Annotated in this window: 53 protein-coding genes (2 of these 53 only partly in view); 28 read left to right on the top strand and 25 right to left on the bottom strand. The window is 68.5% G+C overall.

The window, feature by feature from the left end; genetic code table 11:
- Positions 1-74, top strand: the 3' portion of a protein-coding gene (locus tag BUR94_RS14055; protein ID WP_074256821.1) for a SapC family protein. The gene continues 661 nt to the left of window position 1, outside the view; only the last 74 of its 735 coding nucleotides appear in the window; its start codon lies off the left edge, out of view; its stop codon occupies positions 72-74.
- A gap of 6 nt (positions 75-80) precedes the next feature.
- On the opposite strand, the gene BUR94_RS14060 is transcribed toward BUR94_RS14055, so the two are convergent.
- The 9 genes from BUR94_RS14060 to BUR94_RS14100 all read right to left on the bottom strand — a co-directional run bounded on the left by BUR94_RS14060 (position 81) and on the right by BUR94_RS14100 (position 9395).
- Complete coding sequence (locus tag BUR94_RS14060) at positions 81-563, bottom strand: TolB family protein (RefSeq protein WP_074256822.1); 483 nt, start codon at positions 561-563, stop codon at positions 81-83.
- Positions 564-659: 96 nt separating this feature from the next.
- Positions 660-2246: a glycoside hydrolase family 43 protein gene (locus BUR94_RS14065; RefSeq protein WP_074256823.1), complete on the bottom strand. Its 1587-nt coding sequence runs from the start codon at positions 2244-2246 to the stop codon at positions 660-662.
- A complete protein-coding gene (gene mgrA / locus BUR94_RS14070) occupies positions 2243-3295 on the bottom strand; it encodes an L-glyceraldehyde 3-phosphate reductase (RefSeq protein WP_074256824.1) in 1053 nt (350 codons plus the stop codon). The genes BUR94_RS14065 and mgrA overlap by 4 nt, the downstream gene beginning before the upstream one ends.
- A complete protein-coding gene (locus BUR94_RS14075; RefSeq protein WP_074256825.1) occupies positions 3292-4413 on the bottom strand; it encodes a Gfo/Idh/MocA family protein in 1122 nt (373 codons plus the stop codon). The genes mgrA and BUR94_RS14075 overlap by 4 nt, the downstream gene beginning before the upstream one ends.
- A 3-nt stretch (positions 4414-4416) precedes the next feature.
- Entirely contained in the window at positions 4417-5166 is a 750-nt protein-coding gene (locus BUR94_RS14080) for a sugar phosphate isomerase/epimerase family protein (protein WP_074256826.1), read from the bottom strand.
- Positions 5167-5187: 21 nt separating this feature from the next.
- Positions 5188-6264, bottom strand: coding sequence for an ABC transporter ATP-binding protein (locus tag BUR94_RS14085; RefSeq protein ID WP_074256827.1), 1077 nt, complete (start codon positions 6262-6264; stop codon positions 5188-5190).
- 2 nt (positions 6265-6266) lie between these two features.
- Positions 6267-7178 carry a carbohydrate ABC transporter permease gene (locus BUR94_RS14090; protein ID WP_139301342.1) on the bottom strand — a complete coding sequence of 304 codons (912 nt, stop codon included), beginning with the start codon at positions 7176-7178 and terminating at the stop codon, positions 6267-6269.
- A 22-nt stretch (positions 7179-7200) separates the two neighbouring features.
- Positions 7201-8091, bottom strand: coding sequence for a carbohydrate ABC transporter permease (locus tag BUR94_RS14095; protein WP_074256829.1), 891 nt, complete (start codon positions 8089-8091; stop codon positions 7201-7203).
- A gap of 71 nt (positions 8092-8162) precedes the next feature.
- The gene (locus BUR94_RS14100) at positions 8163-9395 is read right to left on the bottom strand and encodes an ABC transporter substrate-binding protein (protein ID WP_074256830.1); all 1233 of its coding nucleotides are present in this window, start codon (positions 9393-9395) and stop codon (positions 8163-8165) included.
- A 204-nt stretch (positions 9396-9599) separates the two neighbouring features.
- On the opposite strand from BUR94_RS14100, the gene BUR94_RS14105 reads away from it, so the two are divergent.
- A complete protein-coding gene (locus tag BUR94_RS14105) occupies positions 9600-10634 on the top strand; it encodes a LacI family DNA-binding transcriptional regulator (protein ID WP_074256831.1) in 1035 nt (344 codons plus the stop codon).
- Between the two features lie 6 nt (positions 10635-10640).
- Here BUR94_RS14105 and BUR94_RS14110 read toward each other — a convergent pair whose 3' ends face one another.
- A complete protein-coding gene (locus tag BUR94_RS14110) occupies positions 10641-11981 on the bottom strand; it encodes an NAD(P)H-dependent oxidoreductase (protein ID WP_074256832.1) in 1341 nt (446 codons plus the stop codon).
- A 251-nt stretch (positions 11982-12232) separates the two neighbouring features.
- On the opposite strand from BUR94_RS14110, the gene BUR94_RS14115 reads away from it, so the two are divergent.
- From BUR94_RS14115 to BUR94_RS14130, 4 genes are read left to right on the top strand one after another with little or no spacing between them, the layout of a single operon-like run.
- Positions 12233-13009 carry a transketolase gene (locus BUR94_RS14115; protein WP_245794583.1) on the top strand — a complete coding sequence of 259 codons (777 nt, stop codon included), beginning with the start codon at positions 12233-12235 and terminating at the stop codon, positions 13007-13009.
- Positions 13006-14046 carry a transketolase family protein gene (locus BUR94_RS14120; protein WP_084193048.1) on the top strand — a complete coding sequence of 347 codons (1041 nt, stop codon included), beginning with the start codon at positions 13006-13008 and terminating at the stop codon, positions 14044-14046. Before BUR94_RS14115 ends, BUR94_RS14120 begins: the two co-directional genes overlap by 4 nt.
- The gene (locus tag BUR94_RS14125) at positions 14039-14941 is read left to right on the top strand and encodes an NAD(P)-dependent oxidoreductase (protein ID WP_074256834.1); all 903 of its coding nucleotides are present in this window, start codon (positions 14039-14041) and stop codon (positions 14939-14941) included. Before BUR94_RS14120 ends, BUR94_RS14125 begins: the two co-directional genes overlap by 8 nt.
- Before the next feature lie 3 nt (positions 14942-14944).
- Positions 14945-15703: an SDR family NAD(P)-dependent oxidoreductase gene (locus BUR94_RS14130; RefSeq protein WP_074256835.1), complete on the top strand. Its 759-nt coding sequence runs from the start codon at positions 14945-14947 to the stop codon at positions 15701-15703.
- A gap of 84 nt (positions 15704-15787) precedes the next feature.
- Here BUR94_RS14130 and BUR94_RS14135 read toward each other — a convergent pair whose 3' ends face one another.
- The 3 genes from BUR94_RS14135 to BUR94_RS14145 are packed head-to-tail and all read right to left on the bottom strand — an operon-like array spanning position 15788 to position 18355.
- Complete coding sequence (locus BUR94_RS14135) at positions 15788-16744, bottom strand: LysR substrate-binding domain-containing protein (protein WP_074256836.1); 957 nt, start codon at positions 16742-16744, stop codon at positions 15788-15790.
- A gap of 12 nt (positions 16745-16756) precedes the next feature.
- A complete protein-coding gene (locus BUR94_RS14140) occupies positions 16757-17602 on the bottom strand; it encodes a fumarylacetoacetate hydrolase family protein (protein WP_074256837.1) in 846 nt (281 codons plus the stop codon).
- Between the two features lie 42 nt (positions 17603-17644).
- A complete protein-coding gene (locus tag BUR94_RS14145) occupies positions 17645-18355 on the bottom strand; it encodes a GntR family transcriptional regulator (protein ID WP_074256838.1) in 711 nt (236 codons plus the stop codon).
- Between the two features lie 245 nt (positions 18356-18600).
- On the opposite strand from BUR94_RS14145, the gene BUR94_RS14150 reads away from it, so the two are divergent.
- From BUR94_RS14150 to BUR94_RS14205, 12 genes are all read left to right on the top strand, one after another.
- The gene (locus tag BUR94_RS14150) at positions 18601-19617 is read left to right on the top strand and encodes a TRAP transporter substrate-binding protein (protein WP_074256839.1); all 1017 of its coding nucleotides are present in this window, start codon (positions 18601-18603) and stop codon (positions 19615-19617) included.
- A gap of 144 nt (positions 19618-19761) precedes the next feature.
- Positions 19762-20574: a TRAP transporter small permease subunit gene (locus BUR94_RS14155; RefSeq protein ID WP_074256840.1), complete on the top strand. Its 813-nt coding sequence runs from the start codon at positions 19762-19764 to the stop codon at positions 20572-20574.
- Positions 20575-20577: 3 nt separating this feature from the next.
- Positions 20578-22170, top strand: a complete 1593-nt coding sequence (locus BUR94_RS14160) for a TRAP transporter large permease (protein ID WP_074256841.1) — start codon at positions 20578-20580, stop codon at positions 22168-22170.
- 76 nt (positions 22171-22246) lie between these two features.
- Positions 22247-23335, top strand: coding sequence for a mandelate racemase/muconate lactonizing enzyme family protein (locus BUR94_RS14165; protein WP_074256842.1), 1089 nt, complete (start codon positions 22247-22249; stop codon positions 23333-23335).
- 11 nt (positions 23336-23346) lie between these two features.
- Positions 23347-24288, top strand: coding sequence for a phytanoyl-CoA dioxygenase family protein (locus tag BUR94_RS14170; RefSeq protein WP_074256843.1), 942 nt, complete (start codon positions 23347-23349; stop codon positions 24286-24288).
- A gap of 47 nt (positions 24289-24335) precedes the next feature.
- On the top strand, positions 24336-25826 hold the full coding sequence (locus BUR94_RS14175) for a UxaA family hydrolase (RefSeq protein ID WP_074256844.1): 1491 nt from the start codon (positions 24336-24338) through the stop codon (positions 25824-25826).
- Positions 25823-26887: a Gfo/Idh/MocA family protein gene (locus BUR94_RS14180; protein WP_074256845.1), complete on the top strand. Its 1065-nt coding sequence runs from the start codon at positions 25823-25825 to the stop codon at positions 26885-26887. The genes BUR94_RS14175 and BUR94_RS14180 overlap by 4 nt, the downstream gene beginning before the upstream one ends.
- A gap of 1 nt (position 26888) precedes the next feature.
- A complete protein-coding gene (locus BUR94_RS14185) occupies positions 26889-28007 on the top strand; it encodes an NAD(P)/FAD-dependent oxidoreductase (protein WP_074256846.1) in 1119 nt (372 codons plus the stop codon).
- Between the two features lie 25 nt (positions 28008-28032).
- Positions 28033-28926: an NAD(P)-dependent oxidoreductase gene (locus BUR94_RS14190; RefSeq protein ID WP_074256847.1), complete on the top strand. Its 894-nt coding sequence runs from the start codon at positions 28033-28035 to the stop codon at positions 28924-28926.
- On the top strand, positions 28923-29645 hold the full coding sequence (locus BUR94_RS14195) for an SDR family oxidoreductase (protein WP_074256848.1): 723 nt from the start codon (positions 28923-28925) through the stop codon (positions 29643-29645). The genes BUR94_RS14190 and BUR94_RS14195 overlap by 4 nt, the downstream gene beginning before the upstream one ends.
- Entirely contained in the window at positions 29642-30559 is a 918-nt protein-coding gene (locus BUR94_RS14200) for a DMT family transporter (protein WP_084193049.1), read from the top strand. The genes BUR94_RS14195 and BUR94_RS14200 overlap by 4 nt, the downstream gene beginning before the upstream one ends.
- A 211-nt stretch (positions 30560-30770) precedes the next feature.
- Positions 30771-32954, top strand: a complete 2184-nt coding sequence (locus BUR94_RS14205; RefSeq protein ID WP_074256849.1) for a S8 family peptidase — start codon at positions 30771-30773, stop codon at positions 32952-32954.
- Positions 32955-32977: 23 nt separating this feature from the next.
- On the opposite strand, the gene BUR94_RS14210 is transcribed toward BUR94_RS14205, so the two are convergent.
- Positions 32978-33712: an SDR family oxidoreductase gene (locus tag BUR94_RS14210; RefSeq protein WP_074256850.1), complete on the bottom strand. Its 735-nt coding sequence runs from the start codon at positions 33710-33712 to the stop codon at positions 32978-32980.
- A gap of 48 nt (positions 33713-33760) precedes the next feature.
- Positions 33761-35542 (bottom strand): IlvD/Edd family dehydratase, encoded by a 1782-nt coding sequence (locus BUR94_RS14215; RefSeq protein ID WP_074257740.1) that lies wholly within the window; start codon positions 35540-35542, stop codon positions 33761-33763.
- Between the two features lie 109 nt (positions 35543-35651).
- On the opposite strand from BUR94_RS14215, the gene BUR94_RS14220 reads away from it, so the two are divergent.
- Genes BUR94_RS14220 through BUR94_RS14235 form a run of 4 tightly spaced genes read left to right on the top strand, consistent with a single transcriptional unit; the run spans position 35652 to position 37836 of the window.
- Positions 35652-36119: a hypothetical protein gene (locus BUR94_RS14220; RefSeq protein ID WP_074256851.1), complete on the top strand. Its 468-nt coding sequence runs from the start codon at positions 35652-35654 to the stop codon at positions 36117-36119.
- A complete protein-coding gene (locus tag BUR94_RS14225) occupies positions 36116-36820 on the top strand; it encodes an AzlC family ABC transporter permease (protein ID WP_074256852.1) in 705 nt (234 codons plus the stop codon). The genes BUR94_RS14220 and BUR94_RS14225 overlap by 4 nt, the downstream gene beginning before the upstream one ends.
- Positions 36817-37143 (top strand): AzlD domain-containing protein, encoded by a 327-nt coding sequence (locus BUR94_RS14230; RefSeq protein WP_074256853.1) that lies wholly within the window; start codon positions 36817-36819, stop codon positions 37141-37143. Before BUR94_RS14225 ends, BUR94_RS14230 begins: the two co-directional genes overlap by 4 nt.
- A gap of 3 nt (positions 37144-37146) precedes the next feature.
- Positions 37147-37836 carry an RraA family protein gene (locus tag BUR94_RS14235; RefSeq protein WP_074256854.1) on the top strand — a complete coding sequence of 230 codons (690 nt, stop codon included), beginning with the start codon at positions 37147-37149 and terminating at the stop codon, positions 37834-37836.
- Positions 37837-37997: 161 nt separating this feature from the next.
- Here the strand turns inward: BUR94_RS14235 and BUR94_RS14240 are convergent, their stop codons facing one another.
- The 3 genes from BUR94_RS14240 to fghA form a co-directional block, all read right to left on the bottom strand.
- Complete coding sequence (locus tag BUR94_RS14240) at positions 37998-41009, bottom strand: error-prone DNA polymerase (RefSeq protein WP_084193051.1); 3012 nt, start codon at positions 41007-41009, stop codon at positions 37998-38000.
- A gap of 187 nt (positions 41010-41196) precedes the next feature.
- Positions 41197-41643, bottom strand: a complete 447-nt coding sequence (locus BUR94_RS14245) for a YaiI/YqxD family protein (protein WP_074256855.1) — start codon at positions 41641-41643, stop codon at positions 41197-41199.
- Positions 41640-42467 (bottom strand): S-formylglutathione hydrolase, encoded by an 828-nt coding sequence (gene fghA / locus BUR94_RS14250; protein WP_074256856.1) that lies wholly within the window; start codon positions 42465-42467, stop codon positions 41640-41642. The genes BUR94_RS14245 and fghA overlap by 4 nt, the downstream gene beginning before the upstream one ends.
- A gap of 174 nt (positions 42468-42641) precedes the next feature.
- On the opposite strand from fghA, the gene BUR94_RS20760 reads away from it, so the two are divergent.
- Both BUR94_RS20760 and BUR94_RS14255 read left to right on the top strand, forming a co-directional pair.
- Entirely contained in the window at positions 42642-42812 is a 171-nt protein-coding gene (locus BUR94_RS20760; RefSeq protein ID WP_175570479.1) for a hypothetical protein, read from the top strand.
- Positions 42813-42915: 103 nt separating this feature from the next.
- Positions 42916-43542, top strand: coding sequence for a TetR/AcrR family transcriptional regulator (locus BUR94_RS14255; RefSeq protein ID WP_074256857.1), 627 nt, complete (start codon positions 42916-42918; stop codon positions 43540-43542).
- 296 nt (positions 43543-43838) lie between these two features.
- Here the strand turns inward: BUR94_RS14255 and idi are convergent, their stop codons facing one another.
- Entirely contained in the window at positions 43839-44387 is a 549-nt protein-coding gene (gene idi, locus BUR94_RS14260) for an isopentenyl-diphosphate Delta-isomerase (RefSeq protein ID WP_245794472.1), read from the bottom strand.
- Between the two features lie 104 nt (positions 44388-44491).
- On the opposite strand from idi, the gene BUR94_RS14265 reads away from it, so the two are divergent.
- Positions 44492-44971 (top strand): c-type cytochrome, encoded by a 480-nt coding sequence (locus BUR94_RS14265; protein WP_084193052.1) that lies wholly within the window; start codon positions 44492-44494, stop codon positions 44969-44971.
- 133 nt (positions 44972-45104) lie between these two features.
- Positions 45105-46121: a hypothetical protein gene (locus BUR94_RS14270; RefSeq protein ID WP_074256858.1), complete on the top strand. Its 1017-nt coding sequence runs from the start codon at positions 45105-45107 to the stop codon at positions 46119-46121.
- 139 nt (positions 46122-46260) lie between these two features.
- Here BUR94_RS14270 and BUR94_RS14275 read toward each other — a convergent pair whose 3' ends face one another.
- From BUR94_RS14275 to BUR94_RS14300, 6 genes are all read right to left on the bottom strand, one after another.
- A complete protein-coding gene (locus BUR94_RS14275) occupies positions 46261-47367 on the bottom strand; it encodes an SPOR domain-containing protein (protein ID WP_139301288.1) in 1107 nt (368 codons plus the stop codon).
- Between the two features lie 243 nt (positions 47368-47610).
- Complete coding sequence (upp, locus tag BUR94_RS14280; RefSeq protein ID WP_074256860.1) at positions 47611-48243, bottom strand: uracil phosphoribosyltransferase; 633 nt, start codon at positions 48241-48243, stop codon at positions 47611-47613.
- Entirely contained in the window at positions 48240-49226 is a 987-nt protein-coding gene (locus BUR94_RS14285; RefSeq protein ID WP_074256861.1) for an adenosine deaminase, read from the bottom strand. Before BUR94_RS14285 ends, upp begins: the two co-directional genes overlap by 4 nt.
- Complete coding sequence (locus tag BUR94_RS14290) at positions 49223-50419, bottom strand: phosphopentomutase (protein ID WP_074256862.1); 1197 nt, start codon at positions 50417-50419, stop codon at positions 49223-49225. Before BUR94_RS14290 ends, BUR94_RS14285 begins: the two co-directional genes overlap by 4 nt.
- Positions 50420-51727 carry a thymidine phosphorylase gene (locus tag BUR94_RS14295; protein ID WP_074256863.1) on the bottom strand — a complete coding sequence of 436 codons (1308 nt, stop codon included), beginning with the start codon at positions 51725-51727 and terminating at the stop codon, positions 50420-50422.
- Positions 51728-51729: 2 nt separating this feature from the next.
- Entirely contained in the window at positions 51730-52167 is a 438-nt protein-coding gene (locus BUR94_RS14300) for a cytidine deaminase (protein WP_074257743.1), read from the bottom strand.
- Positions 52168-52540: 373 nt separating this feature from the next.
- On the opposite strand from BUR94_RS14300, the gene BUR94_RS14305 reads away from it, so the two are divergent.
- Positions 52541-54820, top strand: coding sequence for an NADP-dependent malic enzyme (locus BUR94_RS14305; protein WP_074256864.1), 2280 nt, complete (start codon positions 52541-52543; stop codon positions 54818-54820).
- Positions 54821-55103: 283 nt separating this feature from the next.
- Positions 55104-56426, top strand: partial view of a propionate-CoA ligase PrpE gene (prpE, locus tag BUR94_RS14310; protein ID WP_074256865.1) — the 5' portion only. 576 nt of this gene lie beyond the right edge of the window; the window shows 1323 of its 1899 coding nt (coding positions 1-1323); the start codon lies at positions 55104-55106; the stop codon falls past the right edge of the window.

Consider the following 56426-nt stretch of genomic DNA (forward strand, 5'->3'; position numbering starts at 1 on the left):
TCCTCCACCTCGCCTCGGCGCGCAACTTCAAGGCGCTGGCCGACCGGGTGAGCGAGGCCGAGAAGGCCGCCTGATGCGCCTCAGGGCCGGGCGTAGCGGACAAAGGCGAAGCGGCGGGCATCGGGCGACCACGACGGCACGTTGATCGTGCCTTGCCCGCCCCAGAAGCTGGCCAGCGTTTCGCCCGCCCCGCCCGCCGCAGGCATCAGCCGCAGCGACACCTCGCGGCCAAACGGGTGGCCCTCGGTGCCCGGCGGATAGGCAAGGTAGAGCACGTGGCGGCCATCGGGCGAGGGATGCGGAAACCAGTCCACGCTCTCGCCGCCGGTCATCTCCTCGGGGTCCTCGCCGCCCGGCCCCATCCGCCAGAGGGTCATCCGCCCGCCCCGGTCGGAGTTGAACCATATGTGCCGGCCATCGGGCGTATAATCCGGCCCGTCGTAATGCCCGCCCCCCGCGATCAGCACCCTCTCCTCGCCGCCCTCCACGGGGATCGTGGCGATGCCGAAGGCGCCGTCGCGCACGCAGGTATAGGCGAGCCGCGCGCCATCGGGCGAGCGCATCTCCGGCCCAGTTCGGCGCCTCGATGTGCCGGTCGGTCTCGAGCAGCGTCTCGACCTTGCCGGTCTCCAGATCGAAGATCTCCAGCGCGGCAAACATCAGGTCGGGTCGTAGCCGAACCGCGTGAAATCGGCAGCCCGCCCCTGCCCGGTGATGTCAAAGCACATCATCCCCACGAAGGCCCCGGTGAAGGAGCCATGCTCGCCCCGCCCGCCCTCGTCGGAGATCACGCTCGCATCCAGCTCCGGCCCGAAGGGCTGCCAGTTGCCGCCGCCCTGCCGGTAGAGAAACTGCTGGCGGGCATGGTCCACCTCCACCGACAGCTCCACCGGCCCCTCGGCCAGCGCCACCGGCGCGGCCGGAAACTGCATGCGCCCGTCCGGCCAGTCGCCGGGGCAGGACATCAGCATCAGGCAGCGGCCCAGCTCCTCGGTCCAGGAGACCGCGGCAAAGTGAAACTTGTACCGGTTGTAATAGGTCGTCAGCCCGGCCGCCTGCTGGTAGGTCGTGGGCTCGAACAGCTCCAGCGTGGTCGCCGCGCGGTACTTCAGGTGCTCCTGCCGCCGCGCCACGAGGCTCTGCTCGAACCAGCTGCCAATGCTCTCCCGCCCGATCAGGCGCAGCGCCTCGCCTGTGAAGGTAAAAATCCGCTCCGGCTCCGGCGTGCGCAGCCATTGAAACTCCGGCGGCAGGCTGTCGGTGAACCTGCGTTCAATCGCCTGCGGCGCGCGCGGCTCCACGTCAAACGGTGCGGGCACCTCCAGATGCGCCAGCGTTCCGCCGCCCTCCACATACAGCCAATCGTCGCGCCACTCGCATTTCTCGATGCCGGTCTCCCGCCCCAGCGGCGAGAACCGCCCCGGCAGCGGCCGCGAGCAGAGAAAGCTGTGATAGGTCTCGCCCTCCGGCGTCTCCACGATCTGCCCGTGCCCGGTGCGTTGCAGCGGCGCGTCGGGGGCATCCTTGGCGGTCAGCAGATGGGTGTCGGGGTGCAGCTCATAGGGGCCGAACACCTCGCGGCTGCGCGCCATCGTCACCGCATGGCTGTAGCCCGTGCCGCCTTCGGCCACCGTGAGGTAATACCAGCCGTTCCGCTTGCTCAGATGCGGCCCCTCGGTCAGCCCCAGCGAGGATCCCCTGGAGATCACCTTCATCTCCCCCTTCAGCCCCTCCTCGGGGTGCCACTCCTGGCAGAGGATGCCATCGAAGGCCGAGGTCTTCGGCTTGCCGCCGATGCTCTCGCTGATGTGGTTCCACTTGAGCACCAGCCAGTATTTGCGCCCGTCGTCGTCATGAAACAGCGAAGGGTCGAACCCGTGACTGCTCACATAGGTCGGCTCGCTCCACGGCCCCTCGATGCTGGGCGCGGTGACGATGTAGTTGTGGGCGTCCTTGAAGTTGCCGTCATAGCGTTTCACATCCGTGTAGACGAGCCAGAACAACCCATCGGCGTAACTCAGGCAGGGCGCCCAGATGCCGCAGCTGTCGGGATCGCCGCGCATATCGAGCTGGCTGGCGCGGCTCAGCGGGCGGCAGGCCAGATCCCAGTTCACCAGGTCGCGCGAGCGGTGGATCTGTACGCCCGGATACCATTCGAAGGTGGAGGTGGCGATGAAGTACTCGTCGCCCGCCCGGCAGATCGAGGGGTCGGGGTTGAAGCCCGGCAGGATCGGATTGCGGATCATCGCTGCGCGGCCCCCCTGGTCTGCTCCGCCGACTGCGCCCAGAGGTTGATCGCCTCCTCGTCGGCGTATTCGTCGATCTCCGCCAGCTCGGCCTCGGTGAACTCCAGGTTCCTGACCGCGCCCGCGCAATCCACCACCTGGCTGGGCTTGCTGGCCCCGATCAGCGCGGTGGTGATCCCGCCGCCGCGCAGCACCCAGGCAATCGCCATCTGCGCCAAGGTCTGCCCGCGCCGCTCGGCAATGGCATTGAGCGCGCGGATGTTCTCGATCGCCCGCTCGCTCAGCATCTCCGATCGCAGGCTCTTGCCCTGCGTCGCCCGGCTGCCCTCTGGCACGCCGTTCAGGTACTTCGCCGTCAGCATCCCCTGCGCCAGCGGGGTGAAGGCGATGGAGCCCACGCCCAGCTCGGCCAGCGTGTCCTTCAGCCCGTCCCGCTCGACCCAGCGGTTGATCATGTTGTAGCTCGGCTGGTGGATCAGGCAGGGGGTGCCGAGGTCGCGCAGGATCGCCACCGCCTCCCGCGTCCGCTCGGAGTTGTACGAAGAGATCCCCGCGTAGAGCGCCCGCCCCGACCGCACGATGAAATCCAGCGCGCCCATGGTCTCCTCCAGCGGCGTGTCCGGGTCGAAGCGGTGGGAGTAGAAGATATCGACGTAATCCAGCCCCAGCCGCTTCAGCGAGGCATCGCAGGAACTCACCAGGTACTTCCGCGAGCCCCATTCGCCATAGGGCCCCTCCCACATCTTGTAGCCCGCCTTCGACGAGATGATGAGCTCGTCGCGGTAGGGCGCAAGATCCGTCCGCAGGATCTCGCCAAACGCCTGCTCCGCCGCACCGGGGCGCGGCCCGTAGTTGTTGGCAAGGTCGAAATGGGTGATCCCGTGGTCAAAGGCCGTCTTGCAGATGTCGCGCTTGGTCTCATGGGCGCTGTCGTCGCCGAAGTTGTGCCACAGCCCCAGCGACACCGCCGGCAGCCGCACCCCCGAGCGCCCGCAGCGGCGATAGACCATCCGCTCGTAACGGTCCTGCGCGGCGGAATAGACACTCATGCCAAGAGCGCCTTCGCCGCATCCGGACCCAGCGCAGCCGGCCGCTCGCAGGTGGTGGAAATCTCCAGCGCCCGGCCCTCCTCGCCCGCCTTCAGGATCGAGGTCATCACATCCACCACATGGGTGGCAAAGGCGTCCGAGCAGCGGTGCGGCCGGCCGTCGAGGATCGCCGCGCCCATGTCGGCCAGACCGGCGGTGCGGTAGTTCGCCCGCACCCCCTCGTTGGACTTGCCGAAGGGGTGCTGCCACTCGCCCGAGAAGTTGGTAAAGGCCCCCTTCTCGGTGATCCGCACCTCGCCGCCGAAGAAATTGGGATCGGGCACATGCAGCGTGCCCTCGGTGCCGTAGAGCTCCATGTTCGAATGTCCGTGCTGCCACACGTCCCAGCTCGCCACGAAGGTCACCTGCGCGCCGCTCTCGAACTGAAGGATCGAGTGGATCGTCGTCGGCGTCTCCACCTTGATCCGCTCTCCGAAGCGCGGCTGCGAGGTGATCGTGCGAAACGCGTTCGCGCTCGAGCTCATCGCCACCACGCGCTTTACCGGCCCGAGCAGCTGCACGAGGTTGCTCACGTAATAGGGCCCGATGTCCAGCACCGGCCCGGCTCCCGGCTGGAAGAAGAAATCGGGGTTCGGGTGCCAGCTTTCCATGCCGGGAGACTGCACGAAGCAGGTGCCCGAGGTGATCCGCCCCACCGCGCCCTCGTCCACCAGGTGCCGCGCCAGCTGATGCGCACCGCCAAGGAAGGTATCGGGCGCCGAGCCCACCCGCAGGCCCTTCTCGCCCGCGATCTTCTTCAGCGCCTCACCCTCTTCCAGCGACAGCACGAAGGGCTTTTCGCTATAAACATGCTTGCCCGCCTCCAGCACGCGCCTGGAGACCTCGAAATGTGCGTTCGGCACGGTGAGGTTCACCACCACGTCCACGTCGGAGGCGCCCAAGAGCCCCTCGACCGTTTCAGCCCGCAGCCCGAACTCCTCCGCCCGCGCCTTGGCCGCGGCCTCCGCCACATCGGCGCAGGCACGCATCTCGATGCCCTTGAAGAGCGGCGCGAGGCGCATGTAGGCGGCCGAGATGTTGCCGCAGCCGATGACGCCGATTCCCAGAGTGTCAGCCATGGCTCAAAACCCCTTCACGGCGGCAATCGACCGCTCGGCAAAGCGCCGCGCGTCATTGGGCTTGTCGTGCTCCATCACGAAAAGATCCACGCCCGCGCCCTTCAGCGCGGCCATCAGCCCCGGCCAGTCGAGCGTGCCATGGCCCACGTCGGCCCAGCCGTCCTCGTCGGCGCACTCGCCCTCGGGGGCGATGTCCTTCACATGGGCGGTGGTGATCCGGTCGGCATGATCGGCGATCCACTTCAGCGGGTCCGCTCCGCCGCGCACCACCCAGGCCACGTCCATCTCCCACTCGATCTCGGGCGCAAGGTCGAGGATCACCTGCATCGGCAGGGTGCCATCCTCCAGCGCCATGAACTCCCAATGGTGGTTGTGCCAGCCAAAGCGCAGCCCCGCCCCCCGCACCCGCTTGCCCGCCTCGGCAATCCGGTTGGCAAGCTGCTTCCAGGCGCCCAGGTCGGCGCCGTTTCGGTATTCATCCGTCGGCGCCGGACAGAACAGCCGCTCCATCCCCAGCACCTTGGCCGCGGCCAGGCTCTTCTCGATCTCCTCCTCGAAGGCGCCGAGCGGAAAGAAATGCCCCGAAGGCATCGCAAGCCCGTTGGCATCGAGCAGCGCCTTGAAGGCATGCGGCTCGGCATAGACCCCGCCAAAGCCCTCCACATTGCGGTAGCCCAGCCCGGCGAGATGGGCGAGCGTGTCTTCCCAGGGCCCCGCGTCGCGGGACGAATAGAGCTGGTAAGAGATATCCATGATCGGTCCTGTCGTATCGGCTCAGAGCCGGGTTTCGTTCGTTTTTTCAAAGAGATGTGCGCGCTCGGCCGCAAAGCCCAGCGGCAGCGGCGCGCCGGGGGCGATCTCGGTCTGCCCGTCGATCCGCACCCATACATGCCGCCCCGCCACATCGCAGCGCAGCAGCGTGTCGGAGCCCAGCGGCTCCACCAGCTCCACCGTCGCCTTCACCTGGAAGGGCTTCTGGGCTGCCGCCTCGCCGCTGGCGATATGCTCGGGCCGGATGCCCAGCCAGGCCGCGCCGTCCCGCGCCTCGCCCTGCCAGTCGTAGCCCTCGAGCGGAATCGCCAGCTCGCCCGCAAGAAAGTTGCCGCCCTGCACCTCCCCCTCGAAGAAGTTCATCGTCGGCGAGCCGATGAACTCGGCCACATACTTGCTGGCCGGTCGGTTGTAGATCTGGTTGGGGCTGTCGAGCTGGAGGATCATCCCCGATTTCATGATCGCGATCCGGTCGGCCAGCGTCATCGCCTCGATCTGGTCGTGGGTCACGTAGATCATCGTGTTGCCGAGCGTCTGGTGCAGCTGCTTGATCTCCACCCGCAGGTCGGCCCGCAGCTTGGCATCGAGGTTCGAGAGCGGCTCGTCGAACAGGAACACGTCCACATCCCGCACCAGCGCCCGGCCGATCGCCACCCGCTGCCGCTGCCCGCCCGAAAGCGCCGAGGGCTTGCGGTCGAGCAGCGCCTCCATCTGGAGCACCTTGGCCGCCCGCGCCACCCGCTCCGCGATCTCCGCCTTGGGGATGCCCGCGTTCTTGAGCCCGAAGGTCAGATTGCCGCGCACCGTCATCTGCGGGTAGAGCGCATAGCTCTGAAACACCATGCCGATGCCGCGCTTGCTGGGCTCCTCCCAGGTCACGTTCTTGCCGCCGATCCAGATCTGCCCGTCGGTCACGTCGAGCAGGCCTGCGATGCAGTTGAGCAGGGTGGACTTGCCGCAGCCCGACGAGCCCAGCAGCACCAGGAACTCGCCGTTGACCACATCGAGGTTCAGGTCGCGCAGCACCTTCACCGCGCCGAAGGAGAGGTCGAGATGCTTGATTTCAATGCTGTGTTCCATGCTCACCCTTTGACCGCGCCCGCCGCGATGCCGCGGACGAAGAGTTTTCCGGAGATGAAGTAGATGACCAGCGGCACCAGCCCGGTGAGGAGCGTTGCCGCCATGTTGACGTTGTATTCCTTCACGCCCTGCACCGAGTTGACGATGTTGTTGAGCTGAACGGTCATCGGGTAGAGGTCGGGCTTGGTGTAGACCACGCCGAAGAGGAAGTCGTTCCAGATGCCCGTCACCTGCAGGATCATGGCCACCACGAAGATCGGCAGGCTCATCGGCAGCATGATCTGGAAGTAGATCTGCCAGAACCCGGCCCCATCCACCCGCGCCGCCTTGAACAGCTCCTCCGGCAGCGAGGTGAAGTAGTTGCGGAAGAGCAGGGTCAGGATCGGCATGCCGAAGACCGAGTGCACCAGCACCAGCCCCGTCAGAGAGCCGTAAAGGCCGATCTCGCGCAGGATGATGACGATCGGGTAGAGCATCACCTGGTAGGGGATGAAGGCCCCGAAGATCAGGATGGTGAAGAACACGTCGGCGCCCTTGAACCGCCAGTTCGCCAGCGCGTAGCCGTTCACCGAGGCGATCAGGATCGACAGGAACACGCTCGGCACGGTGATCCGCACCGAATTCCAGAACCCGCGGCTGAGCCCGTCGCAGTTGAGCCCGGTGCAGGCCTCCGCCCAGGCCTTCACCCAGGGCTGAAAGGTGATCTCCACCGGCGGGGCAAAGATGTTGCCCAGCCGGATCTCGGGCATCCCCTTCAGCGAGGTCACGATCATCACGTAGAGCGGCAGCAGGTAGTAGAGCGCCACCACGATCAGCGTACCGTAGATGAAGATGTTGCGCCGCGAGAACCGGCGGCGCGGCTTGGGGCCCCGCGGGCCGCTGAGCGCGGGCGCCGCGGCATCGGCCCCGGCCACGGTGGCAGAGACGAGACCGGGATCAGACACGCTTCTTCCCTCCGAATTCGAGATAGGCCCAGGGGATGATGACCACGAGCACCGCAAGCAGCATCATCGTCGAGGCGGCAAAGCCCTGGCCGAGGTTCTGGCCCTGGAACATGTAGTCGTAGACGTATTTCGCCGGCACATCCGAGGCGATCCCCGGCCCGCCCCCGGTTTGCGCCACGATCAGGTCGTAGAGCCGCACGATGCCGCTGGCGATGATGACGAGCGTGGTGATGAAGACCGGGCGCATCATCGGGATGACGATGAAGATATAGGTCTTCCACATCGGGATGCCGTCCACCCGCGCGGCCTTCCAGATCTCCTGGTCAATGCCCCGCAGGCCAGCGAGCATCAGGCACATGACGAGTCCGGTGCCCTGCCACAGCCCGGCGATCAGAACGCCGTAGATCACGATGTCGGCGTTGTAGAGCGGGTCGAAATCGAAGCTCTCCCAGCCCATCGCCCGGATCACCGACTGGATGCCGAAATCGGGGTTGAGCAGCCATTGCCAGATCAGCCCGGTCACGATGAAGCTCAGCGCGAAGGGGTAGAGCAGGATGGTGCGGAAGGTGTTTTCAAACCGGATCTTCTGGTCGAGCAGCGCCGCCAGCACGAAGCCCACGACCAGCGACAGCACCACCATGCAGGCGCCGTAGATCAGCAGATTCTCGATCGCCACGTTCCAGCGCTCGGTGCCCCAGAGCCGTTCGTATTGCGCCAGCCCCACCCATTGCTCGCGGGGCAGCAGCTTGGAGTTGGTGAAGGAATACACCACCGTCCAGATCGTGCCGCCGGTAAAGACGACGAGCGCCGTCAGCACCATCGGGATGGCGGCGATCTTGGCGTTGATGTTCCGGAAAAGCCCAAACGGGCGGGCCGCGGCCATGGCGCTCCCCTCTCGCGCTGGTCGGGTGACAGGGGCGGCCCGTGCGCGGCCCGCCCCCGGTGAACGGCGGATCAGTCCTTGCTTGCCACGATATCGACAAAGCGCGCCTGGGCATCCTCGGCGCTGATCGACGTATCCTGGAAGAACTGCACGAAGAGGTCGTTCAGCTGGTTGTTGGTGTCCTCGGTGTTCAGCATGTTCACGTCGGGCATGGTCTTGCCGTCGGCGAGCAGCTGGAGGCCCTTCTTCATGCAGTCGTTGGCGCTGGCGAGGTCCACGTCACCCCGGATCGGCAGCGAGCCCTTCTTGAGGTTGAAGGCCACCTGCGTCTGCGGCTTCAGCAGGGTCGCGGCCAGCGCATCCTGTGCCGCCTCGATCTCGGCATCGCCGGTCTCGGGAAAGTAGAAGGCGTCGCCCCCGGTCGAGAGCACCTCGATCACGCCGAGGCCCGGCAGGCAGGTGTAGTCCTCGCCCGCGGTCTGGCCCGCCACGGCGAACTCGCCCTGCGCCCAGTCCCCCATGATCTGCCCGCCGGCCTGGCCGGTGATCACCAGGTTGGTGGCCTGGTTCCAGTCCTGCACGTTGGAGCCCTGCACCATGTCGCGCATGTCCGCTGCCGCCTTGAACACGCGGGCCATCTCCTCGCCCGCCGCCAGCTCGGCATCGCCGTCGCCATAGACCTTTTGCAGCACATCCGGCCCCGCCAGCGTGGCCATCAGCACGTTGAACGCGCCCGAGCTCTGCCAGCTCTGCCCGCCCAGCGCCATCGGCTGAATACCGGCCTCGCGCAGCTTGGGCGCGGCGGCCACGAACTCGTCCCAGTTGGTCGGCACGGCCACACCGGCCTTTTCGAAGGCCCCGTTGGACAGCCACAGCCACTGCCAGGAGTGGATGTTCACCGGCGCGCAGTAGATCTTGCCATCGACCGTGCAGGCATCGAGCAGCGAGGGCGGGTTGACGATGTCTTTCCAGCCCTCGGCCTCGGCCACATGGGTCATGTCGCGCAGCAGACCGGCCTCGATCAGCTCCTCGGCCTGGCGCCCGTGGTTGAACTGGAACGCCCCCATCGGGTCGCCGCCGATGATCCGGCTCACCATCACCGGGCGCGCGGTGCCACCGCCGCCGGCAATCGCGCCGTCGACCCATTTGTGCTCGGTCTGGCTCTCGAATTCCGTGGCGAATTGCTGCACCGCGGCCGCCTCGCCGCCGGAGGTCCACCAATGGGTCACCTCGAGATCGGCGGCCGAAAGGGCGGTGCCTGCGCAGAGCGCCGTGCCCGCCATCAGAATGGTCCGAAACGTCATTTCTATTCCTCCCTGCGGGCTCTGCGCGTCGCACGCCCTGTCGTTGTCTGCGCCATCCGTTCCGGCGCCTGCAATCGTTTACATTCTCAGGGCCTCCCCGCCCCGCTCTTGCATGTAAACGATTACATGGATATTTTCCGGCAGTGCCGCCCTTGTCAAGCGCCGGGTTACCGCTCACGGGCCGCTTTCGAGGGATTTATTTCGATGGCTCAAAAAACTGTCAGAATCCGGGATGTTGCGCGCGCGGCCGGGGTTTCCACGGCCACCGTCAGCCGGGCGCTCTCCAACCCCGACCTGCTCACCGAGAGCACACGCAAGGCGGTGGAAGACGCGGTTCGAATCACCGGCTACAGGGTCAACCACGCGGCCCGGAACCTGCGGATGCAGCGCGCCGGCGCCGTGCTGGTGCTGGTGCCCAACCTCGGCAACCCGTTCTTTTCCGCCATCCTCGCCGCGATCTCCGAAAGCTTCGCGGGAACCGATACCTCCGTGCTGATCGCCGACACCGCCAGCGGCGAGTCGGGCGGGCGCGAGCTGGCCGGCTACTTTCTCGATGGCCGGATCGACGGGATGATCTCGCTCGACGGCAACCTGACCCGCAGCGATCTCGACGTGTTCGAGAGTTCCGGCCTTTCCGACCGCGTGGTCTTTGCCTGCGAATGGGTCGAGGGCGCGGGGCTGCCCTCGGTGCGCTCCGACAACGTCCAGGGCGCGCGCCTCGCGGTGCAGCACCTTCACGGGTTGGGCCACCGCGACATCGCCCATGTCACCGGCCCGGCCGGCAACGTGCTCACCAAGGCCCGGCGCGAGGGCATGCTGGCCGAGCGCGCCCGCCTCGGCCTGCCCAGCCGCGACGACTGGATCATCCGGGGCGACTTCTCGCTCGCCTCCGGCCGCGACGCCGCCGAGCGGATCATCGCCATGAAGGAGCGGCCCACGGCGGTGTTCTGCGCCTCCGACCAGGTGGCCTTCGCGCTGATGTCCACCCTCACCGCGGCGGGCGTGCGGGTGCCCGAGGATATCTCGGTGGTCGGCTTCGACGATATCGAGCTGAGCAAGGTCTACACCCCCGCCCTCACCACCATCCGGCAGGATCGCCACGCGCTTGGCGCTCATGCCGCGCGGCTCCTCCAGGAAAGGATCGCCGCCGCCGCCGACCCGCTCGCCGACACCGCCGTTCCGCAGGTCGAAACCATCGGCGTGAAACTGGTGGCCCGGCAGAGCACCGCCGCGCCCTGAGCGGCGTCAGGCCGAGAGCAGCCGCCGCTGGTCCTCGCGCAGGGCGTGAATGTCGAGGTCGTCCACGATGTCCACGTCATCGAGCGACACCACCTGGTCGGTTTCGAGGCTCCGCTTCAGCTTGACGTGATGGGCAAGCCCGATGGGCAGGGCGTTCAGCGCCACCGACTCGCTCGCCGGAATGGCCTTGGCCCAAACCTTGAACCCGCCCTCGCCGTCGAGGAACTCCCCGGCCTGAAAATGCCCCTTGGAGGTCGCCACTGCATCGGCCCGGAAGATCCGGCTCTCGCCCGTGGGCTCGCCGCGCAGGCAGGCCGAGAGCACCGACATCGCCGTTTCCAGCCCGATCAGGTGAAAGGGGCGCCACATCGAGCCATACCAGCCGCTCTTGTCGGTCATCAGCCCGTATTGGTTGAAGCATTGCCGGGTGTAGTCGTTCGGCGCCTTGAAGGTCACGAACATGCCGTACTGGATGTTGTTCAGCACTACCCGGCCATCGCGCTCCCGCGAGGCGGCAATATCGACGATCCCCGCCTTCTCCAGCCGCCCGCCCTCGCTCGCGGGCTTGAACACCTCGGCCAGGTCCTGAAGCCCGGCGGGCGGAAACGCCAGCCCGTCCTTCGGGCAGTCCAGCCCGGTCGCATTGGCCACCGCCGCCATCTCGATCGCCGCCTTGGTGCCATCGGTGAAGGAATTGTACATCTTCGGGTTGAAGTCCCCCGCCGCCACCTGCTCGGGGGTGAAATCGAAGTAATCCCACACCGTGTCCGGGGTGGAGTAGCGGTAGCCGGGGCAAAAGTTCATCCCCTTGCCCGCCGCGACAAGCTCGAAGCCGCAGGCCCGCACCCAGTCCACCAGCTCGCACATCGCGGCCGGCTGGTCGCCATAGGCCATCGAGTAGACAACCCCCGCCTTCCGGGCCTTCTCCGCCAGCAGCGCGCCCACCATCACATCGGCCTCGACGTTGACCATCACCACGTGCTTGCCCGCCGCGATCGCCGCCAGCGCGTGCCGCGTGCCCGCCAGCGGGTGTCCCGTCGCCTCGATGATGCATTCGATCTCGCCACAGCCCATCAGCTCGGCGGCATCGTCGGTGATCCAGGTCCGGCCGGAGGCCAGCGCGTCATCGGCCGAGGCCGCCGTGTATTGCTCGACCGGCCAGTGAACCCGCTCGAACGCGCCGCGCGCCTTGCCCGGGTCGAGGTCGGCCACCGCCACCACGTGCAGCCCCTCGATGTGTCGGGCCTGCGCGAGAATCATCGAGCCGAACTTGCCCGCCCCGATGAGACCCACACGCACCGGCCGTCCCCCGGCGGCCCGCGCCGCCAACATGCTCGACAGATTCATCGTCCAACTCCCTGATTGCCGCCAAACGGTAGTCCCGCCCCGCCCTGCGCCACCATCAAATTAATCTATGCGATCATTAAGCAGGGCTTCACCGCAGTTTAAGAATACACCGTTGTAAGGCCGGCCGCGCCCTGCCAGAACCGCCTCGGAGGACAATGGCGCAAAGGGAGGAGCCACCAGTGGAGCACGCGGCAGTATCGAACGTGAGCCTCGCCCGCCGGGCATGGTCCATCCGGCGCAACGCGCTGCGGATGGGCGAGGTGCAGGGGCAGGGATACATCGGGCAGGCGCTCGGGGCGGCCGATGTGCTGGCGGTGTCCTACTTCCACGCCCTGCGCTATCGCCCCGGCGAGCCCGACTGGGAGGGCCGGGACCGCTTTCTTCTCTCCATCGGCCACTACGCCATCGCGCTCTACGCCGCGCTGATCGAGGCCGGCATCCTGCCCGAAGACGAGATCGAAACCTACGGCATGGACGACTCACGCCTGCCCATGTCGGGCATGGCCGCCTACACGCCGGGGATGGAGATCACCGGCGGCAGCCTCGGCCACGGGCTGGGCATCGCCGTCGGCATGGCGCTCGGGCTGAAGCGCAAGAAGAGCGACGCCTTCGTCTACAACATGCTGTCGGATGGCGAGCTGGGCGAGGGCTCCACCTGGGAGGCGGTCATGGGCGCCGCTGCCTGGAAGCTCGACAACCTCATCGCCATCGTCGATTTCAACAACCAGCAGGCCGACGGCCCCACGATGGACGCGCTGGCCACCGGCCCCGGCACCGAGGCCGCCAAGTGGCAGGCCTTCGGCTGGCACGCCGAGGAGGTCGACGGCAATGACATCAGCGCCGTGGTGGCCGCCTTCGACCGGGCGCGAAACCTGGCCGACCCGCGCCCCCGCGCGATCATCTGCAACACCAGAATGTGCAAGGGCGTGCCCTTTCTGGAAGAGCGCGAAATCACCCATTTCGTCCGCGTCGAGCCCGAGGAATGGGCCAAGGCGCTCGCCCACCTCGATCAGGAGATGCCCGCATGATCGGCCCCAACTCCCGCCGCACGCCCGCCCACATCGCCCGGCCCAGGCCGGCCGAGCGCGGCGCCCGCACCTCCGCCATGATCGCCTCGCTCGATGCCGAGGGCCGCGACACCATCGCCGCCCCCTTCGGCCACGCGCTCGTCGACCTCGCCAAGACCCGTGACGACATCGTCGGCCTCACCGCCGACCTGAGCAAGTACACCGACCTCCACGTCTTCGCCCAGGCCTACCCCGACCGGTTCTACCAGATGGGCATGGCCGAGGCGCTGCTGATGTCCGCCGCCGCCGGCATGGCCCGCGAGGGCTTCACCCCCTTCGCCACCACCTACGCCGTCTTTGCCTCGCGCCGCGCCTACGATTTCATCGTCATGGCCATCGCCGAGGAAAACCTGCCCGTCAAGATCGTCTGCGCCCTGCCCGGGCTGACCACCGGCTACGGCCCCAGCCACCAGGCCACCGAAGATCTCGCCATCATGCGCGGCATGCCCAACATGACCGTGCTCGACCCCTGCGATGCGGTCGAAACCGACCAGGCCACCCGCGCCATCGCCGACCATCCCGGCCCGGTCTACATGCGCCTGCTGCGCGGCAAGGTGCCCGACGTGCTGGGCGAATACGGCTACCGGTTCGAGCTGGGCCGCGCCAAGGAGATCCGGGGCGGCAGCGACGTGCTCTTCATCTCCTCGGGCTTCATGACCATGCGCTGCCTCGACGCCGCAGCGGCGCTGGAGAAGGACGGCATCAGCTGCGCCGTCCTGCACTCCCCCACCATCAAGCCGCTGGACGAGGCCACCATCTGCGCCGAGGCCGCCAAGGGAGGGCGGCTGGTGGTGACGGCCGAGAACCATTCCATCACCGGCGGCCTGGGCGAGGCCGTCGCGGGGGCGCTGGCGCGCAATCAGGTCCACGTCCCCTTCCGGCAGGTCGCGCTGCCGGACGAATTTCTCGATGCAGGCGCACTCCCTTCGCTTCACGAGCAATACGGGCTATCGGTGGCCAGCATCACCGCACGGGTAAAGGACTGGCTCAATGACTGAAGCAAACACCGGAACAGCGATCATCGGCCTCGGCGTCATGGGCCGGGGCATGGCAAAGAACATCCTCGCGGCGGGCATTCCGCTCACCGGCTTCGACATGGCCCAGCCCGCGCTCGACGCGCTGAAGGCGATGGGCGGCACCCCCGCCGCCTCCGCCGCCGAGGCCGCCTCGGGCGCCTCGCTGCTGCTGCTGATGGTGGTCAACGCCGCCCAGGCCCGCGCCGCGCTCTTCGAGCAGGGCGCCGCCGCCGCCCTCTCGCCCGGCGCCACCGTCATGCTCTCCTCCACCGTCGCCCCCTCCGCCGCCCGCGCGCTGGGCGACGAGCTGGCCGAGATGGGCCACCACCTGCTCGACGCGCCTGTGTCCGGCGGGCAGGTCGGCGCCGAGGCGGGCACGCTGACCATCATGGCCTCCGGCTCCGCCCAGGCCTTCGCCCGCGCCGAAAAGGTGCTCGAGGCCACCGCCGGCACGGTCCACCGCCTCGGCGACGCGCCGGGCATGGGCGCGACCTACAAGGTTGTCCACCAGCTCGCCGCCGGGGTGCATATCGCCGCCGCCGCCGAGCTGATGAGCTTCGGCGCCAAGGCCGGCTGCGACCCGAGAAAGCTGCACGAGATCGTCATGGCCTCCGCGGGCGCAAGCTGGATGCTCGGCAACCGCGGCCCCCGGATGATGGAGGCCGACCCCGAGGTCACCTCCACCGTCGAGATCTTCATCAAGGATCTCGGGCTGGTCGAGGAAACCGCCAAGGAGGCCGAGGCCCCCGTGCCGCTGGCCGCCCTCTCGCTGCAACTCTTCTCCGCCGCCCGCGCCCTCGGCCACGGCAAGGCGGACGATGCCCTCGTTATCCGCGCCTACGAGGCGCTCACCGGAAAACCCGTGCACGAAAGCTGACCCATGCCCGACCTGCTCACCGGAAAGACCGCCATCATCACCGGCGCCGCCAGCCCCCGCGGCCTCGGCAAGGCCACTGCAAAGCTCTTTGCCGAGCACGGAGCCCGCGTCGCCATCCTCGACCTCGACGCGGCACAGGCCGAGGCCGCGGCGGCGGATCTTCCCGGTGAGGGACACATCGGGCTGGCCTGCGACGTCACCGTCAAACCGGCCTGCGCGGCCGCCTTCGCCGCCGTGCTCGAGGCCTTCGGCCAGGTCGACATCCTGGTGAACAACGCCGGCATCACCCAGCCGCTGAAGTTCATGGAGATCGCGCCCGAGAACTACGAGGCCGTGCTCGACGTCAACCTGCGCGGCACTCTCTACATGAGCCAGGCCGCCCTGCCCCACATGCGCGGGCGCAAGCAGGGCTCCATCGTCAACATGAGCTCGGTCTCCGCCCAGCGCGGCGGCGGCATCTTCGGCGGCCCGCACTATTCGGCGGCGAAGGCAGGCGTGCTCGGCCTCACCAAGGCCCTGGCCCGCGAGGCCGCGCCCGACAACGTGCGCGCCAACGCCATCTGCCCCGGCTTCATCGCCACCGACATCACCGCAGGCAAGCTGACCGACCAGATGAAGGCCGCCGTGCTCGACGGCATCCCGATGGGCCGCGCCGGCGAGGCCTCCGACGTGGCCGGCTGCGCCCTCTTCCTCGCCTCCGACCTAGCCGCCTATGTCACAGGCTCCGAGGTGGATGTGAACGGCGGCTCGCTGATCCACTGAAACCGCCCCACCGCGGGCTCACCCACGGACCCGCCCGTGTCTTCGCCCCCGCCAGGACGCCCCGAAGGGCGGACGAGCGCGCGCCTATCCCGCCAGCTCCGTCACGCTCTCGAAGCTCTCCACCGTCAGCCCGTGGCGCGCCACGATCCGCGCCACCTCTCCCGCGTGCCGCTCTGCCTCCTCGGCGATCCAGCCCAGAAAGATCTGCACCGCCTTGCGGCCCAGGTACCGGCTCGGACAGATCGCCCAATGCGCCGGAAACCGCAGCACCGGCAGCTTCGGCGCCACCGGCACCAGCCGCCCCTCCGCCACCTCCGCGCTCGCCACCGCCAGCGATTCCAGCACCATCCCGACCCCGTCGAGCGCCAGTTGCAGCGCCATCGAGGAGCGGTCCATCAGCAGGGTCTTGCGGTTCGCCCTGGTCTCGATCCCGTTGCGCAGGAGCCAGCTGTCCCACTGGCAGAGGTTGCGCGCCGAGTCGATGAACCGCGCCTGCCCGAAGGGGTCGCCGCCCAGGCCGGCAAGGTAGTCGGGCGTCGCCAGCGGCAGGATGTCGTCGTCCACCACCGGCTCAACGTGCATCCCGCCCCAGTTGCCCGTGCCGTAGCGGATATCGAGATCCATCAGCTCGCGGTCAAAATCCGTGGGGTCGGGCGCGGCGTCCACACGCAGCTCCCATTCCGGGTGCCTCTCGACGAAGCGCGAGAGCCGCGGCCCGAGCCAGAGCACCCCGAAACTCGGCGCCACCCGCAGGTTCAGCCGCCGCGTCTCGCGCGAGCGGCCAAGGTTGCGCCGCGCGTCCTTCAGCATCCTGAGGGCGGTGCCCGCCGACTGGTAGAGCTGCTCGCCCTCCAGCGTCAGCGAAAGCTGTCGCCCGTCGCGGCGAAAGAGCTTCACCCCGAGTTGCTGCTCCAGGAGCTTGATCTGCTGGCTGACGGCCGAGGGTGAGACCGAGAGCTCTTCGGCAGCGCGGGAGAGCGTGCCCCGCCGCGCCACCGCCTCGAAGTAGAGGATGGCATTGAGGTTCTCGGTCCGTGCCATTCCCCTGCTTTCTTAATTGGCCGCCACGGCCTCCTGCCGCTGGCGCCCGAGGCCTTCCACCTCGATCTCCATCACGTCGCCCGGCTTCAGGAAGCGCTGCGGCTTCATGCCCATGCCCACGCCAGAGGGCGTGCCGGTGGCGATGATGTCGCCGGGCTGAAGCTCCATGAAACGGCTCATGTAGCTGATGATCTCGGCCACGGTGAAGATCATGTCGTCGGTATTGCTGTCCTGCACCGTCTCGCCGTTGAGGTCGAGCGTAACGCGCAGCTTCTGCGGGTCCGCCACTTCGTCGGCGGTCACCAGCCAGGGGCCGGTCGGGCCGAATGTCGGGGCCGACTTGCCCTTCATCCACTGGCCGCCGCGCTCGATCTGGAACTCGCGCTCGCTCACGTCATTGATGGTGCAATAGCCCGCAACGTGGCTCAACGCGTCCTCCTCGCTGACGTAGAGCGCGGTCTTGCCGATCACCACGCCCAGCTCCACCTCCCAGTCCCCCTTCACGCTGTCGCGGGGGATGATGACGTTGTCGTAAGGCCCAGAAAGCGCACTCGTCGCCTTGCAGAAGATGATCGGCTCCTTCGGCGGCTCGGCGCCGGTCTCCTCGGCGTGCTTGGTGTAGTTCAGCCCGATGCAGAAGAAGTTGGGCACCCGCGCCACGCAGCTGCCGATCCGCCCGGGGTTCTCGACCACCGGCAGGCTCTCCACGTCGATCGCACGGATCGCCTCCAGCGCCTCGAGCGAAACGCCCTCGCCCGCCAGCTCGCCCACCTTGCCCGAAAGGTCGCGCACGCGGCCCTCCGCATCCAGAATGCCGGGTTTTTCCGCGCCCGCCGGGCCAAAACGCAAGAGTTTCATATGGTCTCGTTTCCTTTGTTGAGTGTGCTTCAGGCCGGTCGCTCACTTCGCCGAAGTGACGTCGCCCGTGGGTTCGCTTGTGGGGGCAGGCTGTAGCTCTCCCACCCGCGTGTTGGTATCGAAATGTCGCCGGATCTGCCGGCGCAGCGCGTCGAGATGCGTCGAGATGGTGGATTTCACCCTGCGCCGGTCTCGCGCGCGCAGTCCCTCGATGATGCCGTTGTGCTCATCGAAAACCCGCTGCTGGCTGCGCCCGATCCGGCTGCCCAGAAAGCGCGCGCGCCACATCTTGGCGAGATAGGTGCCATGGGTCTCGGCCAGCGCGGGGTTGCCCGCGGCCCGGACGATGGCGGAATGAAACTCCATGTCGATCTCGAACAGGTCGATCTCGTCGGTGGTCGGCGCAAGCTCCTCCATCCGGGCCTGCACGGCGGCGGCGGCGTCGATGTCGGCCTCGGTGGCATGTTCCACCGCAAGGTCGCCCGAGAGCAGTTCGAGCGCCTTGAGCACCTCGAGGTTGTCGACAACATCCTTCCAGGTCGGGTCGGACACGATCGGGCTGCGCGACGGGCGCAGCTCCACCAGCCCCTCCAGCGACAGGATTCGAATCGCCTCGCGCATCGGCGTCCGGCTCACGCCCAACTCGGCCGCGTTGTCGCGCTCCTTGATCGACGCGCCGGGGCGTAGCTTGCCCCGCAGAATGTCCCGCCGCAGTCGCTTCGCGATCTGCTCGGGCAACAACTTGTCCGACATCCTCCGCCTCTTTCGAGCGATTCCCTCCCGGGCACGGGCGATTTGCAGGCGTATGCTGCGAAATCAACCACCAAAAAGTGCCTCTCCGCCAAATTTGGTATACCAAAACCCGTTGATTGTCGACATGGCTTCCGGTAGCTTCTCGCGGGATGGTATGCCATCTGTCGATGCGCGTTGGAGGATGCGCAGTAACGAAAAGCGGCTCTCCCCGGGGAGGGGCAATGCCGCGCAGGGAGGATAACTCTATGAAACTTTCGACCGTTTTCACGACGGCCGCTGCCGCTGCGCTCATGGCGGGCGCCGTGTCGGCCGATCCGATCACCCTTCGGATCCAGACCCACTATGCCACCGAGCATCCGACCGGCCAGGCGCTCGCCACCTGGATCGATGACGTCCAGACCATGTCGGGCGGCGATATCACCGTCGAGATGTTCTACTCCTCGTCCGTGGTCGCCACCACCGAGACCTTCGACGCCGCCATCAACGGCATCATCGACTGCGACGCCACCGGCGGCGCCTACCAGACCGGCAAGAACCCCGCGTTCCAGTTCGTCGGCGACATCATGGGCGGCTACGACACCCCCTGGCAGCAGTACTCCTGGCTCTACTACGGTGACGGCTACGCCGCCGCCCAGGAGCTCTACAACGCCCAGGGCATGCAGCTCATCGGCTGGTCGATCTACGGCCAGGAGTCGCTCTCGTCCTCCAAGCCGCTGGCCGGCTTCGAAGACCTGAAGGGCTGGAAGTTCCGTTCGCCCCCCGGCATGGAAACCGAGATCTTCGAAAAGCTCGGCGCCTCGCCGATCGTGATGGACTTCACCGAGATCTTCACCGCGCTGGAAACCGGCATCATCGACGGCGCCGACGCTTCGGGTCTGGCCAACAACGTGGGCCTCGGTCTCTACGACATCGTGAAGCACGCCACCTACCCGGGCTTCCACTCCATGCCGTCCGACCACCTCGCCTGTAACCAGGCCGTGTGGGAAGGCATGACCGAGCAGCAGCGCCGGATCATCGACACCGCCTGGCAGAAGCTCAGCTTCCAGATCGCGCTGGCGAACGAGAAGGCCAACGCCGAGGCCGCCGCCGAGCTCACCGCCGCCGGCGTCACCCTCTACGACTGGTCGCCGGAAGACCGCGCCGAGTTCCGCAAGGGCGCCCAGGCTGCTTGGGAAGATTGGGGCACCCGTTCGCCGGAAGCCGCCGCGCTTCTCGCCAGCCACAAGACCTACCTCACTCAGCTGGGCCTGATCAGCGAGTAAGCATCTCGCGGGGCGCGGCTCTCGTGCCGCGCCCCGCACTCTGCCGAGCCCCGCACGCCGGGGCTCATCCTTCTTCGGGCAGAAAAAACTTCGGGCAGAAGAAAACAACCAACATCGCAACATGACCGCTTGGGGAGGTGCGCCATGTCTGAAATTCTCCATAAGGAAAGCGTCTGGCTCGGGGGGCTGAGAAAGCCCGTCAGAACGGCCGCCATCGTCTTCACCGGCATCGCCGCCCTGGTCTGGGCCTGGCTGGTGCTCAACCAGATCTTCGTCGATGGCGCCTACGGGATGCACGAGATGATCCGGCCCGCCGGCAAGCCGATCGTCTGGGTCATGCTCGTCTCGGCCTTCCTGTCGATCCTCTTCGCCTCGATCTACCTGTCGGACTTCATCGGCCCGATCGAGGACAAGCCTGCAGGCTTCTTCGACATCCTCTCCCTGGTCACCTCGCGGATGGCGATGATCATGATCGGCCTGATCGTGATCGTCATGTTCTACGAGGTGGTCTCGCGCTACGTCTTCTCGCGCCCGACCCTCTGGGCCAACGAGCTCTCGCTCTGGATCGCGGGCGTCGTGTTTCTCTTCGCGGGTCAATACGCGATGCAGCAGCGCAGCCACATCCGCATCTACGTGATCTACGACGTGATGCCCCGCTGGATGCAGAAGACCGCCGACGTGATCTCGGTCGGCCTCATCGTCGGCTTCACCGTCGCGCTGGTCTGGGGCGGCTACACCGACGCCAAGACCCGGCTCCTGCGGATGGAAACCTTCGGCACCGCCTGGGATCCGCCCATTCCGGGCACCATGAAGGCCACGATCCTCTTCATCATCGTTCTCGTGACCATCCAGGCCGTGTCGAACCTGATCGCCGACTGGAACAAGGCCCCCGAACACCACACCGACGAGATCGACGAGCTCGAGATCGAAAACATCCGCAAGACGCTGGAGGGCTGATCCATGGTCGATATCGGAACTCTCAGCCTGCTGGTCCTGGCGGGCATGTTCATCCTGCTTGCCATCGGCATGCCCCTCGGCTTCGCCTCCGCCTTCCTCGCGGTGGTCACGCTGATCCTCAAGTTCGACGTCGACATCCTGTTCCGCGACTTCGGGCGCGGGCCGTTCTCGGTGCTCGGCCAGGCCGTCTATCGGCAGATGACGAACTACGTGCTGATCTCGATACCGTTGTTCATCTTCATGGCCGCGCTGCTCGAACGCACCGGCATCGCGCGCGACATGTACAACTCGCTGAACGTCTGGCTCAGCCGGATGCGTGGCGGCATCGCGGTCGTCACCTCGGTCATGGCGGTCATCATGGCCGCGATGTCGGGCATCATCGGCGGCGAGGTGGTGCTGCTGGGCCTCATCGCGCTGCCCCAGATGCTGCGGCTGGGCTACAACCAGAACCTCGCCATCGGCACCATCTGCGCCAGCGGCTCGCTGGGCACCATGATCCCGCCGTCCATCGTGCTCATCTTCTACGGCCTGGTGACGGAAACCTCGATCAAGGCGCTCTTCACCGCCTCGTTCCTGCCGGGCTTCATGCTGGCCTCCTTCTTCATCGTCTACATCCTGATCCGCACGCGGCTCAATCCGTCGCTCGCGCCGCTGCCGCCGGAAGACCCGACTGCCGTCAAGGGCTCCGAAAAGGGGATGCGCTTCCTCGGGTTCCTCGCCTACTTCGGGCTCTGGATCACCGGCGTGCTGTTCCTGCGGGCGGTGTTCTTCTGGGCCACCGGCGAAGGCTACGTGACCGAGGGCGTCGACCCGATCGCGCTCGGCATGGTCTACCACATGCCCTGGATCGCCGGCGCCTTCGGCCTCTGCCTCGCCGCGGTGTTCCTCGTCGGCCGGGAGCGCACCCGCGAAGGCTGGGAGATGGGCAAGGGCCTCGTCGCGCCGGTCATCGTCATCGGCGTGGTGCTGGGCTCCATCTACATGGGCATCACCGGCATCACCGAGGCCGCCGGCATGGGCGTGGTGGCGGTGTTCACCATCTCCGTCCTGCGCCGCGAGATGACCTTCGACATCGTCTGGGACAGCCTGATGCGCACGCTCAAGTCCACCGGCACGATCATCTGGGTCACCATCGGCGCCGCGGCGCTCGCGGCGGCCTACACCCTGGCGGGCGGGCCGACCTATGTGGCCAACATGATCGTCGCCGCCGAGCTGCCCACCATGGGCATCATCCTGATGATGATGCTGATCTTCCTCATCATGGGGATGTTCATGGACTGGGTCGGCATCGTGCTGCTGATCATGCCGGTGTTCCTGCCCATCGTGCTGAAGCTGCCGGTGGAGGAACTGGGCTACCTCGGCGGGCTCGACCCGCGCCACGTGGCGGTCTGGTTCGGCGTGCTGTTCTGCATGAACATGCAGGTCAGCTTCCTGTCGCCGCCCTTCGGGCCTGCGGCCTTCTACCTGAAGTCCGTGGCCCCGCCGCACATCACGCTGACAGCCATCTTCCGCGGTTTCCTGCCCTTCATCTGCCTCCAGCTCTGCGCTCTTGCGGTGCTGCTGATCTGGCCGCCCATCGTGACGGTCTTCCTCTGAGGCCCTGACACGTTCGCCGGGGCGGCCCAGCGCCGCCCCGGCCCTCGACCTTCGGCCGCAAGGAGCGCTCACTTCCATGGCCAGCATCAGCCGTCTCCAGGCCGACCATTACATCATCCCCCTGCCGCAGGTGCTCGAAGACTCGATGCACGGCGCGATGGAGAATTTCGAGGTCATCACCGCCCGCGTCACCGATGCCGACGGGGCCGAAGGGGTCGGCTACACCTACACCTGCGGCGTGAACGGCGGCGCCATCGCCGACATTCTCACCCGCGAGATGGCCCCCCGCGTTGCCGGGCGCGACGCCGACCTGATCGAGGCGATCTGGAAGGATCTCTGGTGGGCCTGCCACTACGGCGGCCGCGGCGGCCCCACCGTCATGGCCCTCTCGGCCCTCGACATGGCGCTGTGGGATCTCAAGGCCAGGCGCGCAAACATGCCGCTCTGGCGCCTGCTGGGCGGCTACGACCCCCGCGTGCCCTGCTACATGGGCGGGGTGGACCTGCACCTCTCTCCCGCCGAGCTGGTCGAGCAGACCCACCGCAACCTCGAGGCCGGCCACCGCCACATCAAGATCAAGTGCGGCCGCAACGCGCTGCGCGAGGATGTCGCGCGCATGTCCGCCATGCGCGAGGCCTTCGGCCCCGACATGCCGCTGATGACCGACGCCAACATGAAGTTCACGGTCGATGGCGCCATCCGCGCCGCCCGCGCATTCCGCGAGTTCGACCTGACATGGTTCGAAGAGCCGATCCCGCCCGACGATCCGGCAGGCCACGCCCGCATCCTCTCCGAGGGCGGCGTGCCGCTGGCCACCGGCGAGAACCTCCGCACCCTCTGGGAGTTCAAGACCCTCTTCGACAGCAAGGGCATCTCCTACCCCGAGCCCGATGTCACCGGCTGCGGCGGCGTGACCGGCTTCATGAAGATCGCCGCCCTGGCCGAGGCGCACCACCTGCCCGTCACCAGCCACGGCGCCCATGACGTGACCGTGCACCTCTTGGCGGCGGCCCCGAACAGGAGCTATCTTGAGATGCACAGCTTCGGGCTGAACGACTACATCGAAACCCCGCTTACCGTGGTTGAAGGCCATGTCACCGCGCCCGAAACCCCGGGCCACGGCGTCGCCTTCGACTGGGACAAGCTGGAAGCCTGCCGCGCCTGAGGAGGATCGCCATGCTCACCCAAAGCCAGATCGACACCTTCAACACCGAGGGCGTGCTCGTCGTCGACAACGTGCTGCCCGGCGACACGCTTGCGGCGGTGAAAGCCGAGTATGCCGAGCTGATGGACCGGCTCTATGACGGCTGGCACGCCGAGGGCAAGGTGCCCGCCCCGGAGGGCATGGACTTCTGGCAGAAGCTGCTGGTGAGCTACGAGAAGGGCTGCGCCTGGTTCCAGCCGATGGACATCTCGCTCCCCGGCGGCGAGATCGAGGCCGACACCCCCTTTCACTTCGGCCCCGCCGTCTTCGACATGCTCACCTGTGGCCGCCTGCTCGACATGGTCGAAAGCCTGATCGGCCCCGAGATCACCTCCAACCCCATCCAGCACGTGCGCCTCAAGCCGCCGTCGCGCACCCTGCGCGCCGGCGAGACCACCGCGCACATGATGGCGACCGACTGGCACCAGGATCGCGCCGTGGCCCATGCCGAGGGCGACAACACGCAGATGGTCACCGTCTGGCTGGCGATCTCCGATGCCACGCTGGAGAACGGCTGCCTCCAGGTCGTGCCCGGCAAGCCGCAGATGTATCCGCACTGCCCGCAAAGGCAGACCTCCATCGCCAAGGGCCTGCTCGACGAAAGCAAGGCGCGGCCCCTGCCGGTAAAGGCGGGCGGCGCGGTGCTGTTCCACCCGCTCACGCCCCACGCCTCGCTCGACAACGTCTCGGACACCTTCCGCTGGTCCTTCGACATCCGCTACAACGTCACCGGCCAGCCCACCGGCCGCGCCCATTTTCCCGATTTCATCGCCCGCTCGCGGGCCCGCCCCGAGACCGAGCTGAAGGATTGGAAGACGTGGAAGAAGATGTGGCTCGATTGCCGCGCCCGCCTCGCCCCCGCGCCCCTGATCCCGATCCACCGCTGGGACGGCAACGCCCCCGTCTGCGCCTGATCCACCCCTGTAGGGTGGGCAATCTGCCCACCATCCCCGGAGCTTACATGAACACCGTCCGCCTCTCCCCCGCCGACAACGTCGTCACCGCCATCGCCCCCCTCGAAGTGGGCCAGGAGGGCGCCAGCCAGCTCATCCCGCGCGGCCACAAGATGGCAACCGAGGCCATCGCCAGGGGCGAACCCGTGCGCAAATACGCCCAGATCATCGGCTATGCGGCAGAGGACATCGCGCAGGGCGCCCATGTCCACACCCACAACCTCGAGTTTCGCAATGTCGATACCGAGTATGAATTCGCCACCAACCTCCGCCCCGTGGAGCCCGTGGCCACGCCCGACACCTTCATGGGCTACCGCCGCAGCACGGGCCGCGTCGGCACCCGCAACTACATCGCGCTTCTGACCTCGGTGAACTGCTCCGCCACCGCTGCCCGCCAGATCGCCCAGCATTTCACGCCCGAAAGGCTCGCCGCCTATCCCAACGTCGATGGCGTGGTGGCCTTCGTCCATGGTACCGGTTGCGCGATGGGCGGCGACGGCACCGGCTTTCAGCTGCTCCAGCGCACCCTCTGGGGCTATGCCCGCAACCCCAATGTCGGCGGCGTGCTGATGGCGGGGCTGGGCTGCGAAGGCATGCAGATCGACTGGCTGCTCGAGGCCTACGGCCTCACCCCCGGCCCGCTCTTCCAGACGATGAACATCCAGGACGTCGGCGGCCTGCGCAAGACCGTCGAGCTGGGCATCGCCCAGGTCGAGGCCATGCTGCCCGAGGTCAACAAGGCCCGCCGCGAGGAATGCCCCGCCTCCGAGCTGATGGTCGGGCTCGAGTGCGGCGGCTCCGACGCCTGGTCGGGCATCACCGCCAATCCGGCCGTGGGCCACGCCTGCGACCTGCTGGTGGCCCAGGGCGGCACCGGCGTGCTGGCCGAAACGCCCGAGGTCTACGGCGCCGAGCACCTCCTGACCGCCCGCGCCAAGGACCGCGCCACCGGCGAAAAGCTCATCGAGCTGATCCACTGGTGGGAAGACTACACCGCCAGGGCGGGCGGCTCGATGGACAACAACCCCTCCCCCGGCAACAAGAAGGGCGGGCTGACCACGATCCTCGAAAAGTCGCTCGGTGCGGCCTCCAAGGGCGGCACCACGCCGCTGATGGGCGTCTACAGATACGCCGAGCCGGTGACCGAGAAGGGCTTCACCTTCATGGATACGCCGGGCTACGACCCGGCCTCGGTCACGGGCATGATCGCCGGCGGCGCCAACCTCGTCTGCTTCACCACCGGGCGCGGCTCCGCCTTCGGCTCCAAGCCCAGCCCCTGCATGAAGGTCTCCTCCAACTCGGTCCTCTACGAAAAGCAGACCGACGACATGGACGTGAACGCCGGCCGCATCCTCACCGAGGGCGCCTCCGTCGAGGAGGTGGGCCGCGAGATCTACCAGATGTGGCTCCGCATGGCCTCCGGCGAGAAGACCAAGTCCGAGCTGCAGGGCCTCGGCGACTACGAGTTCGTCCCCTGGCAGGTCGGAGCCGTGATGTGAGCGCGGCCCTCCCGCTCTGCATCATCGGCGCGGGCGCCATCGGCATGCGTCACGTCGAGGTCGCCAGTGCCTCGCCCGATGTGACCATCAGCGCCATCGTCGAGCCCCACGCGCCGCGCCGCGCCGAACTGGCGGCGCAGGGCCTGCCCATGGTGGCAAGCCTCGCCGAGGTGCCCGAGGGCACCCGCGCGGCGATCATCGCCTCGCCCACCAACGATCACTTCGCCACCGCGCTCGCCTGCCTCGAGCGCGGCTGGCACGTGCTGGTCGAAAAGCCCATCACCACCACACCCGGCGAGGCCCGCAGGCTCGAGGCCGAGGCCAAGGCGCGCGGCCTCCACCTCATCACCGGCCACCACCGCCGCTGCCACCCCTACACCCAGCAGGCCCGCGCCGCGCTCGGCACGCTGGGCCGGCTCGTCGGCCTCTCCGGGCACTGGTCGCTGCGCAAGCACAACACCTATTACGATGTCGAGTGGCGCCGCTCTCCCGGCGCCGGGCCGGTGATGACCAACCTCTGCCACGAGGCCGACCTCCTGGCCTTCCTCCTCGGCCCGATCACGGAAGTCACGGCGCTCACCTCCAACACGGTGCGCGGCCATGTCATCGAGGATACCGCCGCGCTGGCCTTCCGCTTCGAGAGCGGCGTGCTCGGCAGCTACTTCGTCTCCGATGCCGGGGCCTCGCCCTGGTCCTTCGAGGCCAGCAGCTCCGAAAACCCCGACATCGCCGGCTCCGGGCAGGATTACCTGCGCTTCACCGGCACCGAGGGCGCGCTGGAGTTTCCCTCGCTCACCCGCTGGGGCGCCTCGGCCCCCGGCGAGGTCGAATGGCGCAAGCCGCTCGCGCGCACCCCCGGCCCCGAGACCCCGCGCATCGACCCGCTGGCCGAGCAGCTCCGCCGCTTCGCCGCACTCTGCGCCGGTGGCACCGATAACGTGCTCTGCACCGCCGCCGAGGGCCGCGCCGCGCTCGAGGTCACCCTGGCCACCCTGCTCTCCGCCCGCGAGAGCCGCCCGGTCGCACCCGGCGAGGTGCCCGACGATTTCCGGGGGCACTGACATGGCCCGTCGCAAGCGCATCGCCATCGCCGGGCGGGGGCTGATCGGCGCCGCCGCCGCCCGCCACGCGGCGCTCGCCGGCCACGAGGTCACCCTCATCGGCCCCTCCGAGCCCGAGACCTGGGCCGATCACCCCGGCCCCTTCGCCTCGCATTACGACGAGGGCCGCATCACCCGCGCCAACGACAGCCGCGCCTATTACGTCGAGGCCGCCATGGCCTCCATCGCCCGCTATGCCGAGATCGAGGCGCAGAGCGGCATCTCCTTCTTCACCGAGGCCGGGGCGCTCCTGGCCGGGGCGGCAGGCTACATGGGCGAAGTCGCCGCCAACCGCACCCGCTTTGCCGTGGCCTCCGACCTGCTCGACGCCCCGGCGCTGGCCCGGCGCTTTCCCTTCTTCGCCCTGCCGTCCGACTGGACCGGACTCCACGAGGCCAGCGGCGCCGGCCACATCAGCCCCCGCCGCCTCGTCGCCGCGCAAACCGAGGCCGCCCGCCGCGCCGGCGCGCGGGTGATCGACGCCGAGGTGATCCACGTCGCCCCCGGCCGTCTTCGCACCGGCCACACCGATTTCGAGGCCGAGGAAATCATCGTGGCCGCCGGCGGCTGGACCGACGCGCTGCTGGGCCGCGCACCCACCCTCCTCGTCCGCCCCCGCACCGTGGCACTGGCCGAGATCGGCCAGGCCGAGGCCGCCCGCCTCGCCGCCATGCCTTCGGCGGTGCTCGACACCGAGAACGGCGCCTACATCCTGCCGCCCATCCGCTACCCTGACGGCAAGCTCTGGCTCAAGATCGGCGGCGACTGGCAGGACGACCGGCTAACGACGCAATCCGAGATCAACGCCTGGTTCCGCGCCGGCGGCGCGGCCGCCGTGCGCGACCGCCTCGCCGACCAGCTCCGCCAGTTTCTCCCCGGCCTCGCCTGGGAGAGCCTCCGCATGGCCCCCTGCGTCACGAGCTGGACCGCGACCGGCACCCCCGAGATCGCCCGCCTCTCCGCCGGGCTCACCCTCGCCACCGGCGGCAACGGCGCATCCGCCAAATGCTCCGACGAGCTGGGCCGCCGCGCCACCGCCATCGCCACCGGCCTCGCCGCCACCGAGGCCGAGGCCTCATGACCCCCCGACAAGAAGGACCGACCTCATGACCAAACCCCGTATCGGCTTCATCGGCATGGGCCTGATGGGCCGCGCGATGGTGGAATGCCTGCAGGCCGCCGACTACCCCGTGACCGTGCTCGGCAACCGCGACCGCACCGGCGTCGAGGAGGCGCTCGCCCGTGGCGCCACAGAGGCCCCCGATGCCGCCGCGCTCACCGCCGAAGCCGATATCGTCATGCTTTGCGTCGGCACCTCCGAGCAGGTCGAAAGCCGCGTCTACGGCCCCAAGGGCGTGCTCGAATCCGCCCGCGACGGGCTGGTGGTGATCGACTTCGGCACCTCCCTGCCCGCCTCCACCAAGAAGATCGCCGCCGATCTCGCCGCGCGCGGCGCCGCCTACCTCGACGCGCCGCTGGGCCGCACGCCCGCCCACGCGCGGGAGGGCAAGCTCAACATCATGGCCGCCGGCGACCGCGCCGCCTATGACAGGGTCAAACCCGTGCTCGACACCCTGGGCGAGAACGTTTTTCACCTCGGCGCCTCCGGCAACGGCCACACCATCAAGCTCATCAACAACTTCTTTGCCATGACCACCGCCTCGGCCATGTCCGAGGCCTTCGCCCTCGCCGAAGCCGCCGGCATCGACCGCAGCGCGCTCTACGATGTCATGGCCGCAGGGCCCAACCACTCCGGCATGATGGATTTCATCCGCAACTACGCGGTGGACGGCCAGATCGACCTCGCCTTCTCGGTCGCCAACGGCGCCAAGGACGTGGGCTACTACCGCCAGATGGCCACCGACCTCGGGCTGCACTCGCGCATGTCCACCGCCGCCGACGCCACGCTGCGCGAGGCGCGCGACGGCGGCGCGGGCGAGATCATGGTGCCCGAACTGGTCGACTGGATGGACAAGAATCTCGGAAAGGAACCGAAATGAGACTCGCAGGCAAAAAGGCCTTCGTCACCGCCGCCGGCCAGGGCATCGGCCGCGCCACCGCCGAAACCCTCGCCCGCGAGGGCGCCGAGGTCACCGCGACCGACCTGAAGGCCGGCCTGCTCGACGGGCTGGAGGTCGCCCACAGCTTTGCGCTCGACGTGCTCGACCCCGCCGCCCTGACCAGGGCCATCGAGGCGGCCAGACCCGACGTGCTGGTCAACTGCGCCGGCTGGGTCCACGCCGGCACCGTTATGGAGGCCACCGACGACGAGTTCGACTTCGCGATGAACCTCAACGTGCGCTCGCAGTTCCACGCTATCCGCGCCGCCCTGCCGCACATGCGCAGCCAGGGCGGCGGCGCCATCGTCAACATCGCCTCGGTGGCGTCGTCGATCATGGGCGTGCCCAACCGCTTCATCTACGGCACCTCCAAGGCCGCCGTGATCGGCCTCACCAAGTCGGTCGCCCGCGATTGCATCACCGACAAGATCCGCTGCAACTGCATCGCGCCGGGCACCGTCGACAGCCCCTCGCTGCACCAGCGCCTGCGCGACACCGGCGATTACGAGGCCGCGATGAAGGCCTTCGTCGCCCGCCAGCCGATGGGCCGCATCGGCACCGCCCAGGAGATCGCCGACCTGGTGCTCTACCTCGCCTGCGACGAAAGCCGCTACCTGACCGGCCAGTGCATCACCATCGACGGTGGCATGACCCTGTGAGCGAACCCCTCCCGAGAGAAGAACGCACCACCGCGGGCGTGGCCACCATGCTGCTGGCGGTGGTGTTCTTCATCTGCATCGACACCTCCGCCAAATGGCTCACCCTCTCCGGCCTGCCGGTGCTGATGGTGGTCTTCGCCCGCTACTTCGGCCATTTCACCTATGCCTGCCTCATCTACATCCCGCAGGAGGGGCTGGGCTGCTTCCGCTCGCGCTCGCCGCTCAAGCAGTTCCTGCGGAGCTGCTTTCTCTTCGGCTCCACCGTGCTCAACTTTTTCGCGCTGAAATACCTGCCGATCACCGTGACCACGACGATCATGTTCGCCGGGCCCATCGTGGTCACCCTTCTGGCCATCCCGCTGCTGGGCGAAAAGGTCGGCCTGCGCCGGTTTCTTGCCGTGGCGACGGGCTTTCTGGGCGTTCTGGTGGTGATCCAGCCCTGGAGCGCCGAATGGCACCCGGCCATGCTGTTCTCGCTCGCCGCCCTGCTCATGGCCTCGCTCTACTTCGTGATGACCCGCATGCTCGCCGGGATCGAGACCAACGCCACCCAGCAGGTCTGGTCCGCCGGGATCGCCTCTCTCGTGCTCGCGCCCTTCGCCTTTTTCGCCTGGACCTGGCCGGAAACCACGACCCAATGGGTCGTGCTCTTCGCCATCGGCTTCTTCGGCATGTTCGGCCACATCCTCGCCACCACCGCGCACCGCTGGGCCGATGCCTCGATCCTCGCGCCGATGGTCTATTCCCAGATCTTCCTCGCCGCGATCTCGGGCATCCTGGTCTTCGACACATGGCCCACGATCTGGACGCTGGCAGGCGGGCTCATCATCATCGGCTCCGGCCTCTACATCTGGCAACGCGAGCGTGCCCTGCGCAAACGCCAGCTGATGAACGCGGCCCACCCCAAGTACTGACCCTGCGGCCAGCCGTTGCCGGGCTGGCCCAGAATTCTCCTTAAGATTGTCCCATTCTCCTGTTCGGATACGCACAGAGCACGTAAGACAGATCGGCCAATGACTGCAGAACGCAGCCGCGAAAGAGCCGGCACGAACTGAGGCAGAAGGGCTAATGCCGATGGCACGCAATCTTGTCAGAGCCGCATCGCGCGGCACGGAATCCGATCACTTGTCCGCACGCTCGGTGCTCTGGCGCACCGTCGCGGTCTTCCTGATGCCCCTCGCCCTCGCGGGATGCGGCGGTGGCGGCGGCGACGACGACGATACGAGCGGCTCCGGCGGCGGCAGCTCCTCCTCATCCAGCTCCTCGGGCGGCACGGGCAGCAGCGGCTCCTCAGGCGGGTCGGGCAGCTCGATCCTCGCCAGCTATTTCGTCGAGAGCTTCGAGGCCTTCCGCACCGCCGCCCAGCAACGGATCAACAGCAATCCCCGCTACCTGCGCCAGCAGAACACCTGGTATACGGACGACGACAACAGCGGCGGGCTCAGCGCCGGCGACCGCACCTACAGCACCTACCCGCTGAAAAGCTCGGGCGTCTACTGGGCCCATGCCGCCGGGCTCACCGGCGCGGGCCAGATCATCGGCATCATCGACGACGGGCTGCTTGCCGCGCACGAGGCCTTCGCGGGCAAGTCCGTCAGCACTGCCGCAGGCTCCGGCGTGGGCGATCACGGCACCACCGTCGCCTCCGTCGCCGCAGGCGACTCCTCCTACATGATCGGCATGGCTCCGGGCGCCGACCTCGCCTTCGGCAGCTACAACACCCACACCACCCGTGCCGCCGGCACCCGCCTGGCCGAGAGCCTCGGCGCCGTGGCGCTGAACAACTCCTGGGGCTTCGTCAACACGCCGGTGACCACCACCAATTTCAACGCCGTCTTCGCCGGCACCGCCGGGCAGGATTACCTCGCCGCGCTGCGCAGCTACAGCAGCCAGGGCGTCGTGATCTTCGCCGCCAGCAACGACGAGACCGACACGCGCGCCGATCTGATGGCCGCCCTGCCTCATCTCCAGCCCGATCTCGAGCCCGGCTGGCTCGCCGTGATCAACGGCGCGGTCACCATGAGCGGGGATGACATCATCGCCGCCGAGCGCATCTCGGCCCCCTGCCTCGAGGCCGCCGCCTGGTGCCTCGCCGCCGAGGGCACCTGGGTGGGCGCAACGGCCACCAGCACCTCCAGCTACGAGCTGAACACCGGCACCTCCTTCGCCGCACCGATGGTCGCAGGCGCCATGGCGATCCTCGCCGAGGCCTTCCCCGACATGTCGCCCCACGACCTGCGCATCCGCCTTCTGGCCTCCGCCGACAACCAGTTCGCGGGCTTCACCGCCAGCGGCTCGGTCGAGCTGGTCGAGGGCTTCACCCACGACATCAGCGACGAGTGGGGCCACGGCTTTCTCGACGTGCAGGCCGCGCTCCTGCCCATCGGCCCCACCGTGGCCAGCATGGCCGACGGCAGCAGCCACGACCTTTCCGAGCCGCTCGTGATCGAGGGGGCCGCCACCGGCGATGCCGTGGCCCGGGCCCTGCGCGGCGTCACCCTCGCCGCCTCCGACGCGCTCGATGCCCCCTTTGCCATCGCCGCCGAAACCCTCGCCGCCCGCCGCGCCCCCACCTCGCTGGCCACCCGCCGGCAGCGCGAGTGGCGTCAGAACGATCACCTCGAGTGCTGCGCCACAGCCGAATGGTTCGACACCTCCCGCACCCTCTCGCTCTCGCAACACGACAGCTTCCTGCGCCTCGCCCTGCCCGATGACAGCGACGAGGCCGGCAGCTTCGGCATGACCCTCGGCCGCGCCTTCTCGGGGGATGTGGTCGATGTCTCCCTGCGCCTCACGCTGGGCCGCGACGAGGGCGATCTGCTGCCCAGCTGGTATTCCGGCGGCGGCAACACCATCGTGGCCGCCGAGCTCGGCCTCGGTACCCAGATCTCCCGCCAGAGCCGCATCGAGCTCTCCGCCAGCCTCGGCGCCGGCTTCGCCAACGGCAACACCGATGGCGTCTCCTCCGGCACCGCCCGGCTCAACGCCGCCAGCGCCGCTCTGGTCTCGCGCGACGTGTTCCAGCGCGACGACAGGCTCACCCTGCGCATCGGCATGCCGGTCGCGGTCACCGGCGGCAGCACCAACGTGACCCTGCCGGTCGCCACCCGCAGCGGCATCACCAGCTTTCAGGATATCGAGATCGACCTCGCCCCGAGCCACCGCGAGACCCGCTTCGGCGTGGAATACGAGGTCAACGTCGCCCAGGGCACCGACATGGTCTTCGCCGCCATGCACGCGGAGAACTTCGGCAACGTCTCGGGCCAGCGCAACACCGGCGTCTTCCTGGGTCTGCGCAGCCGGTTCTGACCCGGCCGCGCAGCGCGCCCGCGTCAGCCGCGCCCGATGAAGGGCATCGCGCTGGCCATGACGGTCATGAACTGCACGTTGGTCTCCAGCGGCAGCTGCGCCATGTGCAGCACCGAGGCGCCCACGTGGTCCACGTCCATCACCGGCTCCACCGCAATCGAGCCATCCGCCTGCGGCACGCCCTTCTGCATCTTCGCCGCCATCGGCGTCAGCGCGTTGCCGATGTCGATCTGCCCGCAGGCGATGTTGAAGGCCCGCCCGTCCAGCGAGAGGCTGCGGGTCAGCCCGGTGATCGCGTGCTTGGAGGCGGTGTAGGGCGCCGAGCCCCAGCGCGGCACATGGGCGCTGATCGAGCCGTTGTTGATGATCCGCCCGCCCTGCGGCTGCTGCTTGCGCATCACGCCAAAGGCGGCGCGCGCCACGATGAAGGAGCCGGTCACGTTGATGTCGATGAGCTTGCGCCAGTCGTCCACCGCGATCTCGTCGATCATCGCGCCGCCCAGGCTCACGCCCGCGTTGTTGAACACCGCGTCAACCCGGCCCCAGGCCTTCACTGCCTCGGCAAAGGCGGCCTCCACGGCCGCCTCGTCGGTCACGTCGCAGGGCAGCACCAGCGCCTCGCGCCCGCCCGCCGTCTCCTCCAGCGCGTCCCTGCGCCGCCCGATCAGCCCGACGCGCCAGCCGGCGTCAAGGAACGCCTCCGCCGTCGCCCGCCCCACGCCCGAGCCGCCGCCCGTGATGATGATGCTCCTGGCCATGTCTCTCCCCGTCTGTTCACTCTGTAGGGTGGGTGTAACCCCCCACGCCTAATGGTTGTCGCGCGGCAGCGCCTCGCGCACCTTCTGGTAGGCCGTCGCCAGTTCCAGGCATCCGCCCTGCGCGAGCTGGCCCACATGGGTGCGGTAGATCTCCTGCCAGGGTGTCTGGCTCTCGATCTTCGGCGGGCTCCAGGCCTCCTTGCGCGCCGCCCACTCGGCCTCGTCCACCACCGCATCCATCCGGCTGGCGCCGAGGTCGAGGCGCACCGTGTCGCCGGTCTCGAGGAAGGCAAGGCCCCCGCCCACCACCGCCTCCGGCGAGGCGTTCAGGATCGACGGGCTCTCGCTCGTGCCGCTCTGCCGCCCGTCGCCTACCGTCGGCAGGTGGTTGATGCCCTGTTTGATGAGCGCGTCCGGCGGCTGCATGTTCACCACCTCCGCCGAGCCGGGGTAGCCCACGCAGCCAACGCCCCGGATGAACAGGATGCAATGCTCGTCGATTTCCAGCGACGGATCGTTGATCCGGTCGTGGTAATCCTCCGGCCCTTCGAACACGATGGCCCGCGCCTCCAGCACACCCTCGCGGCCCGGCTCGCTGAGGAACCGCTCCTGGAAATCCTTCGAGATCACGGAGGTCTTCATCAGCGCCGAGTCGAAGAGGTTGCCCGACAGCACCTTGAACCCCGCCTTCTCGCGCATCGGCGCGGCGCAGGTCTTGATCACATCGGTGTCCTGGCTCTCCACGCCCGCGAGGTTCACCCCCATGGTGTTGCCCGTGGCGGTCATCGCACCCTCGTGGATCCGGCCCACCTTCATCAGCTCGCCCATCACCGCCGGCACCCCGCCTGCGCGAAAGAAGCTCTCGCCCAGGTATTCGCCCGCCGGCTGCATGTTCACCAGCAGCGGCGCGTCAAAGCCCACGGTCTCCCAGTCCTTCACATCCAGCTCCACGCCCGCATGCCGCGCAACCGCCTGCAAATGCGGCGGCGCGTTGGTCGAGCCGCCGATCGCGGTGCAGACCACGATCGCGTTCTCGAAGGCCTCGCGGGTCAGGATGTCGGAGGGCTTCAGGTCATCCAGCACCATCTGCACGATCCGCTTGCCGGTCTCGTAGGCCATGTTCATCCGCTCGCGGAACGGCGCGGGAATGGCGGAATTGCCGGTGAGGCTCATGCCCAGCGCCTCGGCCATGGCGTTCATGGTGCTGGCCGTGCCCATCGAGTTGCAATGCCCGAGGCTCGGCGCCGAGGCGCAGACCCGCCCCATGAACTCGTCATAGTCGATCTTGCCCTCCGCCAGCAGCCGGCGGCTCTCCCAGATGATCGTGCCCGAGCCCGCCCGCTTGCCCTTCCACCAGCCATCCAGCATCGGCCCTCCGTTGAGCGCGATGGCGGGGATGTCCATGGTCGCCGCGCCCATCAGCATGGCGGGGGTGGTCTTGTCGCAGCCGGTGGTCAGCACCACGCCGTCGATCGGGTAGCCGTGCAGCACCTCGACCAGGCCGAGGTAGGTCAGGTTCCGGTCGAGCGCCGCAGTGGGCCGCTTGCCGGTTTCCTGGATCGGATGCACCGGAAACTCCATCGGAATCCCGCCGCCATCGCGGATACCGGCCTTGATCCGGTCCATCAGGAACACGTGGATCTTGTTGCAGGGCGCGAGATCCGAGCCCGAATTGGCGATCCCGATCACCGGCCGCCCGCCCTGGATCTCCTCCCGCGTGAACGCCTGGTTCTGGTAGCGCTCCACGTAAAGGGCCGTCATGCCGGGGTTGTTGGGGTTGTCGAACCACTCCTGGCTGCGAAAACGCTTGTTGGCGCGGGTGTCACTCATGGCTGGGTCCTCCGTCGCGCGCAGGGCCTCCTCGCCCCGCGACATGCTTGCGGCAACTTCGACGTTTGGTATACCAAATGCAAGGGTCAATCGGCCCGGGGAGGAAATCATGACGTTCCGGGCTGCCCTGCTCGCGCTGGCGCTTGCCGCCTCACCCGCCTCCGCGCAAAGCCCGGAGGTCGACCTGGAGGCCATCGTCGCCTGTGTCCAGAACGCCGCCGGGGGGAGCGCCGCCGCGCGGTGCATCGAGGCCAGCCTCACCCCCTGCGACTCGGTCCAATACGAAACCCCGGCCGTCGCCCTGCTCTGCTACCAGACCGCGCGGGCCACCTTCGACGAAGGCATCACCGCCGAGCGCCAGCGCCTTGCGGCGCTGGACAAGCCGGTCGACGCGGGCTTCGTCACCGTCAACGCCCGCTACGACATGCTGGGCGCCCTGCTCGAGTGCGACCGCGACGAGGACATCTCCCTGCTGGGCGACCACCAGCCGCAAGACGTCGCACGCGCCAAGGCCCGCTGCCTGACCTCCGTCTCGGCCGTCACCTGGCTCAAGCTCCGCCTCGCCCTGCGCGAATGAGCCCGTCCCGAGCCTTCTGGCGCGGCTACCTCGACTGCGCCCCCTTCATCCTCATCGTGGTGCCCTACTCGATGATGTTCGGCGTGGTCGCCCGCGACGCCGGGCTCGACGTGCTGCAAACCTTCGCCATGTCGGCCATCGTCATCGCCGGGGCCTCGCAGTTCACCGCGCTGGCGCTGCTGCAGGATCAGGCCCCCGTCTTCATCGCCCTGCTCGCCGCGCTGGCGGTCAACCTCCGCATGGCAATGTATTCCGCGGCCCTGGTGCCCCACATCGGCCACGCACCGCTCGGGCTCAGGGCGCTCGCCGCCTACCTCATGGTCGACCAGGCCTTCGCCGTCGCGGTCCGCACCTACGAGGTCAGACCCGACATGCCGAAGCCCGCCAAGCTGGCCTACTACTTCGGTTGCATGGCCCTGATCTGCCCCTTCTGGTACGGCGCCACGCTGACCGGGGCCCTGCTGCGCGAGGCGATCCCGGCGAGCTGGTCGCTCGATTTCGCCGTGCCGGTCTGCTTCATCGCGCTGGTCGCGCCGCTGCTGCGCTCCGCGCCCCACATGGCCGCCGCCCTCGCCGCCTGCCTCGCCTCCATCGCCTTCGCCGGCCTGCCCTGGTCGCTCGGCATCTTCGCCGCCGCGCTCTGCGGCATCGTCGCAGGTGCCCAGACCGAGCTGGCGCTCAAACGGAGGGCCGCCACGTGATCTCCGACACCGCCTTCTGGACCCTCACCGCCGCCCTCGGCCTGGGCACCTTCCTGATCCGCTTCTCCTTCCTCGGCCTTCTGGGGGGCCGCCAACTCCCCCCCTGGGCCCTGCTGCACCTCAAATACGTGGGCGCCGCCGTCTTTCCCGCCCTCATCACGCCGCTGCTGCTCTGGCCCGACGCCACCGGCGGCACCACCGACCCTGTCCGCCTCATCGCCGCCGCCGCCGCCTTCGCCGCCGGCATCCGCTTCGGCGTGGTGCCCGCCATCCTGGCCGGCATGGGCAGCCTCTACCTTCTGCAATTCATCACCGGAGCCTGAGACATGATCGAAGAACCCCCCCTCCTGCGCATCCGCCGCAAGTTTCCCCGCCCCAGCGCTGCGCAACTCGCGGCGTTCAAGGCCGTTCCCACCGGCTTTCTCTGCGACGCGATGAACGGCAAGGGCGCCCTGGCCACCGCCATCGCCCCGCTCGACCTCGCACAGCCCGCCATTTGCGGCCCGGCCCTGGTGGCCCAGAACGGCCCCGAGGAGATCTTCGCCACCATCGCCGCGCTCAACCTGATCCAGCCCGGCGACGTGGTGATCGCCTCGGTCGACGGCTGGCAGGGCGGCTCCTGTGCCGGCGACCAGATCACCGGCATGATGAAGAACGCCGGCGCCGCGGGCTTCGTCACCGACGGCCCGATGCGCGACCGCGAGGGCGTGCTCGCCACCGGCCTGTCCTGCTGGTGCACCGGCCTCAACCCCAACTCGCCCTACGGCAAGGGGCCGGGCAGCGTGGGCTACGGCGCCGTGGTCGGCGGCGCGCAGGTCAACAGCGGCGACATCATCGTGGCCGACGAGAACGGCGTCGTGGTCGTCCCCTTCGCCCGGATCGACGAGGTCGCCGGCAAGCTCGCCGAGGTGAAGGCCGCCGAAGACGCGCTGGAGGCCGAGGTGAAGGCCGGCAAGAAGTCCATCCTCGACCTCGAGGAGATGGCGAAGGAGGGCAAGGTCGTCTTCGACGACTGAGGCCCTGCGGGGCGGGCCGCTCCCCTGGCCGCGCTGCGCTCGGGCGTCGCCCCCCCCCCGCGCCGGGCAATCGGAAGAATTCGATTAAAATTGCCCCCATCCCCTCTTCTTGGCCCAAATACCTCGGGGGTGTGGGGGCAGCGCCCCCACTCCGACCCCCCCTAGGCCACCCCGCTCCGGCAGGTCTTCGCCCCGGTCCCCGGATCGGCCTGCCATTCATCCTCCCGCACCCGGACAAACCCCCGCCCGCCCTGCCCCTGCTCACCCATCGGCGGCGAGAGACAGGCCGGGGCCGGCGGGCCTGCCTCCGGCGTCAGCACCCCGCGCAAGAGCGCCATCGGATGCGCCCTCAGGCTCAGCCGCATCGCCACGTAATCCTCCACTACCTCCTCGCCGAGGCTCATCTGCGGCAGCACCGCCGCCGCCTCCACGATCCCCTCGCCCTCCAGCGCGCCGGCAAAAAGCGGCAGCGGCGCATCGCCCCTCAGTGCCTTGGCCTCCCAGAGCGCCTCGCGCCGGGTCACCCCCAGCCCGGCAAACACGTCGGCCTCCGCCAGCGCCTCCATCAGGTGCGGCGCCACGCCCGCCCGCCGCCACACCGCCGCCACGTCGAGATAGCCGTTGCCGCGCGCCGCGCAGATCCACCGCGCCTCCTCCTCGCGCATCGCCCGGATCTGCCGAAACCCCAGCCGCAGCGCCAGCCCGCCCTTGCCGTCGGGCTCCATCACGTTGTCCCAGTAGCTCTCGTTGATATCGACGGGCCGCACCTCGACCCCGTGCTCGCGGGCATCCCGCACGATCTGCGCGGGCGCGTAAAACCCCATCGGCTGGCTGTTCAGCAGGGCGCAGGCGAAGATCCCCGGGTGATGCCGCTTCAGCCATGCGCTGGCATAGACCAGCAGCGCAAAACTCGCCGCGTGGCTCTCGGGAAACCCGTAGGAGCCGAACCCCTCGATCTGGCCGAAGCACCGCGCCGCGAACTCGGCATCATACCCGTTCCGCAGCATCCCCTTCATGAAGCGGTCATGAAAGTCGCTCACCCGCCCCAGCTTCTTGAAGGTGGCGAGCGCCCGGCGCAGCTGGTCGGCCTCGTCGGGGCTGAACCCCGCGCCGATGATGGCGATCTGCATCGCCTGCTCCTGGAAGAGCGGCACGCCGAGGGTCTTGGCCAGCACCTCGCCCAGCGCGTCGGAGGGAAACTCCACCTTCTCCTCCCCGTTCCGCCGCCGCAGGAACGGGTGCACCATGTCGCCCTGGATCGGGCCGGGGCGGATGATCGCCACCTCGATCACCAGGTCGTAAAAGCAGCGCGGCCGCATCCGGGGCAGAAAGTTCATCTGCGCCCGGCTCTCCACCTGGAACACGCCCAGGCTGTCCGCCTTGCACAGCATGTCGTAAACCTTCGGGTCCTCCGGCGGCAGGGTCGCCAGGGTAAACCGCTGGCCATGATGCTCCGCCAGCAGGTCGAAGGCCTTGCGGATGCAGCTGAGCATCCCCAGCGCCAGCACATCCACCTTCAGGATCCCCAGCGTGTCGATGTCATCCTTGTCCCAGGGGATCACCGTGCGATCCTCCATCGTGGCGTTCTCCACCGGCACCAGCTCGTCGAGCCGGCCTTCCGTGATGATGAACCCGCCCACATGCTGGCTCAGGTGGCGCGGAAAGCCCTGGATCTCCTCGATCAGGCTCAGCGTCAGCGCCAGCCGCTTGTCCGCCGGGTCCAGCCCGATCTCGCGCAGCCGCGCGTCCATCATCTGGCCAGAGACCGAGCCCCACCCCCAGATCTGCGAGGACATGGCCGAGAGCGTGTCGTCCGAGAGCCCCATCGCCCGGCCCACCTCCCGCGTGGCCCGCTTGCCGCGATAGTGGATCACCGTGGCGCAGAGCCCGGCGCGGTGCCGCCCATAGCGCTCGTAGATATGCTGGATCACCTCCTCGCGCCGCTCATGCTCGAAATCCACGTCGATATCCGGCGGCTCGTCGCGGGCCTCGCTGACGAAGCGCTCGAAGACCATGGTGCCGATCTCGGGGGAAACGCTGGTGACCCCGAGGCAGTAACACACCACCGAGTTCGCCGCCGAGCCGCGCCCCTGGCAGAGAATCCCGCGCGAGCGGGCAAACTCCACCACGTCATGCACGGTCAGGAAGTAGGGCTCGTAGCCCAGCTTCCCGATCAGCTCCAGCTCGTGCTCGAGCATCCCCCGCACCTTCTCGGGGGCGCCCGAGGGGTAGCGCCAGCGCAGGCCCTTCCGCGCCAGCCGCGCCAGCCGCTCCGCCGCCGTCTCGCCGCCCGACACCTCCGAGGGATACTCGTAGCGCAGCTCGTCCAGCGAGAACCGGCAGCGCGCCGCCACCTCGCCCGCCCGCGCCACAGCCTCCTCGTGGCCGGCAAGGAGCCGCAGCATCTCCGCCTCGCTCCGGAGCCGCTGCTCGCCGTTGGCCAGCGCCGCGCGGCCCAGCCCGTCCACCCGGCAGCCCTGCCGGATCGCGGTCAGCACATCCGCCATCCGCCGCCGCGCGCCGTGGTGCATGAGCGGCCGCGCCGAGGCCACCAGCGGCACGCCCAGCCGCTCGGCCTCCCGCGCGAGCCGCGCGAACCGCGCCGCATCGCGCCCGTCATAGCGCGGCGCGGCACAAAGGCTCACCGCGCTCCCGAAGCGCTTCATCAGCCGCCGCGTCACCGGTTGCCACTCCGCCACCGGATGCACCAGCATCTCCAGCCCCTCGCCCCATTCCACGAGGTCGCCCACATGCAGAAGGCAGGCCCCCTTCTCCGCCCGTAGCCGCCCGAGCGACAAGAGCCGGCACAGCCGCCCCCACCCCGCCCTGTCGCGCGGCAGCACCGTCACCTCGAACCCGCAGCTCAGAACCACCCGCGCGCCGGGCAGCAGGCGCGGCACGCAGTCCACCACCAGCGACGGCCCGCGCGCAAACCCCTCGGGGCAGACCGGCCCGATCGGCCCATCCTCCGCAATCGCCGCCCGCCGCGCCTCTACCGAACGCGCGATCTCCCGCGCCCGCTGATGCGCCCGCACGATGCCCGCCACCGAGTTCTCGTCGGCAATCGCCACCGCGCCCACGCCCATCAGCGCCGCACGCTCCATCAGCTCCTCGGGGTGCGACGCCCCGGTGAGAAAGGTGAAATTCGAGGTGGCAGACAGTTCGGCAAACATGCAGGGCGATTCCTCCGCCCCATATTTTCACGTTTTGTTCTCATGCTCAACGCCCGCCACAAAGCGCCACCCCGCGGCATCTTCTTGGAAAAAATACCTCGCTCCACGGCGCCACGGGCACCCCGTTCCGGTCAGCAGACGCGCACGGGGCGGGAGGGGTGGGTGGGCGGGAGCCCGGCCCGTGCGCCTATCCACGCGCCCTGAGCGCCCGCTCCAACCCGTCCATGAACCGCGAGCGGTCGGCCCTCGAAAACGGCCTCGCCCCGCCGCCCTGGTTCAGCGGATTCGCCTCACGCAGCCCGGTCATCAGGTCGCGCGTCGCCAGGACCGAGCCGATGTTGCGCGCCGTCAGCCGCTCGCCGTCGGGCTTCACCACCAGCGCCCCCGCCTCCACGCAGCGCGCGGCGAGCGGGATGTCGGCGGTCACCACCACATCCCCCTTGCCCGCGTTCTCGGCGATGAAGTCATCGGCCACGTCGAGCCCCTCCGACACGTAGACAACCTCGATCAGCGGGTTGTCACTCGGCCGCAGCCCGCCGTTGCAGACGATCTTGACCGGCACCCGCGCCCGCGTCGCCACCCGCTCCACCTCGGCCTTCACCGGGCAGGCATCTCCATCCACCCAGATCGTCACCGCGCGTAAAGCGCCTCTGCGTGAAAGCTCAGATGCTCCTCCATGAAGCTGGAGACAAAGAAGTACGAGTGGTCATAGCCCTTCTGCATCCGAAACACGCCCTCCTGCCGCCGCGCCGCCATCGCCTCGGCCAGCGCCTCGGGCTTCAGCAGGTCGAGAAACTGGTCTTCGCTGCCCTGGTCCACCAGCACCGGCCCGTCAAAGCCGCGCTCCTGCATCAGCAGCGTCGCGTCATGCGCCTCCCAGCCGTCGTCCCCCAGATAGGCCCCGAGTTGCTTCCGGCCCCAGTCGCTCTGCGTCGGGTGGGCGATCGGCGCAAAGGCCGAAACGCTCGCAAACCGCCCCGGCAGGCGCATCGCCAGCGTCAGCGCCCCATGGCCGCCCATCGAGTGCCCGGTGATCGCCTGCCGCTCCATGTCCAGGGCGAATGCGCCGCCAACCAGCGCGGGCAGCTCCTCGGCCAGGTAGTCCCACATCCTGAAGTGCGCGGCCCAGGGAGCCTGCGTGGCGTTCACGTAAAACCCCGCGCCCTGCCCCAGGTCATAGGCCTCGTCGTCGGCCACCCCCTCGCCGCGCGGCGAGGTGTCGGGGAAAACGAGAGCGATTCCCTGCTCGGCGGCCCAGCCCTGCGCGCCGGCCTTCACCATCGCGTTCTCATGGGTGCAGGTCAGCCCGCTGAGGTACCACAGCACCGGCACCGGCCCGTCGCGGGCCTCCTCGGGCAGAAACAGGCCGAAGGTCATGTCGCAACCGCAGGCCTCCGACCCGTGCCGATACACGCCCTGCACCCCGCCGAAAGCCCTGTTTTCCGAAACCGTTTCCATCGCGCCACCTCGCTTGCCCGTCTGTCGCGGCGACTATCCCGGCCCTCCGCCGGATTGTCCACATCGCAAAAAATGAACCAACCGGTTCAGAAGGGGCTTGCATTTCGAACCGAACAGTTTAGATATGATTCCGAACCGAACGGTTCAGTATGAAAACTGCGAAAGGATACTCCGATGCTCCGCATCTCCGCCCTCGTCACCGCCATCGCCCTCGGTATTTCCGCCCAGGCCGCCCTCGCCGGCAGCGCCTCTTTCGACCTGCCCCGCGTGGACTTCGGCAAACCCGTCACCACGCTCTCCACCAGCGGCCCGCTGGTCCTGGCTCCGGTCGAAACCGGCAAGTGACGCGCACCCAGTCCAACCCGGCACAAAGTTCCGGCAGGGGCCGCATTCCCTTGCCGGAACTGAACTGTCTGGTTTATGGTTGATCAGGGGAACGGAGCACGACATGAACGCACCCGTGGGTGAAATCAAACGTGGCCGGAAGTTCGACCAGGTGCTCGAAGGCGCCCGCAAGATCTTTCTGGCCGATGGGTTCGAAGGCGCGAGCGTCGACCTGATCGCCAAGGAAGCCGGCGTTTCCAAGGCCACGCTCTACAGCTACTTCCCCGACAAGGGCCTCCTCTTCATGGAGGTGGCGACCTGCGAGTGCCAGCGCCAGGCCGAGGCCGCGGTGACCGAGATCGACCCGAACCGCCCCGTGCGCGACGTGCTGCGGCTGGTGGCCGAACGAATGCAGGATTTCATGCTCTCCGACCTCGGGCGCGGCATGTTCCGCATCTGCGTGGCCGAGAGCGGGCGGTTTCCCGAGCTGGGCCGCGAGTTCTACAAGTACGGCCCCCGCTTCGTCCGCGACAGCATCGTGCCATTCCTTGAAAACGCCACCGCCCGCGGCGAGCTGATCGAGATCGAGGATCCCGAGCTGGCCGCCTATCAGTTCATGGAGCTGTGCAAGGCCGAGCTTTGGGTCAAATGCCTGATGGGCCTCGAGTGCGACTTCACGCCCGAGCGCCGCAAGAAGGTGATCGACGGCGCGCTCGACATGTTCCTCGCCCGCTACGGCGCCGGGGCCTGAGCGGCCGCCCCTCCGGGCCGAAACTTTCTTTCGTTCAAAATCAGCAGCTTGCCCTTCCGGGGGCAGGTTTCTGCATGCGCCCGGCCAAGAAACGGGCGTCCTGATGCGTTTCACCTACGACGGGTCCGCAGCGGCCCGCGCCCCACGAGACCCGAAGGACAGCCCAATGACCCGTATCGCCGCGCTCGCCCTGCTCATCGCACTCGGCGCCACCTACCGGTCCGGGATCGTGGCCGACACGCCCGCCTGCGTGCCGCAGGCCTGCGCCATCCCGCTCCCGTGAGCCGGGCCTGCGCCTAACCGGCGAAGATCCCGCGATGCTCGGCCATGTAGATCCGCAGCCAGGGCGTAAACCGCCCCGGCGCTGCCGCGATCTCCGCCGCCAGTTCCTCCAGCGTCACCCAGCGCACCGCCTGCACCTCCGCCGGATCCGGCGCCAGAGCGGGCTCCGCCGCGGCATCGCCCCGGAACATCGCCACCACCTCGTGCTCCACCATGCCGCCGCCAACCTCGGCGCGATATTCCACCTCGCCCACCGCCTCCAGCACCACGCCTCCGAGGCCCAGCTCCTCGCCCAGCCGCCGCGCGGCGCAGGCCGCATCGGCCTCGCCCCAATGCGGATGGGTGCAGCAGGTGTTGGCCCAAAGCCCCGGCGTGTGATACTTGCCCGCCGCCCGTTGCTGGATCAGCAGCCGCTCCCCCGCAAACACGAAGACCGACACCGCCCTGTGCCGCAGCCCCTCGCGGTGCGCCGCCAGCTTTTCGACCGGCTGCAACACGCCGCCAACCCAGGCCGGGATCATGCCGCTTGGCACCTTTGTCGCGTTTTCCGGGGTGTCCTGCATCACTATATGTCCTGTGCCACGGCGTCGCGTATCTATCGGCCCGCCGACGTTGTAACAAGGCCCCGACACACCACCGCGTCCTGACCAGAAGGAGCCAGACCGCCATGAAAGCAATCCACGCCCTGACCGCCACCCTGCTGCTTGCCAGCCCGGCGCTTGCCGAGAGCCACGAGGCCGCCGAGGCCTCCGCCATGGCAGAGATGGCCGCGCCCACCGGCGATGCTGCCGCCGGCGAGAGCGTGTTCGCCAAACGCTGCGCCACCTGCCACGTGGTGGTCAACGAAGCGGGCGACAAGCTCGCCGGCAAGGCCGCCAAGACCGGCCCCAACCTGTTCAACGTGGCCGGCCACGCCGCCGGCGCCGTCGAGGGGTTCCGCTATGCCGACAGCCTCGAGATGGCCGGCGCCGAGAAGGGCCTGGTCTGGACCGAGGAGAACTTCGTCGCCTACGTGCAGGATCCCAAGGCCTTCCTCGCCGAGTTCACCGGCGACACGAAGGCGCGATCCAAAATGTCCTTCCGCCTGAAAGGCGAGGAAGACGCCGCCAACGTCTATGCCTACCTGGTGAGCCTCAACAGCATGTGACCCCCCGGCTAAGCCTCCGCCGCGCCCGGCAAATCCCGCAGGGCGCGGCGCAGCTTGCCGATTCACAAACCGGCAGAAACCCGCTAACGTTGCCCGCAACGACAAGAGGCAACACCGGGCAGGCCCTCCGCGCATGACTGCGCTCAAGCAATATCAACGGCTGGAAAGCGCCGGGCTCTGGCAGCCCGCGCCCGAGGCCCAGCGGCAGAACGTCATCGTCAGCTTCGGTGACGCCTCCCTTGCCATTTCCGATACCGGCGGCCGCGTTCTGTCGCATTGGTCGCTGGCCGCCGTCGAGCGGGTGAACCCCGGCGAGACCCCCGCGCTCTACGCCCCCTCCGCCGAGGCGATGGAGCTGCTCGAGATCGAAGACGACACGATGATCGAGGCCGTCGAGCGTGTGCGCACCGCCGTCGCCCGGCGCAGGCCCCGCGAGGGCTGGCTGCGGCGGATCATCCTCTGGGGCGGTTCCGCCGCGCTGGCCGTGGCCGCCGTGGTCTGGCTGCCCGGCGCGCTCACCTCCCACACCGTCCGCGTGGTGCCCGAGCCCACCCGCGCCGCGCTCGGCGGGCAGGTGTTCCGGGCCATCGGGCGGGTCTCCGGCGCGCCCTGCCGCACGCCCCGTGGAGATCGGGCGCTGGCCCGGCTCTATACGCGGCTGATGGCCCCCGAGAAGGGCGGCCTGCTGGTCCTGCGCGGCGGAATCCGCGATACCGTGGCCCTGCCCGGCGGCCTGATCCTGATGAACCGCGCGCTGGTCGAAGATCACGAAAGCCCCGATGTCGCGGCAGGCTACATCCTGGCCGAGGCCACGCGCTCGGCCCAGCGCGACCCGCTCGAGCGCCTGCTCGACCATGCCGGGCTGATCTCCACCATCCGCCTGCTCACCACCGGCGCCCTGCCGGAGGCAACGCTAGATGCCTACGCCGAAGAGCTGGTCGCCGCGCCCAACGCGCCGATCGACGACAATGCCCTCCTCGCCCGCTTCGCCGCCGCCCGGCTCGCCGCCACGCCCTATGCCTACGCCCTCGACGTGTCGGGCGAGAGCACCCTGGCGCTGATCGAAGCCGACCCGATGCGCGGCGGCGGCGCCGAGCCGGTGCTGGAAGACGCCGACTGGATCGCGCTGCAAGGCATCTGCGGGGAATAGGCCCGGCGACAGTCGCACGTAGGGTAGACTCCAAACCCCGGCAAACCACCCGCCCGAAAGCGCCGCGCCCCGCGGGATCTCTCCGGCGGGGCGCGTTTGCCTGTATGGTTCTGCCTGAACTCTTTCTTGCTTCTTGGTCTTACCTCACGAAGGCGTCGCCAAAGCCCATGGCCCGCGCCTTCCTCACCCCGGCGTTCAGGGCGTCCCCCGCCAGCGGGCCGGCCATGACGATGGTCAACGCCTTGCCGCCCCGGGTGATGTTCTGTGTCCGCACCGGCAGCCCGGCGGCCTGAAGCCGCCCGGCGGTGCGCTTTGCATTGGCGGCTTCCCCGAAGGTGCCGACCTGGATGAACCGCGCCGCCTTCGCCCCGGCCTGGGCCTTGGGGGCCGGCGCGGCCCTGGCGGTCTTCACCACCCTCTGCGTCACCGCCGCCTTCGGTGCGCTCTTGCTCGAGATGCTGACGATCTCGCCGGTGCTCTTCTTGCGCACGATGCGCTTTACCACCCGGCGGGTCTCCGGCGCCGCAGCGGGCCTCGCCGTCACCGTCTTGGTGCTGGTCCGGGTGCGCGGGCCGAGGTCGCGCTGCTGCTCGGCATAGGAGGTATAGGGATAGATCATCTCCGAGCGCTCGGCGGTCACGTCGCGGCCGGTGCGCACGTCGATCAGCCGGTGCGGCACGTCCTGGGTCCAGAGCAGGGCCATCTGCTCCCGGCCCTCCTGCGTGCGCTCGCCCCGGTTGGGGTTCAGCCGCCCGTCGGTCCAGACCCGCTTGTAGCCGCGCGGCACGCGCACCTCGGCGGGCCCGGTGGCCACCACCCGCGGCTCGGCGCCGGGTTGGGCCGGGCGCCGAACCACCCGCACCACCCGTCCGCCCGTGGCGCGCGGCTTGGCCGTGGCCACCCGTGTCGTGGTCGGCGCCGGGGCGGTCGTGCCCGCCACGGTCGGGATCGGCTGGCCGGTGGCCGTGCTGCGCTTCGGCTGGCTCTGAACCACCTTGCGGGTCACCGTCCGGGTCTGGGTCTGGGTCTGGGTCTTGGCCTGGGTCCGGGGCGCGGTCGCCGCCTGGCGCTTCACCACGCGGGTCTGGGCCTCCGAGGCCGTCGCCTTCCGGGTGGTGGTCCTGGGCGCTTCGGCTGCCGGCGCATCGGCAACCACCGGCGCGTCGGGCGTCGGCGCCTTGGCAAAGGTCGGGCTCGCGCCGCACACCTGCTTGCGCGACCGCGACATCCGCGGCACCCAGGTCACCGCGCCGTCAAACCCGGCCCGGACAAAGACGCAGCCCTTGCTGTCAACGTATTGCGCGCCCTGGTACGACGCTGGCGGAAATTCCGCCGGCATTCCTGCCGATTGGGCCCCCGCCGTCGTTCCCGTGACGAGATACACCACTGCTACCGCCGTCGACAGTGCCCGAGCCAACATCATCCATGCCCCCACAATATGTAGGGGAAAGATGCCGGAACGGAAACAATCCGTAAAGGGGGAAATCGCTTATTTTGTGCCGAACATGCGGTCACCCGCATCCCCTAGACCCGGCATGATGTAGCCCACCTCGTTGAGCCGCTCGTCCAGCGCCGCGGTCACGATCGGCACGTCCGGATGGGCCTCCTTCATCCGCGCCACACCCTCCGGGGCAGCCAAAAGGCAGAGGAAACGGATGTTTACCGCCCCGGCCTCCTTCAGCTTGTCGATCGCGGCGGCGCTCGAGTTGCCGGTCGCCAGCATCGGATCGACGGCAATCACCATACGGTCGCCCAGTTCGGCGGGCACCTTGAAATAATATTCGACCGGCTGCAGCGTCTTTTCGTCCCGGTAGAGCCCGACAAAGCCGACCCGCGCGGAGGGGATCAGCTCCAGCACCCCGTCGAGCAGCCCGTTGCCCGCCCGCAGGATCGAGATCAGCGCCAGCTTCTTGCCGTCGAGCACCGGCGCGTCCATCTCCGTCAGCGGGGTCTCGATCCGCTTCGTGGTCATCGGCAACTCGCGGGTGACCTCATAGGCCAGCAGCTGGCTGATCTCGCGCAAAAGCTGCCGGAACACCGCCGTCGGCGTCTCCTTCTCGCGCATCAGGGTCAGCTTGTGCTGCACCAGCGGATGGTCAACGACGGTCAGATGCCTGGTCATGCTTTGAGCCTCTTCAGAATGTCCTCGCGGGTCGCCTCGTCGCAGAAGGCCGCGGCGATCGCGTCCTCGTTCAGCGAACGAAAATCATCCTCGTCCCAGCCGAACACCTCGTTCAGCTTTTTGTATTCCCGCGTCATCGTGGTGTGAAAGAACGGCGGATCATCGGTGCTCACCGTCACCGCCACCCCGTTCTCCCGCAGCTTCTCGATCGGGTGGTCATGCCAGTGCCGGAACACGCCCAGCGCGATGTTCGAGCCGGGGCAGACCTCCAGCGTGATCCCCTCCCGCGCCAGCCGCTCCATCAGCGCACCATCCTGACTGGCGCCCACGCCATGCCCGATCCGCTCGATGCCCGGCAGCTGGTCCAGCGTGTCGCGCACCATTTGCGCCCCGCCCCACTCGCCCGCGTGGCAGGTCAGCCGCAGCCCGGCCTCGCGCGCGCAGTCGAAGGCCCAGGCATAGTCGCCGGGCTTGCCCACCGTCTCCGCCCCCGCCATCCCGAACCCGGTGATGAAATCGCCCGCCGTCTCCGCCGCACATTCGGCGGGGGCACGGGCCTTCTCCGGCCCGAAGTGGCGGATGCAGGTGATGATCCCCTTCAAGGTGATCCCCAGGTCCTTTTCCGCGCCCTCGGCCACCTCGGCCATCGCCGCGCAATACTCCCACCAGGCCTTCACGTCGCCGCCACCGCAAAAATCGGGGCTGAGGAAGGTCTCGGCGTAGATCACGCCATGGGCGGCGCATTCCTCCAGCACCACCCGGGTCAGCCGGGCATAGTCGGCGGGGGTGGTCAGCACCGAGGTCGCCGCCTCGTAGACCTTCAGGAACTCTGCGAAATCGGCATAGGCATAGTTGCCCCGTTCGTCGAAGATGCCGCCGATATCGGCGTTCTTCTCCTTCGCCAGGTCGCGGATGAACGCGGGCGGCGCGGCCCCTTCGAGATGCAGATGCAACTCGACCTTCGGCAAGTCCTTCCAGCTCACAAGAAGCTCCTTCCCGGCCCCTGCGCGGGCACGCCCAGATGCGCCGCCACGCTGGCCGCCACGTCGACAAACCCGCATTGGCCGATCTCGCCCGCACCCTGTCCGGCCACCACCACCGGCACCCGCTCGCGGGTGTGATCGGTGCCGCGCCAGGTCGGGTCGTTGCCGTGATCGGCGGTGAAAACCATCATGTCGCCCTCCCGCAGGCTGGCCAGGATCGGCGGCAGGCAGCTGTCGAACCACTCCAGCGCGCGGGCATAGCCCGACACGTCGCGCCGGTGGCCATAGAGGCTGTCGAACTCCACGAAATTGGCAAAGGTCAGCGCGCCGTCCTCGGCCTCCTCCACCAGCCGCGCCAGCTCGCCCATGAGCGTGGCGTCATCGCCCTTCACCACGTCGTCGATGCCCTGGCCGGCAAAGATGTCCTTGATCTTGCCCACCGCATGCACCCGGCGCCCGGCGTCCTGCACCCAGTTGGTCAGCACCGGCTCGGGCGGGGTCATCGCGTAGTCGCGGCGGTTGGTGGTGCGGGTAAATCCCGCCTCCTTCGAGCCCACGAAAGGCCGGGCGATCACGCGGCCCACCCGCATGGCATGCATGGTCGGCGCGATCTCCTCGCAGAGGTCCAGCAGCCGCTCCAGCCCGAAGGTTTCTTCATGCGCCGCGATCTGCAACACCGAGTCCGCCGAGGTGTAGACGATGGGCCAGCCCGTCGCCATGTGCCGCGCGCCCTCCTCCTCGAGGATCACCGTGCCGCTCGAATGCCGGTTGCCCAGCGTTCCGCCCGCGCCCGCCATGCTGGCCAGCGCATCGAGGATCTTCTGCGGAAAGGCCGGCGTCTCATCGGGAAAGTAGTGCCAGTCCCAGGGCACCGGCACCCCCGCCAGCTCCCAGTGGCCCGAGGGCGTGTCCTTGCCGGGCGACACTTCGGTGGCACATCCCCAAAGCCCCGCAGGCTGGGCAACCTGCCCGCCGCCGCGAAAGCCCGAGGCCAGCGCCACCGCGTTCCACAGGCCCAGCCCGGCCAGCACCGGCATCTTCAACGCCCCGCTCCGGCCTTCCTCGGCGCGGCCCGCGGCACAGGCCTCGGCGATGTGGCCAAGCGTGTTCGCGCCCTCGTCGCCGAAGGCCGCCGCATCCGGCGCGCCGCCGCATCCCACACTGTCCATGACCACAAGAAAGGCCCGCGGCATCTATTCCACCCGTCCAAGCACCAGCTTCGGAGGGTTTACCGGCGTCTCGCTCAATTGGAAAGCCGCGCGGACCCAGGGCTCGAAGGCCTCGGCCTCGCTCCGCCGCGCGGCATGGATCTTCGCCAGCGGCCGCTCGGCCCCCACCCGGTCGCCGATCTGGGCAATCTGGCTCAGGCCCACCGCCGGGTTGATCCGGTCGCGCGCCCGCTTGCGCCCGCCGCCCATCGCCACCACCGCCAGCCCCAGCGCCTCGGTGTCGATCGCCTCCACGTAGCCCTCGCGCTCCGGCTTTGCCCGCAGGGTCGCCGGGGCCGCCGGCAACCGGTCGCGCCAGCGGCTGAGAAAGTCGCTCGGCCCCCCCATCGCCGCCACCATCCGACCCATCCGCTCCGCGGCATGGCCCGATCGGATCTTGTCGAGGATCATGTCGGCCCCGTCATAGGCGTTCCTGGTCACCCCCACCATCGCCAGCAGTTCTCCGCCGAGCTTGGCCGAAAGGTGGCTGAGCGGTCCCGAGGCACCGGAGCCGGTGAGCGTGTCCATCGCCTCCGTCACCTCCACCGCATTGCCCGCCGAGCGCACCAGCGGCTGGCTCATGTCGGTGATCAGCGCCCGCGTGGCGCAGCCCGCGCCATTGGCCGTCTCCACCAGCGAGCCCGCCAGCTCCCGCGCCGCCTCCGGCGTCTTCATGAAGGCCCCGGCGCCGCACTTCACGTCGAGCACGAGGCCCTGCAACCCGGCGGCCAGCTTCTTGGAGAGGATCGAGGCGGTGATCAGGTCGAGGCTCTCCACCGTGCCGGTCACGTCGCGCACCGCGTAGAGCCTCTTGTCGGCAGGCGCCACATCGACCGAGGCCGAGGCGATGGCGCAGCCCACCTCGCGGGTGATCCTCTGCAGCTTCTCCACCGAGATCTCGGGGTTGAAGCCGGGAATCGCCTCCAGCTTGTCGAGCGTGCCGCCAGTATGGCCCAGGCCGCGCCCCGAGATCATCGGCACGAAGACCCCGCAGGCCGCCAGCGCCGGGGCCAGCACGAGGCTCACGCAATCGCCCACCCCGCCGGTCGAGTGCTTGTCCACCACCGGGCCGGGCAGATCCCACGAGAGCACCTCGCCCGAATCCCGCATCGCCAGCGTCAGCGCCACCCGCGCCTCGGCGCTCAGCGGCGCATGGCAGACCCCCATGGCAAAGGCCCCCACCTGCGCGTCGCTGACCCCCTCGTCGGCCAGCGCGCGGGCGAACCAGTCCACCGCCTCCGCACTCAGACTCTCGCCGCGCCGCAGGGCGTTCAGCACCTTCCGTGCATCCATGGTCACATTCCGGAATCCGAGGGGCCGGCATCCAAGGGGCCGGCATCCGAGGGGCCGGTCATGTGGCCCGCACCGAAGGCACCCGGCAGCAGCGCGCCCACCGTCGTCTCCAGAACCTCGCCCCGCGTGGTGGCCAGCGTCACCTTCACCTCGCGCGCCGCGAACTCGGCCAGCTTCTGCCGGCAGCCTCCGCAGGGCGGTACCGGCGCCGGGCTGTCGGCGATCACCGCCACCTCCGCAATCTCGGTCTCACCGCCCAGCACCATCGCCGCAATCGCGCCCGCCTCGGCGCAGGTGCCCTCCGGATAGGCCACGTTCTCCACGTTCACCCCCTGGTAGACCGCACCCGACACCGCGCGGATCGCGGCCCCGACCTTGAACTGCGAATAGGGCGCGTAGGCCTTGTCCCGGGCCTCCCGCGCCGCTTCCACCAAACTCATCATGATCTCCATACTGCATGGCGGATGTTCCGGATCATGTCCGCCCGCCTTCCTTGCGCGCAAACCGCGCCTGATACCGACCTGAATGCACATGCCCCGGGGAGCGATCCTGGCCCGGGCAGGGCACGCCCGCCGCCCGTCAGACCGCTCGCCCGATAGGCTCTTGATGACCGAACACCATGTTCCGCCACCAACTTCAATACCGGCACATGCTAACCCGAAAATTACCTGCCCGAAACATGAAATGCCAGAATGCAAACGCCGCATGACAGTTCTGCGGCGCGGCGGGGCGCCGGGCTTGAAGGGCGGCGCGTTCTGTGTCATTCCGCTGTGGACGAGATGGTTTAACGTTAAACCACTTGCGGGAGGCCCCATGTCCGATACGCCCGAAACTCCGGTCGAAAGCGCCGCGCTGCTTTATCACGCCAACCCCAAGCCGGGGAAACTGGAGATCCGCGCCACCAAGCCCCTGGCCAACGGCCGCGACCTCTCGCTCGCCTATTCGCCGGGCGTGGCCGAGGCCTGCACCGCCATCGCCGCCACCCCGGCGCTGGCCACCCGCTACACCGCCCGCGGCAATCTGGTGGCCGTGGTCTCCAACGGCACCGCCGTGCTCGGGCTGGGCAACATCGGCGCGCTGGCCTCCAAGCCGGTGATGGAGGGCAAGGCCGTGCTCTTCAAGAAGTTCGCCAATATCGACTGCTTCGACATCGAGCTGAACGAGACCGACCCCGAAAAGCTGGCCGACATCGTCTGCGCGCTCGAGCCCACCTTCGGCGCGATCAACCTCGAAGACATCAAGGCCCCCGACTGCTTCATCGTCGAAAAGCTCTGCCGCGAGCGGATGAACATCCCCGTCTTCCACGACGACCAGCACGGCACCGCCATCGTCGTCGGCGCGGCGGCCACCAATGCGCTGCACCTCGCGGGCAAGGACTGGGCCGATATCAAGGTGGTCTCCACCGGCGGCGGCGCGGCGGGCATCGCCTGCCTCAACATGCTGCTCAAGCTCGGCGTCAAGCGCGAGAACGTCTGGCTCTGCGACATCGCCGGGCTGGTCTACGAGGGCCGCGAGCAGGACATGACCCCGCAGAAGGCCGCCTATGCCCAGGGCACCACGCCCGCCACCCTCTCGGACGTGATCGAAGGCGCCGACCTCTTTCTCGGCCTCTCCGGCCCCGGCGTACTGAAGCCGGAGCACGTGGCAAAGATGGCCGACAAGCCAATCATCTTCGCGCTGGCCAACCCCACGCCCGAGATCCTGCCCGAGGCCGCCCGCGAGGTCGCCCCCGATGCGATCATCGCCACGGGGCGCAGCGACTACCCCAACCAGGTCAACAACGTCCTCTGCTTCCCCTTCATCTTCCGGGGCGCGCTGGATTGCGGGGCCACCGAGATCAACGACGCCATGCAGCTCGGCTGCATCGAGGGCATCGCAGCCCTTGCCCGCGCCACCACTTCCGCCGAGGCCGCCGCCGCCTACAAGGGCGAGCAGCTGACCTTCGGCACCGATTACCTGATCCCCAAGCCCTTCGACCCGAGGCTGATGGGCGTGGTCGCCTCCGCCGTGGCCAAGGCCGCCTGCGAGAGCGGCGTGGCCGCCCGCCCGATCGAGGATTTCCCCGCCTACAAGGCCAGGCTTGATCGGTCGGTCTTCCGCTCCGCCCTGCTGATGCGCCCGGTGTTCGAGGCCGCCGCCCAGGCCGAGCGCAAGATCGTCTTCGCCGAGGGCGAGGACGAGCGCGTGCTGCGCGCCGCCGATGCCATGCTCGAGCAGACAACCGATCTGCCCATCCTCATCGGGCGCCCCGAGGTGGTCGAGGCCCGCTGCGAGCGCGCCGGCCTCAAGATCCGGCCGGGCCGCGACTTCGAGCTGGTGAACCCCGAGAACGACCCGCGCTACCGCGAGTATTGGGAGACCTACCACCACATCATGGCCCGCCGGGGCGTGACCCCCGACCTCGCCCGTGCCGTCATGCGCACCAACACCACGGCCATCGCCGGCGTGATGGTCCATCGCGGCGAGGCCGACAGCATGATCTGCGGCACCTTCGGCCAGTTCCTGTGGCACCTCAACTACGTCCGCCAGATCCTCGCCGACCGCAGCCTGCACCCCATCGCCGCGCTCTCGCTGATGATTCTCGAAGACGGCCCGCTCTTCATCGCCGACACCCAGGTGCACCAGTTCCCCAAACCGCACGAGATCTGCGAAACCGTCATCGGCGCCGCCCGTCACGTCCGCCGCTTCGGCCTCACGCCCAAGATCGCGCTCTGCTCGCACAGCCAGTTCGGCAACCTCGACAGCGAGGGCGGCCGCCGGATGCGCGAGGCGCTCGAGATGCTCGACGACCGGCAGGTGGACTTCGCCTACGAGGGCGAGATGCACGTGGATTCGGCGCTCGACCCCGAGCTGCGCAGCCGCCTCCTGCCCGAGTGCCGCTTCGACGGCGCCGCCAACGTGCTCGTCTTCTCCTCCGCCGACGCCGCCTCCGCGGTGCGCAACATCCTGAAGATGAAGGCGAACGGGCTTGAGGTGGGGCCGATTCTCATGGGGATGGGCAACCGCGCCCATATCGTCACCCCCTCGATCACCGCCCGCGGATTGCTCAACATGTCAGCCCTCGCCGGCACCCCGGTGCACCACTACAGCTGACTTAGGCTCCGGGCCCGCACCGCCGTGACGCGAGGCCGAAGGGCCTCAAGGAGCGGCCGCGGCGATTCTGCGCCGGGTTAGCAATTCATCGGCACTGACTTTGCAAACACTCCCGCGCTTTGCACAGCCGCCACTTTCCTGCGCGCCATTTGCAAAACTTTGCACCCCTGTTAGCGCCGAAACTGCAAATATTTCGCGGCCTTCTGCCGCGCCCGGTGCCAGAACGCTTGCCAGAGACGCCCCCGTCTCCCTACACCCGATCCAACGAGGAGGAGGCTCGACCATGGGATACAAGGACGTCTACGCCGCCTGGAAGGCGGACCCCGAGGCATTCTGGATGCAGGCCGCCGAGCCGATCGACTGGGACCGCAAGCCCAGCAAGGCCCTCTTCGACAAGGGCGACCACATGTACGAGTGGTTCGCCGACGGCATGGTCAACACCTGCTGGAACGCCGTGGACCGCCATGTCGAGGCCGGGCGCGGCGAGCAGACCGCCATCATCCACGACAGCCCGATCACCCACTCCAAGCGCGAGATCACCTATGTCGAGCTGCGCAACCGCGTGGCCACCCTCGCCGGCGCGCTGCGGGCCAAGGGCATCGAAAAGGGCGATCGCGTCATCATCTACATGCCGATGATCCCCGAGGCGCTGGAGGCGATGCTCGCCTGCGCCCGGATCGGCGCGATCCACTCGGTGGTCTTCGGCGGGTTCGCCGCCAACGAGCTGGCGGTGCGCATCGACGACGCCAGGCCCAAGGCCATCATCGCCGCCTCATGCGGCCTCGAGCCGGGCCGCGTGGTGCACTACAAGCCGCTGCTCGACGGCGCCATCGACCAGGCCACCCACAAGCCCGACTTCTGCGTGATCTTCCAGCGCGAACAGGAGGTCGCCAGGCTGGTCGAAGGCCGCGATGTCAACTGGCACGGCTTCCAGTATGGTGTCGAACCGGCCGAATGCGTGCCCGTCGAGGGCAACCACCCGGCCTACATCCTCTACACCTCCGGCACCACCGGCCAACCCAAGGGGGTGGTCCGCCACACCGCCGGTCACCTGGTGGCGCTGAACTGGACCATGAAGAACGTCTACAACGTGAACCCCGGCGAGGTGTTCTGGGCCGCTTCCGACGTGGGCTGGGTCGTGGGCCACAGCTACATCACCTATGCCCCGCTGATCCACGGCAACACCACCATCGTCTTCGAGGGCAAGCCCGTGGGCACCCCCGATGCCGGCACCTTCTGGCGGGTGATCGCCGAGCACAAGGTGCGCAGCTTCTTCACCGCCCCCACCGCCTTCCGCGCCGTCAAGCGCGAAGACCCGAAGGGCGAGCTGGTCGGCAAGTATGACCTGTCGCACCTCCGCGCGGTCTATCTCGCCGGCGAACGGGCCGACCCCGACACCATCACCTGGGCCCAGCGCATGCTGAACGTCCCGGTGATCGACCACTGGTGGCAAACCGAAACCGGCTATGCCATCGCCGCCAACCCGCTCGGCATCGAGGAGCTCCCGGTCAAGCTCGGCTCGCCCTCCGTGCCGATGCCCGGCTACGACGTGCAGATCCTCGACGAGGGCGGCCACCCGATGAAGCCGGGCGAGCTGGGCGCCATC

The sequence above is a fragment of the Vannielia litorea genome (assembly GCF_900142295.1).
GTDB lineage: Bacteria > Pseudomonadota > Alphaproteobacteria > Rhodobacterales > Rhodobacteraceae > Vannielia > Vannielia litorea.

Excerpts from the sequence above, each read along its gene's own strand:
- BUR94_RS14210 (WP_074256850.1), bottom strand. The coding sequence starts at position 33,712 with ATGGCCAGGAGCATCATCATCACGGGCGGCGGCTCGGGCGTGGGGCGG.
- BUR94_RS14135 (WP_074256836.1), bottom strand. The coding sequence starts at position 16,744 with ATGGCACGGACCGAGAACCTCAATGCCATCCTCTACTTCGAGGCGGTG.
- BUR94_RS14105 (WP_074256831.1), top strand. The coding sequence starts at position 9,600 with ATGGCTCAAAAAACTGTCAGAATCCGGGATGTTGCGCGCGCGGCCGGG.
- BUR94_RS14085 (WP_074256827.1), bottom strand. The coding sequence starts at position 6,264 with ATGGAACACAGCATTGAAATCAAGCATCTCGACCTCTCCTTCGGCGCG.
- BUR94_RS14095 (WP_074256829.1), bottom strand. The coding sequence starts at position 8,091 with ATGGCCGCGGCCCGCCCGTTTGGGCTTTTCCGGAACATCAACGCCAAG.
- BUR94_RS14220 (WP_074256851.1), top strand. The coding sequence starts at position 35,652 with ATGACGTTCCGGGCTGCCCTGCTCGCGCTGGCGCTTGCCGCCTCACCC.
- BUR94_RS14100 (WP_074256830.1), bottom strand. The coding sequence starts at position 9,395 with ATGACGTTTCGGACCATTCTGATGGCGGGCACGGCGCTCTGCGCAGGC.
- BUR94_RS14125 (WP_074256834.1), top strand. The coding sequence starts at position 14,039 with ATGACTGAAGCAAACACCGGAACAGCGATCATCGGCCTCGGCGTCATG.
- BUR94_RS14265 (WP_084193052.1), top strand. The coding sequence starts at position 44,492 with ATGAAAGCAATCCACGCCCTGACCGCCACCCTGCTGCTTGCCAGCCCG.
- BUR94_RS14060 (WP_074256822.1), bottom strand. The coding sequence starts at position 563 with ATGCGCTCGCCCGATGGCGCGCGGCTCGCCTATACCTGCGTGCGCGAC.
- BUR94_RS14110 (WP_074256832.1), bottom strand. The coding sequence starts at position 11,981 with ATGAATCTGTCGAGCATGTTGGCGGCGCGGGCCGCCGGGGGACGGCCG.
- BUR94_RS14165 (WP_074256842.1), top strand. The coding sequence starts at position 22,247 with ATGGCCAGCATCAGCCGTCTCCAGGCCGACCATTACATCATCCCCCTG.
- BUR94_RS14080 (WP_074256826.1), bottom strand. The coding sequence starts at position 5,166 with ATGGATATCTCTTACCAGCTCTATTCGTCCCGCGACGCGGGGCCCTGG.
- BUR94_RS14170 (WP_074256843.1), top strand. The coding sequence starts at position 23,347 with ATGCTCACCCAAAGCCAGATCGACACCTTCAACACCGAGGGCGTGCTC.
- BUR94_RS14225 (WP_074256852.1), top strand. The coding sequence starts at position 36,116 with ATGAGCCCGTCCCGAGCCTTCTGGCGCGGCTACCTCGACTGCGCCCCC.
- BUR94_RS14305 (WP_074256864.1), top strand. The coding sequence starts at position 52,541 with ATGTCCGATACGCCCGAAACTCCGGTCGAAAGCGCCGCGCTGCTTTAT.
- upp (WP_074256860.1), bottom strand. The coding sequence starts at position 48,243 with ATGACCAGGCATCTGACCGTCGTTGACCATCCGCTGGTGCAGCACAAG.
- BUR94_RS14140 (WP_074256837.1), bottom strand. The coding sequence starts at position 17,602 with ATGAAACTCTTGCGTTTTGGCCCGGCGGGCGCGGAAAAACCCGGCATT.
- BUR94_RS14235 (WP_074256854.1), top strand. The coding sequence starts at position 37,147 with ATGATCGAAGAACCCCCCCTCCTGCGCATCCGCCGCAAGTTTCCCCGC.
- BUR94_RS14145 (WP_074256838.1), bottom strand. The coding sequence starts at position 18,355 with ATGTCGGACAAGTTGTTGCCCGAGCAGATCGCGAAGCGACTGCGGCGG.
- BUR94_RS14255 (WP_074256857.1), top strand. The coding sequence starts at position 42,916 with ATGAACGCACCCGTGGGTGAAATCAAACGTGGCCGGAAGTTCGACCAG.
- BUR94_RS14300 (WP_074257743.1), bottom strand. The coding sequence starts at position 52,167 with ATGAGTTTGGTGGAAGCGGCGCGGGAGGCCCGGGACAAGGCCTACGCG.
- BUR94_RS20760 (WP_175570479.1), top strand. The coding sequence starts at position 42,642 with ATGCTCCGCATCTCCGCCCTCGTCACCGCCATCGCCCTCGGTATTTCC.
- BUR94_RS14065 (WP_074256823.1), bottom strand. The coding sequence starts at position 2,246 with ATGATCCGCAATCCGATCCTGCCGGGCTTCAACCCCGACCCCTCGATC.
- BUR94_RS14295 (WP_074256863.1), bottom strand. The coding sequence starts at position 51,727 with ATGGATGCACGGAAGGTGCTGAACGCCCTGCGGCGCGGCGAGAGTCTG.
- BUR94_RS14130 (WP_074256835.1), top strand. The coding sequence starts at position 14,945 with ATGCCCGACCTGCTCACCGGAAAGACCGCCATCATCACCGGCGCCGCC.
- fghA (WP_074256856.1), bottom strand. The coding sequence starts at position 42,467 with ATGGAAACGGTTTCGGAAAACAGGGCTTTCGGCGGGGTGCAGGGCGTG.
- BUR94_RS14160 (WP_074256841.1), top strand. The coding sequence starts at position 20,578 with ATGGTCGATATCGGAACTCTCAGCCTGCTGGTCCTGGCGGGCATGTTC.
- BUR94_RS14150 (WP_074256839.1), top strand. The coding sequence starts at position 18,601 with ATGAAACTTTCGACCGTTTTCACGACGGCCGCTGCCGCTGCGCTCATG.
- BUR94_RS14120 (WP_084193048.1), top strand. The coding sequence starts at position 13,006 with ATGATCGGCCCCAACTCCCGCCGCACGCCCGCCCACATCGCCCGGCCC.
- BUR94_RS14290 (WP_074256862.1), bottom strand. The coding sequence starts at position 50,419 with ATGCCGCGGGCCTTTCTTGTGGTCATGGACAGTGTGGGATGCGGCGGC.
- BUR94_RS14190 (WP_074256847.1), top strand. The coding sequence starts at position 28,033 with ATGACCAAACCCCGTATCGGCTTCATCGGCATGGGCCTGATGGGCCGC.
- BUR94_RS14175 (WP_074256844.1), top strand. The coding sequence starts at position 24,336 with ATGAACACCGTCCGCCTCTCCCCCGCCGACAACGTCGTCACCGCCATC.
- BUR94_RS14195 (WP_074256848.1), top strand. The coding sequence starts at position 28,923 with ATGAGACTCGCAGGCAAAAAGGCCTTCGTCACCGCCGCCGGCCAGGGC.
- BUR94_RS14155 (WP_074256840.1), top strand. The coding sequence starts at position 19,762 with ATGTCTGAAATTCTCCATAAGGAAAGCGTCTGGCTCGGGGGGCTGAGA.
- BUR94_RS14215 (WP_074257740.1), bottom strand. The coding sequence starts at position 35,542 with ATGAGTGACACCCGCGCCAACAAGCGTTTTCGCAGCCAGGAGTGGTTC.
- BUR94_RS14185 (WP_074256846.1), top strand. The coding sequence starts at position 26,889 with ATGGCCCGTCGCAAGCGCATCGCCATCGCCGGGCGGGGGCTGATCGGC.
- BUR94_RS14240 (WP_084193051.1), bottom strand. The coding sequence starts at position 41,009 with ATGTTTGCCGAACTGTCTGCCACCTCGAATTTCACCTTTCTCACCGGG.
- idi (WP_245794472.1), bottom strand. The coding sequence starts at position 44,387 with ATGCAGGACACCCCGGAAAACGCGACAAAGGTGCCAAGCGGCATGATC.
- BUR94_RS14115 (WP_245794583.1), top strand. The coding sequence starts at position 12,233 with ATGGGCGAGGTGCAGGGGCAGGGATACATCGGGCAGGCGCTCGGGGCG.
- BUR94_RS14270 (WP_074256858.1), top strand. The coding sequence starts at position 45,105 with ATGACTGCGCTCAAGCAATATCAACGGCTGGAAAGCGCCGGGCTCTGG.
- mgrA (WP_074256824.1), bottom strand. The coding sequence starts at position 3,295 with ATGAGTGTCTATTCCGCCGCGCAGGACCGTTACGAGCGGATGGTCTAT.
- BUR94_RS14075 (WP_074256825.1), bottom strand. The coding sequence starts at position 4,413 with ATGGCTGACACTCTGGGAATCGGCGTCATCGGCTGCGGCAACATCTCG.